This is a genomic window from Oceanospirillum beijerinckii DSM 7166 (assembly GCF_000422425.1).
GTDB lineage: Bacteria > Pseudomonadota > Gammaproteobacteria > Pseudomonadales > Halomonadaceae > Oceanospirillum > Oceanospirillum beijerinckii.
In genome coordinates this window covers 1-57,671 of sequence record NZ_AULT01000023.1, presented here as the reverse complement: position 1 = coordinate 57,671, position 57,671 = coordinate 1, and the positions used below count along the sequence as shown (strand labels likewise).

The following is a 57,671-nucleotide window of genomic DNA, read 5'->3' as shown; positions in this document are numbered from 1 at the left end:
TACGGCTAACCTGGAAACCGGGCAGCTCTGGTAGCGACCAACGGTTCTGGTAATTTCCAGAAACTCATGTAATGACCAGAAGCTCGTGCAAAAAAGGTTGTAGCTTCAGCAACGTCCTCTCTGCGAAAGGTATAAAAAATGACAACTCCAATAAATTTCGATCCATCCCGTTCGGTTAGAACGCTCCCAGGCACCACCCACAGCTACCATAGCCTTCCTGATACCGCTGAACAGTTTGGTATCAAGCTGGATGAACTCCCTTTTTCTCTTCGTCCTATCCTGGAAGGGATCGCCCGTAATGTGGGTCAAAACGGCGTAACCGCTGAGCAGGTTCAGGCGCTGGGTGGCTGGACTGAACATCAGGGCAAGCAGCCGATCGAAATTCCTTTCACAGCGGGTCGTGTAATTATGCACGACCTGAGTGGCACACCTGCTATTGTTGATTTTGCCGCGATGCGTTCAGCAGTTCAGCGTATGGGCCTTGATCCTGCGATTATTGAGCCTCTGGTACGTGCGGATCTGGTGATCGATCACACGGTGACTATGGATAATACCGGCAGCCCGGCGTCTCTAAGGATCAATGGCGAGCTGGAAGCAGCCCGAAACAAAGAACGTTATGCCTTCCTGAAATGGGGCGCGCAGGCGTTCAACACCATCCGTATTATTCCGCCACAAACCGGTATTGTGCACCAGGTGAACCTGGAATATCTGGCACAAGGCTATCTCCATATGAATGGTCTGATGATTCCGGATACGCTGATCGGTATGGACAGTCATACGCCAATGGCGAACGCCCTGGGTATTGTCGGCTGGGGTGTGGGCGGTATTGAAGCCGGTGCTTCCATGCTGGGTCAGCCGATGCAGATGCTGGCACCTGAAGTAGTCGGTGTTGAGCTGACAGGCGCGCTAAGAGAAGGCGTAACCGCAACAGATCTGGTACTGACCATCACCGAGATGCTGCGTAATTTCCCTGGCGGTGTCGTTGGTAAGTTTGTTGAATACGTAGGTGAAGGTTGTGCCAACCTGTCCCTGCCGGATCGTGCAACCATCGCCAATATGTCGCCAGAATATGGCGCAACAATGGGCTTCTTCCCATTTGATGAAGTCTCTGCTGAATATATGAAAGCCACCGGTCGTGACGGTGAACTGCCACTGGAGTTCTATAAAGCACAGAACATGGCCTGGACCCCGGGTCAGGCGCTGCCGAAATATACCGATCTGCTTCAGCTTGATCTGTCCACAGTTGAGCCTTCTGTCGCAGGTCCAAAACGCCCTCAGGACCGACTGCCCCTGGCTGAGATTGGCAATGTCTTCAGAAAAGCCGCCGCTGAAGGCGACCGTAATCCTGAAGTGGTTACCGTAACGCCAATGAAGGCAGATGAAGCGGGTATTTTCCAACCCCAGCCAGAAAGAGAACTAAAAGACGGCGATATCGTAATTGCCGCTATTACGGCCTGTACCAACACCTCTAACCCTGGCTTGCTGATTGCTGCGGGTCTGCTGGCCAAGAAAGCCAATGAGCTGGGCATGAAGGTACCGGCTGGCGTTAAAACCTCTCTGGCTCCGGGGTCACCGGTGGCCACCGATTTCTTAACTAAAGCAGGACTGCAACAGCATCTGGATGCCCTGGGCTTTAATACCGCCGGTTACGGTTGTACCACCTGCGTGGGTAACTCGGGACCTCTGGCACCAAGCATCGAAGAAGCGCTGCAAAAGCACGATATTATCGCGGCGTCTGTGCTGTCCGGTAACCGTAACTTTGAGGGTCGTGTACACCCGGATGTGGATACCAACTTCCTGATGTCACCCCCGTTGGTTGTGGCGATGGCGATAGCCGGTAACGTTAATATTGATGTCATGACCCAGCCTATTGGTCAGGACGCCAACGGCAACGATGTGTTCCTGAAAGATATCTGGCCAAGCAACGCTGAAATCACTCAGACCATGCAAGAGTGTATGGACCCGAAAGCCTTCCGTGAGACCTATGAAAACTCTCTGGATGGCCCTGAGACCTGGCAGAACCTGGAGTCCCCGACAGGCCCTGTGTATAAATGGGATGCGGAGTCAACGTATATTCAGGAGATCTCCTTCTTTGACGGTTTCTCACTGGAAACACCAGAAGACTCTCTGAGCAATATCTCAGGCGCGCGTATGCTGGTGATGTGTGATGACAACACCACCACCGACCATATCTCGCCGGTAAGCCGTATCCGCCCGGATTCTCCTCCAGGGGAATACCTGAGTTCACAGGGTGTTGCTGACGAAGATATGACCTCTCTGGGCGCACGTCGTGGTAACCACCATGTGATGCTGCGTAGTATTTTTGGCAACGTAAAAGCCAGAAACCTGTTGCTACCGGGCACCACTGGCGCAGTAACTAACTATTACTCGGCTGACGCGGCTCCAGCGCAGATGTCTATTTACGATGCCGCTGAGCGTTACCGTGCAGAAGGCACCTCGACCGTTGTCTTTGGTGGTAAGCTGTATGGCACAGGTTCATCCCGTGACTGGGCAGCCAAAGGGCCTGCACTGCTGGGTGTAAGAGCCATCATCGCAGAGAGCTTTGAGCGTATTCACAAATCCAATCTGGTGGGTATGGGCGTTCTGCCGCTGCAACTGCCTGAAGGCGTGACACGGGCGTCTCTGAACCTGGATGGCACAGAGACCTTCGATCTGAACGGTATTGATACGCTGGAGCCACGCGGCACTGTCGCACTGACCATCAACAGAGCGGACGGCTCATCACAGCAGATTGAACTGACCTCTCGTGTGGATACCTCATCTGAGCTGGATCAGATCCGTCATAAAGGCATTCTGCCGATGGTGCTGCGCGATATTATCGCGTCGAATTCATAACACCAAACCAAATAAGCTTTTGTAGGTCGGAAAAGCCGCAAGGCGCCTTCCGACAATTTTCTGGTATATATAGGGGCTTTGTCGGATGGCGCTTCGCTTATCCAAGCCTTGTATCTCTCCGGAAATCAGGGTTAGCTACCTTGATTACCCATAGAGTCCGGTGATGTTGAATCCAACCTTAGTGCTTGACGCTATTGTGTAGATAAACGCCCGGACTCTAATTTTCTCATATATTGAATGGTATCCAAGCGCCCTGATCAATCAGATGATGCTGTATGTATAAGGGAAATAACCGAGATGAACGTATCCATAGGCATTGATGTCAGCAAGATATAGACGATCATATTGATCGTTATCCACCTCTGAAGAAAAACCGGGAATTGTTAGAAACAACAAAGGGGCCAGAAGGCCCCTCAATAAACGGATCAATATTCAACCAAATACTTTAGGTAAGCAGGTACTTAACCTCGTTTCACCGCAGTAGGTTCATTAAGTTCAGCCTGTTTGTTTAAGGCTTCAAACACCGGGTTAAACGCTGGGCGATCCACATAACGACCGGCACCCTGTACCGCTTTTAACTCGCCATTGGCCCACACTACTTTGCCTCGGCTGATGGTGTGGGATGGAATGCCTTTTACTGTTCTGCCTTCAAAGATATTGAAATCCACATTCTGATGGTGCGTTTTCGCGGAGATAGTACGCGTACCCTCTGGGTCCCACACGACGATATCGGCGTCGGCACCTTCAGAAATGGAGCCTTTCTGCGGGTAGATATTAAAGATCTTGGCAGCATTGGTGGAGGTGGCGGAAACAAACTCGTTCATGGTCAGCTTACCGGTGTTCACGCCTTCATCCCACAGTACGGCCATACGATCTTCGACACCGGCAGTGCCGTTAGGAATCTTGGTAAAGTCATCTTTACCGGCAGCTTTTTGCTCGGCACAGAAGGCGCAGTGGTCCGTTGCTGTGGTCTGGAGATTACCACCTTGCAGACCTTTCCACAGTGCGTTTTGGTGTTCCTTCGGACGGAACGGTGGACTCATGACGTGAGCGGCAGCAAACTCGAAGTCTTCATTACGGTACACACTGTCGTCAATACAAAGGTGACCGGCCAGCACTTCGCCGTAAACCCGTTGGCCATCGTTACGGGCGCGGGTAATGGCATCAACGGATTCTTTACAGGAGACGTGTACTAGGTAGATGGGGACATCCATCACCTGAGCAATCTGGATCGCGCGGTTGGCCGCTTCACCTTCAACAATGGGTGGACGGGACAGCGGGTGACCTTCCGGGCCGGTAATGCCTTTGTTCAGCATCTCTTGCTGCAGCTGGAACACCAGTTCGCCATTCTCTGCGTGTACCGTTGGCATAGCACCCAGCTCCATACAGCGCCGGAAGCTTTTCACCAACACTTCATCATCGGCCATGATGGCGTTTTTGTAGGCCATAAAGTGCTTAAAGCTGTTGACGCCGTGTTCTTTCACCAGAGTTTCCATATCCGCATGCACGGATTCATCCCACCAGGTGATGGCGACATGGAAGCTGTAATCGGAAGCGGATTTTTCTGCCCAATCACGCCATTTATTGTATGCCTCTAACAGTGGCTCTCCTGGCGCGGGAATAACAAAGTCGATAATGGTGGTATTACCCCCGGCCAGACCTGCGGCGGTGCCGGTGTAAAAATCATCGCTGGCGACAGTGCCCATAAAAGGCAGCTGCATATGAGTGTGGGGATCGATACCGCCCGGCATTACGTACTGGCCGGAGGCATCCACGACTTCTGCCGTGGAGGGTACGTCAAGATTCTGCCCAATCGCGACGATTTTGCCTTCTTCACAATACACGTCGGCCTGAAAGGTGTGATCAGCGTTAACAATGGTGCCATTTCGGATAACAATAGACATGGCTTGTCTCCTCAATTCGGTAGAATTGCCAAAGCAGAATCTGCTCTAACGTATTGAATTTGTTGTTGGTATAGAACGTTGATAGTGACTTTTTATATAGATCCGTGGGGTTGCTTCGCCTCCTACGTGTTGTAGGAGGCGATCAAGTTATTCCGCTTGAGCCACCATGCTAGGGTTGTTGGCTGTCAGCGTTTTGGCGCAGAACCAGTAGATGATGCCGCCCAGGATGGAGCCGGTGAACCAGCCGTACTGATAGAACCAATTCAGCTGGCCGGAAGTGATAGAGAACAGGGTCAGCAGTACCGGCACCGCAAAGGCGATCAGGCCGTTGGTATTAAAACCGCTATAGATACCCTGTTTTTTGTACAGATCCGGCAGGCTCAGTTCCTGACGTTTCACCACAAAGTAATCCACAATCATAATGCCTGCGATAGGACCCAATAGTGAGGAGTAGCCCAGCAGCCAGCCGCTGTACATGGCTTCCACACTGACATCAGATTCGATCCAACCCAGCTTTTTCAGTAACTCCCAAGACATTAGCAGTACACCAATTAAACCGGTCAGCAGTACGCCTCGGGTTTGGTTGATCTTCTTAGGGGCTACGTTTTGGAAGTCATTGGTGGGGGATACGATGTTAGCTGCGGTATTGGTTGATAAGGTCGCGACAATAATAATGATCATTGCAACCACCACCCAGAATGGGTTTTCGATTTTACCGATCAGGGTGACCGGATCAGAAATCGTTTCACCCACCAATGTGGTAGAGGCTGCAGTGAGCACTACACCCAGTGCGGCAAAGAAGAACATGGTTAGCGGCAGACCGATAATCTGACCGGAAATCTGATCTTTTTGCGAGCGGACATAACGGCTGAAGTCGGGGATGTTCAGGGACAGAGTGGCCCAGAAACCGACCATGGCGGTAACACCGGCAAAGAAGTAGCCCCAGAAAGAAGCGCCTTCAGGGCGGTTAGCAGGAATCGCCAGCAGTTCAGCGTAAGAGATTTTAGGACTGGCCCACATCATCAGGCCGATACCTACGGCTAACAGCAGAGGTGCGGCTAAGGTTTCCAGAATCTTAATGGATTCTGCACCCTTAATCACGATATAGAGGTTCAGCACCAGGAAGGTAAAGAAGCCGATCACTTCCCCTGTACCGCCTAAGGACTCCCAGCCGGGCACCAGATTAGACAGCAGGATATGGATCGCCAGGCCACCAAACATGGTTTGAATACCAAACCAGCCACAAGCCACTAACGCTCGAATCAGACAGGGAATATTGGAGCCGACCATACCAAAGGAAGATCGTAGAAGGACAGGAAAGGGGATACCAAATTTGGTTCCGGGAAATGCATTCAGAGTCAGTGGGATCAGTACAATAATATTGGCTATTAGAATAGCCATTAACGCTTCCATGACCGACAAACCGAAGTAGGCGGTTAATACGCCACCCAGGGTATAGGTCGGCACACAAATAGCCATCCCGACCCACAATGCCGCAACATTCCACACATTCCAAGTCCGATCTTTGACTTGAGTGGGTGCAATATCGTCATTGTAGTGATTGCTACTTGTGACGTCAGAGCCAGCATTAAGCTCGTAGAATTCGCCCACCTTAACGGCGGTTGATTCGGCTGATGTGCTCTTCATTATTATCTCCTCTTATTGTTATTTTTAAGGCCCGGGGCGGGTCTTAACCTTGTAAAGAGTTTTATACGGTTTGTTTTTTTACCGTATGGTCAATATAAGGATTGAAAAAACATCTGGCAAACACATTTTTTTCCAGATGGTAAAAGTAAGGCAGCAATAATCATCTAACCACTTGAAATATAAGTATTTAATTTTTTTAAAAGCAAACGATAGCAAGCGTGTTAGCAGAATGCCGGAATTTGAGTCGACATTTGCTCCCCAGAGTTAGTATCGATGCGCTGCTGTAAAGCTGAGAGGTAAGCAGAAAGCACCAGATTGGGCGTGATCTCTTTATGGGTCAGCGCTGCATAGGGTGTAACAAAACTAAACTGCGACGGCAGCAGGGGTTTCATCTGCCCGCTATCCACCCATTTGCTGGCTAAGTGAGTGGGCAGGTAGCCAATATAACAACCGGTGAGAATCAGAAAGGCGACCCCTTCCCGATCAGATGCCTGAGCACTGCGTTTGAACTGTTGCAGATGTTTCCAGATTTCGGCGGGTTGCTGGTAAGAGGGAGAAACCAGCTCACACTGGGTGATGTGTTCAGGAGTAATCTCGTGATCGGCCAGGTGAAACAGGGGGTGTTCGTGACTACAGTACAGGTTGGACTCTTCATCGTAGAGATGGATGTAGTTCAGTCCGGGGTTAATATTGAACACCGGGGCTACACCGATCTGAATCCTGCCATCCAGTAAGCTCTTGATCACTTCATTGGCTGGTATCATTTCGATATTGACGTTCACCTCCGGCGCTTTCAGTTTCAGGGATTTGAGGGAGTTGGTGATCAGCATTCTGGGCAGGGTAATCAGGGAGTCGGTGATACCGATATCCAGATTGCCCTTCAGCTCAGAGTGAATACTGCTGATGCTCTGTTGGAATTCCTGATGGGATGAGAGCAGTTTTTGCGTCGCCAGATAGACTTGCTTACCTTCATCCGTGAGAGAGAAGCCACTGCGCCCTCGGTTACACAGTTTAAGCGACAAGCGCTGTTCCAAGTCAGACATGGCGATACTGATTGCGGCCCGGCTGATATTCAGCTCCGCCTCTGCCGCTGAAAAACCACCACAATTGACCACCGTTTTGAAGATTCTGATCATCCGGATATCGGCACCAGCGATATGCCCCATCACTTTCTGCTTTGTCATACACACCTCGGCTCAGGGTTAACGGGTTTGTACATTTCTGGTTATAGAATATACATTGTTTTTACCAAATGGTAAGTATTAGGTTAACCCAAGGTAAGATCTTTGGAATTTAACCTCTGTTGCGTGAGTTGGATTATGTGAAAACGCAATGTCGGCTCTGTCGTTAAAAGTCAGTAAAAGTCGGTAAGAAATAATAAGAAAGCCTTGTTAGAGGTGTGAGACATGTCTGAATTCGATACTAATAGCGCTGCCGGGATGACCCGTGAGCAACTGGAAGCCTACTGGATGCCTTATACGGCAAACCGCCAGTTTAAAGATGATCCGAGAATGTTTGTCGCGGCCAAAGGGGCTTATTTAACCGATGCCAATGGTCGTCAGGTGTTTGATGGTCTATCCGGTTTATGGACCTGTGGTGCCGGTCACTGCCGTCCTGAAATTGCCGAAGCCGTGGCTAAGCAGCTGAACGAACTGGATTACGCACCAGCATTCCAATATGGCCATCCCAAAGCGTTCGAGTTAGCCAATCGAATTACAGAGCTGACTCCCGAAGGCCTGGATTATGTCTTTTTTACCGGTTCAGGTTCAGAAAGCGCCGATACCTCATTAAAGATGGCCCGGGCCTACTGGCGCAAAAAAGGTCAGCCCACTAAAACCAAGCTGATCGGTCGTGCCAAGGGTTATCACGGTGTGAACTTTGGTGGCTTTAGTGTCGGTGGTATTGGGGCTAACCGTACCCTTTATGGCCTGGGTGTTGATGCGGACCATCTGCCCCATACGATGTTAAAAGAGAATGCTTTTACTAGAGGCATGCCGGAAACCGGAGCTGATAAAGCCGATGAGCTGCTTGAGCTGATCGCGTTACACGATGCCTCCAATATTGCGGCGGTGATTGTCGAGCCGATGGCCGGGTCTGCGGGTGTTATTCCACCACCTAAAGGCTATCTGAAACGTCTGCGTGAGATCTGTGATCAGCACGATATTCTGCTGATCTTTGATGAAGTGATCACAGGTTTTGGCCGTATGGGCTCCTATACCGGGGCAGAAGAGTTTGGCGTTGTGCCGGATATGATCAATGTCGCCAAGCAGCTGACCAATGGGGCGGTACCCATGGGTGCTGTGATTGCCAAAGCCGATATCTATCAGACCTTTATGGATAATGGTGGCCCGGATTATATGATGGAGATCCCCCACGGCTACACCTATTCCGGTCACCCTGTGGCTTGTGCTGCGGCGCTGGCATCCCTGGATATTCTGAAAAATGATCACCTGATTCCACGGGTGAAAGAGATGAGCCCTCTCTTTGAGCAGGCGCTGCATAGCCTTAAGGGTACAAAATATATCACCGATATCCGCAACTACGGCTTAGCCGGTGGTATCACCATTGAATCCGCACCGGGTGAACCCGCAAGACGTCCCTACGAGATCGCCATGAAGTGCTGGGAGAAGGGCTTCTATGTCCGTTATGGCGGCGACACCATTCAGCTTGGTCTGCCTTTTATCACTGAACGTGACGAGATCGATAACGTGATCAACGCCATTGGTGAGTCCATTTTAGAGCTGGGCTAACGTCTTTTAATTCCAGCATTTATGCCTGTTTGGTAGGTAATTGTAGGTTGGAAAAGCCATAAGGCGCCTTCCGACAATAGCCGAATATTGAGATCAGTGTCGGATGGCGCTCCGCTTATCCGACCTACTTAATATCCAACCTGATTGCAAAGTGCTGTAGGTTGGAAAAGCCGCAAGGCGCCTTCCGACAATGGCTTGAGTATTGAGACCTGTATCGGATGGCGCTCCGCTTATCCGACTTACTGACATATCCAACCCGCTCTACCAAGAAACTGATTAGGAAAAGTATTCGGGAAAAACACTGGTATTGAGTTGCCGAATACCCAAACAAAATACGCATATTATTGAGGTTACTATGGAAACTTTAGGTCATTTAATCGACGGCAAACTATCCACACAAGCGGCGCGTACTCAGGACGTTTTTAACCCATCCACCGGTAAAGTCAGCAAGCAGGTGGCGCTGGCTTCCGTTGAAACCGTTGAAGAAGCAATTGCCGCTGCAGAGCGTGCCTTCCCGGCTTGGCGTAATACCCCGGCGGCGAAACGTGCCCAGATTATGTATCGCTTTAAAGCACTGCTGGAGCAACATGCGAAAAAGACCTGCAAACTGGTGGGTGAAGAGCACGGCAAGATCGCTCACGATGCAGCAGGTGAGCTACAGCGTGGTATCGAAAACGTGGAATACGCTTGTGGTGCGCCAGAGCTGTTAAAAGGTGAGCATAGCCGTAATGTAGGACCGGGTATCGATTCCTGGAGTGAATTCCAACCGCTAGGCGTAGTCGCCGGTATCACACCGTTTAACTTCCCGGCGATGGTACCACTGTGGATGTACCCTATGGCCATTGTGTGCGGCAACACTTTTGTCCTGAAGCCATCGGAACGTAACCCAAGCTCCACCATGTTCCTGGCGGAGTTGCTGCATGAGGCCGGTCTGCCACAGGGTGTACTGAACGTGGTTAACGGTGATAAAGAAGCCGTTGATGTCCTGCTGACCGACGAGCGTGTTAAAGCCGTAAGTTTTGTGGGTTCCACACCGATTGCGGAATATATCTATTCTACCGCCAATGCCAATGGCAAACGCTGTCAGGCTCTGGGCGGCGCGAAAAACCACGCCATCGTTATGCCAGATGCCGATATGGATAACGCAGTTAACCAGCTGTTAGGTGCGGCGTTTGGCCCCTCCGGTGAGCGTTGTATGGCGCTATCTGTCGCGGTAGCCGTTGGTGATGAAGCGGCGGATGCGCTGGTATCCAAGTTAAAAGAAGCGATGCAACCGCTGAAAGTGGGTGCCTACAGTGATAGCAGCAATGACTTTGGTCCTGTGATCACCCAAGCCCATATGGAAAAAGTGAACGGCTATATCAACAGTGCAGAAGCTGACGGTGCTTCTGTGGTGGTTGATGGTCGTAATCCTCAGGTAGCTGGTTTTGAAGGCGGTTTCTTTGTTGGTGCAACGCTGATCGATAACGTCACCACTGAAATGAACAGCTATCAGGAAGAAATCTTTGGTCCTGTTCTGCAGGTGGTACGTGCTAACAGCATGGAAGAAGCGATGCAGATGATCAACGATCACGAATACGGTAACGGTACCTGTATCTTTACCCGTGATGGCGAAGCCGCCCGTTATTTCTCCGATCATATTCAGGTGGGCATGGTGGGTATCAACGTACCACTGCCAGTGCCTGTGTCATATCACAGCTTTGGTGGTTGGAAACGCTCCTTGTTTGGTGATCTGCACGCTTACGGTCCTGATTCTGTTCGTTTCTACACTAAGCGTAAAACCATCACTCAGCGTTGGCCGTCCAGTGGTGTACGTGAAGGGGTGTCTTTCTCTTTCCCTAGCTGATCTCCCGATTTATCAGTCGGTTATATATAGCGAGACGTTAGCTTTATCGCCATGGCTAGCTTCATTCGCAATGACTGGCTTTATTCGAAATAAATTGCACCGCTAAACCGCATTGTTTAGCGGTCAATAAGCAGCGCCCTTCTGCTGCCCTTTTGGCTCTTTTCTCTTCCCTAACACATCGAGGAAAGAGCCATTTTTAAAGCAATCAGCGCTCAACAAAAGCTTCTCTGTAGCACAGTGCCGTGTTCTACAGCGATAGGCTGAAGCAGATCGAAGTGCTTTTTTGTGTCGCCAATTGCTTGTTTATTCGTTTGTTGTACCGCTATACCGCTCGAATGGGTGCCCATATTTAATCGCATATGGAAGACCTGTCTCTACTTATAACCAACTATTAAAAACAGATGAGATCTCAGATGAAAATTAAAACAAAGATCCTTGGAGCCCTTGGTTGTGCTTTTTCCTTAGCTTCAGTGCCGGCATCAGCTGAGCAGATATGGAGTGATTTTAGTCTTAGCTACTTATACGGTGAAGACTATGAAGTGGTGGATGATACCCAGAAGACCGTGACCGTTGAGCATGCCAGTGGCCATAACTGGGGGGATACCTTCTTCTTCGTTGATTGGCAGAAATCTGACGACGGCGATACCTCGACCTATTTTGAATTTTCGCCCCGTCTGAGTCTGGGTTATGTGACTGGCTCTGATCTCTCTTTTGGCATTGTTAAGGATGTCTATCTGGCGGGCACCTGGGAAAGTGGTGCGGGCTTTGATAACTACCTGACCGGTGTTGGCTTTAGCTTTGATCTTCCTGGCTTCCAATACGCCAATGCCAACTTCTACTACGCCAAGAACGATAATACCGATAACGATCTGATGACTACACTGACCTGGGGTGTGCCTTTCACCCTTGGTAATGCAGACTTCCTTTACGATGGCTTTATTGATTGGTCCAGCGCTGAATCAGACCACGCCGCTGAAACTAACTTCACCTCTCAGCTAAAATGGAATGCAGGCAAGCTGATGGATACCAAAGCTCCGCTTTATGTGGGTATCGAATACTCTCACTGGAGCAATAAGTATGGTATTAAAGGTGCGGATGAGCGTAATCCATCGTTACTGTTAAAGTGGCACTTCTAATAGTCTACAGCTAAATCGTCTGGCCTTTCAGGCCGCTATAAAGCACCAAACCATGACAAGCACCGTAATGGCTCATGCTATTACGGTGCTTTTTTATGGCTAAGTCGAGGCAGTGAGAAATGGAAGCTAATAAAAGGCAATGATAAAAGCCCGAGACAACAGACAAAAGCCAGAGAGAAAAGCCGAAGGAGAAAAAAGTATAAGACAGAGGAAAGGCTGGGAGCCTCGCAGTTATTGGGCGAGGAGAAAAACGGAAGCTCCCAGATACTGGTAAATCAGGCTTAGCCCACCCAGGCTCCAATCAAGGGCGATAGATCGGTTTCAAGCTCATCTATACGTGAAGAGATATCGTCAGATAGATAGCGATTAGGCAGATTTCTATATGACGGGTAAATCGCCAGGCGTTCCTTTAACTGGCAACCGCATTCTGAAGTTTTAAATTCCAGTGACTTGATCTGCGGCCAGGCCCGTTCGGGATTAATATGGTCGATGGTCAGTGGGGATACGCCACCCCAGTCGTTAATGCCTGAGCTGACATAATCCCTGTAATGATCCTGTAGATTAGGCGGTGCCTGAATACTAATGGTTGGGTCGAGAATCAAGCGAGCCACAGCTAAGGTTTTTAGCATATCCTCATGGCTGGGTTCAGGCGCATTTTCCATCGCTGTGCCCGGCTTAGCCTTGAAGTTCCGAATAATCACTTCCTGGATATGACCGTATTTCTGATGGATCTCGTTTATTGCAAACAGGCTATCCACCCGTTCCCGCCAGGTTTCACCAATGCCAATCAGAATACCTGTGGTAAAGGGCACATCATGTTTACCAGTCCACTCCAGAGTACGGATACGTTGCAGCGGCACCTTATCTGGACAGGCATAGTGGGCCTGGCCTTTTTGCAGTAACCTACGACTGATGTTTTCCAGCATCATACCCATACTGGCGGACACAGGGCGCAGCTTAAGCACCTCTTGTTCTGTCAGCGAACCGGCGTTAACGTGAGGCAGAAGGTTGGTGTTCTCAAGCACCAGACGGCACATATCGTAGAGATAATCGACTATGGTGCTGTAACCTCTTTCCTCCAGAAACTGACGCGCTTCCGGGTAGGTCTTTTCGGGTTTTTCGCCCAAGCTGAATAGCACTTCCTTACAGCCCAGCTCTTCACCTCGACGCACCACCGCCATGACCTCTTCTGGTGTCATAATATTGGCTTCTGGCGAACCCGGTGGTTTAACAAAGGTGCAGTAGCCACAGGTATCGCGACACATATTGGTCAGAGGTACAAACACCTTTTTTGAATAGGTGATGACATCACCCCAGTGCAGCTCACGTATTGCCAGGGCCTGGTTACGCAGTTGCTGAATTTGCTTGTTATCCGCGTTTTCAAAGCTATAAGCCTGATCAAGAGATAGCATCGCTTATCCTCCCAGATCGTATTTTTATTTTAGTCATCGGTATGGGTTTGGCAGCACCATATCCAAGAGAGTGAACTCAATATAGATTTATTTTACCATACGGTCAAATTTTTAATATTTACGATTTACATGATGAAAAGCGACAGTTTTCTACAGATAGAATCTTGCACAGTCTCAGGTACGGAGAGACTTATCGTTGGAATGGTTATTCATGAATAATCTTGCATGATCGGTTAGTACAATCGACCTTTGGATAAAGAGTTGGGTTATTTTTTGTTATTCGACAGAGTTTTTTTAAATTAGGGGCCGAAATGTAGGGGGCTTTCATCAGTGAAAATGACTAGAAACAGACTTGATTTAGCCCATATGATCAAATCATATTTTAGTGATGTAAGTAGTGGCTTAAATACTTAAATAGATTGCTGGCTTATCCTTATTATTTTAGAGCCCGCGCTTTCTTTTTAATGGGTTGTAATCGCGCTTTATAAAAGTTATGGTTCTAATTATTAGTAATCTAACCATTGACTTAAAGAAAGGAAAGCTTTAGTGAATCCAGGGGTTCCATTTGAGATACCTCATCCCTATACTCGCCGCCTCGTTAGCTTGTTCAGGCTAACTTCCTGCATAAAGCCACTAAATTCACCCGTTTAAAATCTGAGTACTGCCGTGCGCTCAACTATTACGCCTTTATTGTCGTTGTTTGTCAGCTGTTTCATCCTGATGCTTGGCAACGGTTTGATTAATATTTTACTGCCCGTGCGTATGCAGCTGGAGCAGATGAGCACCGATACTATAGGTATGGTGTTGTCTCTTTATTATATCGGCATGCTGGCAGGTAGTCTGCTGAGTAAAAACCTGATTAATCGTTCGGGCCATATCCGTATGTTTGCCGGTTCTATTGCATTGGCAGCGGTGAGTATTCTGATCTGTAGCCTGTATACTGATCCGATTCTATGGGGCGCAATGCGGGTGTTGATTGGCTTCTGCTGTGCCTGCGCCTATACAGCCATGGAAAGCTGGCTTAACGGTGCTTCGACAAAAGAGACTCGGGGTAAAATCCTGGCGTTTTACAACGCAGTGGTATTGGGGGCTATGTTTGCCGGTCAATTCCTGATTAACCTGGCATCACCGGCGGAGGCAATCCTGTTTGTACTGGCTGGTATTATCCTGTGTCTTGCCGTGGTACCTATGGCCTGGAGTCGTCAGCGCGGCCCCGAGGTATCTGATACAGAATCCATGTCAATTATTGCTCTGTTTAAGCGTTCACCTCTGGGTGTGGTGGCTTGTTTTACCTCAGGGATTATCTATTCAGCGGTATTTAACCTGGTCCCTCTGTTTGCGTCTCATTATGGTATTACGGGCTTTGATCTATCGTTATATGCCGGTTCCGCAATTCTGGGCGCATTTTTGCTGCAATTCCCGGTGGGGTATCTATCAGACCGCTTTGATCGTCGCTCGGTGTTGTTTATGGCACTGCTGTTATCCAGCGCAGTGGGTTTCTCAGTTCAGGTTCTGGCCGAGATGCAGCGGTTTATTGCGATGTCGGTCACAACGGCTATATCGGCAGGTATTATCGCCTGTACCTATCCGCTAAGTATCTCCGAAGTATTTGATAAGCTGAAACAAAGTGAGATGGTAGCCGCGATGGGTAGTCTGATTATGGCTTTCTCTATCGGTGGTGCCTTTGGCCCTTACGGTGTTTCTCTGGTGATGAGACAGTTTGGTAATGACGCCTTGTTCTATTTCCTGGGTTGTATCCAGTTGATGCTGGCGGCATTTGTCGTGTTGCAGATGCGTGTGCGCACGGCATTGCCAGCAGAAGAACAGGAAAACTTTGTTATGCAAAGCGGTGCTGTACCTGCGGGTGTTAATCTTGACCCTCGGACCGAGTATGTCGAAGCCATTATGCCATTAAGTCCAGAGGCTCAGACTGCGGTAGAAATCGCTGAGCAAGACCCTGCCACTGCGGTTCGTATGGCAAAAGCTCTGGTGGTTGCTAAGCCAGAACAAGGCGTTGAAATTGCCGCTGAAGTGGCCAAGGTTGATGGTGTTGATCCGTTACGTCTGTACGAGGTGATGCTGGAAACCGTACCGGATCAGATACTTGAAGTGACCTCCGCGATGGTTAAAGCAACTCCTGACTTGGCGTATGAGCTGGTACGTAAGCTTGCAGAGGCGGCACCGGATGAGGTGGTAAGCGTTGCTGCAGAGATCGGTCGTACTCTGCCGGAACTGCGTATTGATATGGCTAGGGTTGCCGTGGAATCTGCTCCTGAGTCTGCGGTAGAAGTAGCGGAATATTATGCTCAGGTGATGAGTGAAGAGCGTGCGTCTGTTCGTCCCGCTGATCGTGAAGATGATACCTCCGAGCAGGATGCGGCTGACCTGGTGAGCCAGCTGTCTGAACTGGCACCGGAACATACTATTGAGATGGCGACTACTATTGTAGAGGCTGTGCCAGACAGTGCGGTCAATGTCGCAACAGAAGTAGCCAGCAGCCTACCTGAATGGGGCTCTGAAGACCTGAGTCGTGAGCACGTGATTAATGATCAGGACGCCGCTGAGCTGGTAACCCGTCTGGCGGAAGCCGCCCCTGAGCACGCCATGGATATTGGCGTTGCAGTAGTAGAGGCTCAACCGGAAGCGGCGGTTGCTATTGCAACAGAATATGCCAATACAATTTCCGAGCGTCAGACGGAGAGTGAAGATCCGCACAATGAAAAGAACCTGGAAGACTCGACTAGCATCTCAGCTCAAGCCGATGAGGAAACCTGTAGCTTTGGCCCGGAAGAAAATACGGTAGTCGATACGAAGCGCAGAGTAGTGCAGAGTTCAGAGCGCGATACAGAAGAGATGAAGGTTTCATCTGACAGTATCGATAACAGCTCTGAATCCAATATCTCTCAGGAAGCGGTAGAGCTGGTAAATCGTCTGTCTGAAGCGGCACCGGATCAAGCAGTGGATATTGGTGCTGCAGTGGTTGAAGCCGTACCGGAAAGTGCTTCAGGCGTGGTCGAGGCACTGGTGGAATCTGACCAGATACAGGACAGTGATCTGGTATCTGATCTAAGTGATAGGCCGAATAGTGATAGACCGAATCAGAGTGGAGCAGATCAGGCGCCTGATGACAGAAATGCCAGTCAATCCGGAGGGGAAAAATAGTTATCCTTATTTAGTTGGATTTAGACTAAGATAATTAGCGTCAGGACTCTTATCCCCAGCCCCTGTGATTTTTCTGTAAGTCAGAATACATAGTCTCAGGGGCCTCTTTTTATCTGTTGCTTTTAGGCTATATGTAGCCCTTGGTGCAACGATAAACGTTAGATTCCAAAATATGGCGTTGTTAATGCTTACTGCCAAGCGTTGAATAGGCTCTGATCAGAAGCAAAGTGATTAAACCTTAATTAGTGCAGGCTTAAGGCTTCAGCTCACTGAGTTCAGTTAATAGTGTCATTAATTGCTGTAGCTTCTCTTCACCAAACTTATCAATAAAGGCCTTATAACGAGCGTCTACATCCGGGCTCATCTTATCAAACAGGTCGCGTGCCTTATCGGTCAGGCTGAGCAGAATTCGACGTTGATCTTCCGGCGATTTACGGCGTTGGATATAGCCCTGCTGTTCCAGACGATTAACAATACCTGTCAGGCTGGGGCTTAACATACAGCAGTGTTTTGCCAGCTGTTTGGTTTCAAGCTCGTCATAAGCATGTAGGGCTCGCAGGATACGCCACTGTTGTTCTGTAACTCCGTTTTCCTGTAACAGAGGGCGGAAAAAGTTCATGGAAGCATCACGAGCTTTTAATAGTTGTAGTGGCAGTGAATCTTCAAATTTTCGCATGTCAGCCCACGGTTTTAAAAATAGTTAACATATTATCTCTTTTATTGTCACGATGAGCAAAAAATATGCAAGCCCTGCTTTTTTATACCATGAGTGATAATTTTTCTGAGCGTGAACACGCTTTTTTCGCTAGGCTTAGGTTGAGCTTGGTTTTGCAGCGCGCCAGTTAAATCTGGCGGGATTAGGTGTTCACTAAGTAACACCCTCTGCTCAGTTTGTGTATCCTGGTTTTTTACTTTGAAACTGTCTTAACTAAGTCAAAGCCACGAAAATGTAGTCTTTAGACCTGTTTCTAAAGTGGTACATTACCTACTGTCATTATCCTCTTTTTTGTAATATATTCTCCAGAAGTTGCTTTTTGCTCAGTTTAATTCAAGCTATTTTGTTCCTTGGTGAACATAAATTCAGGTGTGACAACCTGAAACAGCATTGCATTTGGTTAATATGTTAATTAATATCTTAACTAAATCCCGATGGAATGGGCTGAATGCCACGAGCCTGGATTGCACAGGCAAATCTTGAAGCAACTTAATTAAAAACAACAATTATTCAACAAAGGCAAATTGGAGAACCCATATGAGACTGCTGAAAAAGCTCCCTGCACTGCTGGCTGGCGTAGCCTTATCAACTTCTGTAATGGCTGCGGATACGACACTGCGAGTCGGTAGCTGGTTGCCACCAAGCCACCCTCAAAACGCTGTTGTATGGCCAACCTGGGCTAAGTGGGTTGAAGAAGCTACAGAAGGTCGTGTCGAGGTCGTCGTTGAGTACGGTCTGGGCCACCCTAAAACCATGTATGAACTGGTAGAAGATGGCGTTATTGACGCATCTTTCAGCTACCACGGCTATGTTCCAGGTCGTTTTAAACTGACTCAAGCGGTAGAGCAACCTCTGCTGGGCGCTTCTGCTGAAGCAGCATCTGTTGCTCACTGGCGTGTTTTTGAAAAGTATTTTGCGCAAGCAGACGAGCATGAAGGTCTGGAGGTCATTGGTCTGTTTACCCACGGTCCTGGTCAGATCCATATGGCTGATCCGATCAACTCACTGGCAGATCTGGAAGGTAAGAAAATCCGTCTGGGCGGTGGTGTTCAGGGTGAACTGGGTCACCGTATGGGTGTAACTGCAGTAGGTGCTCCGGCTCCTAAAGTATATGAAATGATGCAGCAGGGCGTAATTGACGGTGTATTCATCCCTATGGGTGAGCAGAAGTCTCTGCGTCTGAAAGAAGTGGCTAAAAACGTAATTGCACTGCCTGGTGGTATGTACCTGGGTAGCTTCGCGATGTTTATGAACCCGGACTTCCTGGCGGATCTGGATGCAAAAGATCGTGAAGCGATTCTGAGTGTTTCCGGTGAGAAACTATCTGCTATGGCGGGCCGTGCATGGGATGCCGGTGATGAAGAAGGTCTGAAAGCAGCGCTTGAAGATGGTGTGAACGTCACTGTAGTCAAAGCAGGCGATCCTCTGGCGAAAGAGTTTGAGGCGCTGACTAAAGGTATGGATGAAGCTTTCCTGAAGTCTGTAGAAGATCGTGGTGTTGACGCTAAAGCTGCTCTGGCTGAACTGCGTCAGATCGCTCGTAGCTATGGTCAATAAGGCCATTGGGCTAACTGAGGAGCATTTGTATGACGTTTAGTGCCTGGCTTGCCGCGCACTACGAAGAAAAAGGGCCAGTCGCCTGGCTGGCCTTTTTTCTTGAGTTAATTGCGGCTTTAACACTGTTTTTCTTAATGATGCTGACCTGCGCGGATGTGTTTGGCCGTTACTTTTTGGGCAACGCAGTCGATGGGGCAACCGAACTGACAGAGATGGGAATTGCGATTCTGGTTTTCGCCGAGATGCCTGTTATTACCTGGCGTGGTGGTCAGGTTGTAGTGGATATCCTGGATCGCTGGATGAGCAACACCGTACTGAAAGTTCTGGGTTTGATCTCAGCATTTTTAATCTCTACATCCCTGTACTTCCTGGCTGAGCGTATTTTGTACCTGGCTGATCGTTCCTTCCGTCGTGAGGAGGTCACGGAATATCTGCAATGGCCTGTGGGTTACATTATCGAGTATGTCGCGATCATGAGCTGGGTGACTGCAGGTGCCATGATCACCTATGGCGTATATCGACAACTTGTTTTATCCAAAGACTAGTCTTCAGCAGATTAACAATAATTACGGCTAACAATCACAGGTATTTTTTCCAATGATTACTGCACTGACCGGCTTTGCGATCCTGCTGCTGATTATCGTAGTGCTCAGGGTACCTATTGCTTTTGCGATGGGCCTGGTGGGCTTCTTCGGTTTTGCATTTATGCAGGGCTTAAGCTTTGATAACTTCATGGATTTCCGATGGACCGGTGCCCTATCCATGGCGTCAAAACGGGTTGTTGATACAGCCCAGGAATACAGCTTATCTGTAATCCCTCTATTTATTCTGATGGGTAACCTGGTAACCAAGTCAGGTCTGTCTCATGAGCTTTATCGTGCTTCCAACGCCTTTCTGGGCCATAAGAAGGGCGGTCTGTCCATGGCGACTGTTGTAGCCTGTGGTGGTTTTTCTGCCATCTGTGGTTCCAGTCTGGCAACTTCTGCCACCATGGCAAAAGTAGCGATGCCGCCAATGCGTAAGTATGGCTACTCCGATTCACTGGCCACGGCCTCGATTGCAGCCGGTGGTACGCTGGGTATTTTGATTCCGCCCAGCGTCATTCTGGTGATCTATGGTCTGTTAACCGAGAGCAGTATCCGTGAATTGTTTGCGGCGGGCTTTATCCCAGGCTTCCTGGGTATTCTGCTCTATCTGGGCGCGGTACGTTATGTGGTATGGCGCAATCCAGAAGCAGGACCTTGTGGTGAGAAACTCGAATGGCCAGAGCGCATTAAAGCGCTGAACGGTGTCTGGGGTGTGCTGATCCTGTTCTCCATCGTAATGGGTGGTATCTATCTGGGTGTCTTCACACCCACAGAAGCAGCAGGTATTGGTGCCGGTGGTGCTTTCGTTATTGCACTGATGCGTAAGAGTCTGTCTTTCGGTAGCCTGTTCGACATCCTGACCGATACGGCGCGCACCTCTGCCATGTTGTTCTCGGTAGTGATTGGTGCACTGATCTTCTCCGACTTTATTAACCGTGCCGGTCTACCAGCGGAACTGCTGGAGTTTGTGACCAACCTGGATGTATCACCAATGATGGTGATCATGGTGATCCTGCTGATCTATATCGTTCTGGGCATGGTATTTGAAAGTCTGTCTATGTTGCTGCTGACAGTGCCGATCTTCTACCCATTGGTACAGAGCCTGGGCTTCGATCTGGTATGGTTCGGTATCGTAGTGGTGGTAGTGACTGAGATCAGTTTGATCACGCCGCCAGTGGGGATGAACGTTTTCGTGCTCAGTGCGGTGCTCAAGGATGTGAAAGCAAGCACCATCTTCAAAGGTGTAACGCCTTTCTGGTGCGCGGATATCGTACGTCTGGCACTGATCACCTTATTCTCTGGTATCTCTCTGTTCCTGCCAGAACTGCTGTATCGCTAGGAACGGGCACGATAGCGAAGTATCGATATGCTGAGCTATCCTCCGTCGCGCTTAATGCCTGCATCGATGACTACCCATGTAATCGTTGCAGGTATTTACTATCTCTAAGAGGATTTAACGATGCTGCCTGGTGTTAAAAAAATCTTATACGCATCTGATATTGAAAAAGGTTCCCGTCCTGCATTTCGTGCTGCAGTGAGTTTATGCGGTCACTACAAGTCTGAAATCACCTATCTGCACGTGATCGAAAAATTAAGCTCGTCTGCAGAAAGCCTGATCAACAATATGGTCACCGTGGATCAGTCTCTGCATGATCTGCAGGAGCAGGGCCTTGCGAACCTGAAAGTTAAGCTTCAGGAGCGTATTGATAAGTTTTGTGCAACAGAGCTGGAAGAAAGCGAAATTCTGCAAGAGGGTCAGCTGAAAACCATGATCCGTGAAGGCAAACCCTGGAGAGAGATTGTCAAAGCAGCAGACGAGATTGACGCCGATGTGATTGTAATGGGTATTCGCTCCCACTCTGCTGTTGAGCAGTTCCTGCTGAGTTCTACTGCTCATAAAGTAATGAATAACAGTCAGCGCCCAGTACTGGTTGTACCACTGAAGCACTGAGTGATCTCTTTATGCTGCCAGGACTGCAGAAATGTTGCCCAAGCAGTCAAAATAAAAACCGCCTCGCTACAAGGCGGTTTTTTTCTGCCTGTTTTCTATTTGAGAATAATTATCATTTGATTTAGTATAAATAACATGTATTCTCATTTATGGAGCATTGGCAATGTTATTTCTATGGACCGAGCATCACCGTAAACTGCTGAATATGCCTGTTTCAGAACAGGCTGAGGTTTGGTTTGAGTGGATGAATCATGCTGCATTGCATTACGAGTTACAACAATGGCAGGAGGCGATTCCTAATTTGGGCTGTGCTTTTGATCTGAGTTGTCAGTCTCTGCTGTGTGAAGCTGCAGATCATAATCCCCAAGAGCAAAAAAACATTGCCACTCAGCTAACTCTGGCCGCTATCTATCTGGCCAATGCTTATCAGCATTACAAGGACTACGACAAGGCTCAGTTTGTATTAGCGAAAGCATTGCGTGCTCTGCATCTAAGTGGGGTGGCAGGGCTATCAGATAGCGCAGATTGGGCTCAGGAGTGTACCCAGATTTTATTACATCAAGAGCGGCACGAAGATTACTTTGAACGCTATCTGAATTTACCCTTTGCCTGTTGCAAACAAAGGGCATTTGCGCCTCACCTGCACTGATTGAGGAGTGCAGTTTTTGAAAATAAGGGCCTTGCTGTGGGGTTAAGTCGCGATGACACGATTACGTCCCTGAGCCTTGGCTTGGTACAGGCGGTTATCGGCCAGACTTAGCATACTGTCGAAGCTTTGCCCTTCACTAAGCTCCGCTACGCCTATGCTGACTGTAACGGTCAGGCCTTCGGGCTGTGCCGCTTCGATGGCCTGCCGCAGTTGCTCCGCCCGTTGTAATGCGGATGGCAGGCTACATCGCCCTAGTAAAAGGACGAACTCTTCCCCGCCTATACGAGCGGCGATATCATCTTTTCGGCTCTGTTCCTGCAATATTTTAGCGATTGCTTTCAGTACACTATCGCCGGTGGTATGACCATGCTGATCATTGACCTGTTTAAAGTGGTCTACATCTATCATCAGCAGGCTTAATGGGAAGAGATAACGCTTTGATTCAGCAATCTTCTGTTCTGCGGCTTCCATCAAATAGTGACGATTGTAGAGATCGGTCAGCTGATCATGCAAAGCCAGGTTTTGCAGCATATCCCGTTGCTGTTTCAGGGTGATCTGTGTTCTGACCCGTGCCTGTACGATGGCGGGGCGAATAGGCTTGGTGATGTAGTCTACAGCGCCCAGATGTAAGCCATATTCTTCATCCTGATCAGCATCACGGGCAGTCACAAAAATGATAGGAATATTCTTGGTATCATTGTGCTGTTTGAGATGTTGGCACACCTCATAGCCTCCCATATCAGGCATCTCAATATCCAGCAGGATGAGATCCGGTACAGGCGCGCAGGTGGCCAGCTCAAGACAACGAGCACCATTAGTGGCTATCTTTAGCTGATAGTTTTCTTTTAAACAGGCTGCCAGTACCTGGATATTCACAGGAGCATCATCGACAACCAGAATCACGGGCTTATCCGCCATGTAGCCTTTCTCCTTCACTTAACCCTGTTCCTTTATTATTCGCCTTTGCGGCCTGTTTGTTCTGTTCTTTCCGACAAGGAACTATGGTTATTAATCTCTCGTAGTGTGCTTATCGCTGCTACAAAATCAAACTGGTTGATCTGTTGCAGTAGTCGGTCGAGCCCTTGTCGCAGGTCAGGATCGGTATTGTGCTGGCGCAGGAGCGTCAGTTCTTCAGGGTCAATATATTCACCGCTTTCAAGTTTAGTATAGAGGCAGGAAAGAAGATCACTTAACTCGTGGCTACCGCCTTGATCTGTGGTGATGTTATTTTGTTGATATTGAAAGCTTTTTAGTACTTCGTTCAGTCTATCACTACTTTGTTCCAGGATCTTCATTTGCTGATCCAGTTGATTTGAATGTTGTTCAGCTGCCTTTTCCAGGGCTAATGCATGGCTTTGTAGCTCCAGAGCAGATAAATTCCCTGCCAATCCCTTAATGGTATGGGCATTAAACTTCACCAGAGGCAGGTCATTGTTGTTAATGGCTTCCCTTAGTTGGCTCAGCAGCGGGGGCAAATCGATCTGAAATGCATCGACCAGAGCCAATAACAACTCTTTCTGCCCCATAATACGCTTGAGCACGGCTTCCTGATCCCAGACCAGATCCGGTTGATCTGACGTCGCTTCGGTGGCGTCTACAGAATTGATGCGGCTATCTGTTTGGCTTAGATCTGCCAGAGCTAGTTGAGTCGCTGCATCTGTGTTCTTAGTATTCTCTTTGTCCGTATTGGTATCTTGCTCAACTTCGGGTAGCCACTTTCTTAATATGGAAATCAGAATACTCGAATCGATAGGCTTGGACAGATAATCATCCATTCCGGCTGCAAGGCACTTTTCTTTGTCTCCTGCCATCGCGTTTGCTGTCATCGCGATAATAGGTGTGTGGCTATAACCCTCTTCCGGTGAGCTATTGCGTATTTTATGAGTGGCAACATAGCCATCCATTATGGGCATCTGGCAGTCCATTAAGATCAGGTGATAGGTGTTGGGTGCTTTTTGCAGGATAGCTAACGCTTCCTGACCATTATTGGCGATATCGACGTCGAGCCCTATCTCATTGAGAATGCCGGTTGCAACCATCTGATTAACCTGGTTATCTTCTACCAGAAGAATTCTACAGTGCTCGGGCCAATGCCTGCGATGATTGTCAGCTTTGCTATCTCCTGTTGTTGCCACTGACAGATCATTGAGTTGAAAGTGTTCTCCCTGAGTAAGCATTATGGCATTCATGATATCCGAGCTGGTCGCCGGTTTTTGGATGCAGGCACAGAAGTGTTGGCCAGCTTCTTTATAGATATGCTGATTATCAGAGATAGAGTGCATCAGGATCAGAGGAATCTGATTAAACCGCTGATCCATGCCCAGATCCTTTCCTGCGATCTGACTGAGCTGGCTATCGATAAAAATAGCATCAAAGACTGTGTTATGGTCTGCTAAGTGTTGTTTACACACATTAAGCACGGCGTTGCCATTTGAAGCTTCAGCGACCGAAGCCCCCCAGAGTCTTAACTGTTTAGCTAAAATCTCTCGGTGGGTTTGATTGCTGTCGGCAATCAATAAGCGCAGGCGATTAAAATTGATCTTAGGCTGATTGTGTTGTTGGGAGTGTCCCTTCTTCATAATGATATAGAAGGAAAAGCTGCTACCTTTGCCCTGCTGGCTATTGACCCAAATATCCCCCCCCATCAGTCGGCATAGTTTTTTACAAATCGCCAGCCCTAAACCTGTACCACCGTATTTGCGTGTGGTTGAGCTATCGACCTGGCTGAAAGAGTCAAACAGATGACTGATCTTCTCTTTAGGAATGCCGATACCGGTATCGGTAACAGAGCAGTTCAGTCTTAGCTGGCCGTTGGACGTTGGGGTCAGTGATGCACTAATAATAATCTCACCCTTATGAGTGAACTTAATAGCGTTACCCACGAGATTGGTTAAAATCTGACGAATACGGGTCGGGTCACCCTTAACGCCTGAATCATCCAGTTGAGAAAGATCAAGAATCAGCTCCAAACCTTTCTCCTGCGTTTGTATGGCAATACTGTCGGTAAAATCTCCTAAAACCTCTCTCAGATCGAAGTCCAGGCTTTCAAGTTCCAGTTTGCCCGCATCTACTTTGGAGAAATCAAGAATATCGTTGATCAGGGTGAGTAGCGATTCAGCACTGCTTTGCGCAATACGGACTTTATGCTGCTGGTCTTCATTTAATGGTGTGTTTTTTAGTAGTCCCAGCATGCCCAGTACACCATTCATGGGCGTACGTATTTCGTGACTCATACTGGCTAAAAACTCACTTTTCGCTTTTGCAGCTTGTTCAGCTTGCTCTTTGGCTTCGCTCATTGCCTGTTCTGCTTGTTTACGTTGCGTCACATCTGTACGTATTGCAATGTAGCTCTCGGGTTTGCCGTCGTCTCCTTTAAAAGGCACGATCGTGGTATCAACCCAATACAAGTGACCGGCTTTGGCACGATTACAGATTTCGCCATGCCAGACACCGCCCCGGGCTATCTTTTGATACATCTCCTTAAAAAAAGCAGTGGAGTGATGGCCCGAGTTGAGGATGCGATGGTTACTGCCGATTAATTCCTCCTGACGGTAACCACTGATCTCAGCAAACTTATCATTGGCGTATGTGATATCGCCCCGAACATTGGTAATGGCAACAATAGAGTGTTGATCAAAAGCAAATTGCTGTTCTGCAAGATCTTTCAACGCCTCTTCTGATTTCTGTCGGCTAGCTTCCAGGGCTTGCTGCTGGATTAGTTTAACCTCCAGCATATGGTTAAATGCATCGGCCAGTTGACCAATCTCGTCACGGGCCTTGATCTCAACCTGCTGATTGGTTTCACCCGCTGCAACAGCTTTACTGACATTGACGAGTTTAACGATAGGATTGGTGATGCGTCGGGCCACCACAAAGGCCAGTATCAACACAACCAATGTTGTGAGTAGCACCAGATACAAAGTAATCCGGCCCAGCCAGTGGGCCGATTCAAGCGCTTCTGTTCGATCAATCTCACTGACCAGAATCCAATTCACATTGGCGATATGTATAACGTTATGAGTACCAATCACCCTTGTACCGTCAGGGCCCAGGTAGTCACCCGCAACCAGTTTTTGTAAAGGGTTACTGTCTAAAAAGTGTTGGTACTGAGCGGTATTAACTTTCCGATGTAGCACATCATCCCAGTTATTTTCGATAGGGGTACGCAAAACTCCATTCTCAGCCAGCAGGTAGTGCGCAATGGAGCTATTTTCAACGCGACCCGATTTTAACATAGCAAAGATGCGATCAAGGTTGAGTCTGATTGCCAACACTCCCAGCCTTTTACCTTCTGTATCTTGTAGTGGTGCGGTTAAAAAGCCTGCCATAGGGCTACCCGGTGCAGGGTAACGTTCCATATCAGAAAATAGCACTTCTCCAGATTGAAGGGTGCGTTTTACCGTGCTGGCAAAACGGGTGTAGCGTATGGGTGGCGTATATATATTTTGACCAAAGTCATTGCCTTTAGTACTGCTGAAAAGAATATTGCCTTCTAAATCAATGAGGTAAATATCTGCAACATAGTCGTAGCGCCTGAAAAGAGACATTAATCCATCTTGTAAGGCCGTTGCCCGGTTGCTCCAGCTCTCACTATTGACATACTGTGAAACCGACAGAGTACTGTCTGTTAGCCCCTTGGATAGACTCTGTAACAACTGAGCGTTACTCGCATCTTCTGCCTGAAAATGCAGATCTGCAAAGCGATAGTCAAACCAGTTATTGATAAAACGAATAGTAAGCTGCGATGAGTGTGTCAGTTCTCTTTTTGCTGAAGTTACCAGGGAATCACTGGCTTGCTGATAGCTGAGTGAAGACACCAAAATTAATGGCACCAAAGATAACAACAGGAACCATAGAACCAAGCGGAGGCTGAGGGACTGATAGTTCTTAGTGGCGCTCTTCTCTGAGCCTTGAGATACCGGCATAGTGGGCTGCTTTTTCTTCATGATCAAATGGTTACTTTCACAGCATAATTCATTGGGCGCTTTAATCCAGCCTTATGTCTGTGAGATAGCCTGATAGATAACCAGTCCAGTTAAGGATAATCTTCTTAGCTGGAGAGAAAGTGATGACAAGAAAAAGTGACATCAAAGCATTTAAACGGGATGCCCGTGCATTAGTGCCTGAACAAGATTACAAAGTAGCTGAAGCTGCCAGAACCCCTGGGATCAACGACAATAGGATAAACCCGTATTTCTCGTTTCCCGCGATGGCATCGACCAGATCCAAAGCTGAAAACTCAATGGTATAACGACGGGCTGGCACCGCTGAAAGATTGATCTCACAACGAAGTTTTTCAGTGTGATATTGGATGATTTATACCTTTTGATAACGCCATTTATGTCAAATAGTTTGATATTGCTGGAATTAAACAGCCATAGAGCTTGCAAACAATTGTGCGACCTTAAATGACGTAAAGATCGCTTATATCGCGTCTATCTGTCGTTATAAAGTTGATTTATAACAGTTTTATCCCGCCGATAAATCCGCTACGCTGCTCAACCAGTTGAACAAAAAATATCCAGCCAGAAACGGACTTTGCCTGATTTGTACCCCGCGCAAACGTTGCAATGTGATCCGTCAATCAAGGAATAGAGAGCACAAGCCAATGCAGGATCTTTCGCCGTCCGATCTGAAAACCATACTTCATTCCAAGCGGGCTAATCTTTATTACCTGGAACACTGCCGGGTGCTGGTGAACGGTGGGCGAGTGGAATATGTCACTGATGAAGGCAAACGCTCACTGTATTGGAATATTCCTATCGCTAATACCACGACGATATTGTTGGGTACGGGGACTTCGATCACTCAGGCGGCGATGCGTGAATTGGCAAAAGCCGGTGTGTTAGTGGGGTTCTGTGGCGGAGGTGGCACACCTCTTTTTAGTGCTAATGAGGTCGATATCGAAGTGGCCTGGATGTCCCCCCAGAGTGAATATCGTCCCACCGAATACCTGCAAGCCTGGGTAAGGTTCTGGTTTGATGATGAAAAACGTCTGGAAGCTGCAAAGAAGATTCAATTCTTACGTTTAGAGCGGTTAAAGAGATCCTGGTTGGAGAGTCATCCGTTAAAAGATGCGGGCTTTGTTATTGATGCCGATGTGCTCATTCCTTTATTGACCAGCAGTGCGGAGAAAGTCGCATCATGTGGTGATGTAAGTCATCTACTGACGGAAGAGGCCCGTTTAACCAAACAGCTGTTTAAGCTTGCCGCGCAAACCCTGAATTATGGTGATTTTACCCGTGCTAAACGTGGTACTGGCACGGATCTGGCCAACCGCTTTTTAGATCATGGTAACTATCTGGCTTATGGTCTGGGGGCGACAGCAACCTGGGTATTAGGTTTGCCCCATGGTTTGGCGGTACTTCATGGAAAAACTCGCCGGGGAGGCTTGGTTTTTGATGCGGCAGATTTAGTTAAAGATGCGGTGATTCTACCCCAGGCGTTTATTTCCGCAGTGCGTGGTGATGAAGAACAAGAGTTTCGTCGCAACTGTATCGAGGCACTGACACGCACGGAGTCTCTGGATTTTATGATTGATAGCCTACAGTCTATTGCCCTTGCGTTGGGAGAAGAGACACCATGAATGTCTTATTGGTCTCTCAATGCAGTAAACAGGCGCTGAAAGAAACCCGACGTATTCTGGATCAATTTGCTGAGCGACGTGGAGATAGAACCTGGCAAACGCCCATCACTATGGCAGGTTTAGCCACACTACGTAAGTTGCTAAAAAAGAGTGCCCGTCGTAATACTGCTGTCGCTTGCCATTGGATCAGAGGTCGAGACCACAGCGAGCTGATATGGATTGTCGGTAACGCCGGAAAATTTAATACCGAAGGTGCTGTACCCACCAATACGACCTCGCGAAATATTCTAAGATCAGAAGATGAAAACGGTTGGCATACCGCAGAAGCCACCGCTCTTTTAGCGGGTATCGCTGGGCTATTTCATGATTTTGGCAAAGCCAATAAGCTGTTTCAGGCCAAACTAAAACCCAGCTATAAAGGCAAAATCAGTGAGCCAATTCGTCATGAATGGGTCAGTCTGCGTCTGTTTCAGGCTTTTGTTGGTGAACTGTCCGACAGGGAATGGTTAGAGAAGCTAAGTGCCATCAATCCTGATCACGAAGCAGAACTAATAAGCAGTCTGCAACAAGTCAAACGGGAGCAAAAAGTAAAGCAAGGGCAGACGCAGAAAGTAGAACTCAGTAACCCGTTTAAGTCTCTGGCTAATCAGCCCGTGGCTAGTGTTGTCGCTTGGTTGATTGTTTCTCACCATCGTTTACCGGAATATCCTGAGAAAACCCGTGAAGCCCATGGTCTAACGACCGGTTTAAAACTAGATCGTATTGCTGAACTCACTGGTAAAGCCGTGAATGCCGGTTGGAACTCGCCGCAGCTGTGGTCAGATGATTGGAGCGATAAAGAGTGGCAAGCAGTTTGGCAGTTTCCGCAACACACACCTATTGCCAGTAAAACCTGGTGTCAAAAAGCCAATAGCCTGGCGAAAAAAGCTTTAAGCCTAAATACCTTATTTCGAGCAGAAGGCTGGTTAACGGATCGTTTTAGTAGTCATTTAGCCCGTATGGTGCTGATGCTATCGGATCATGCGTACTCCGCTGCTCAACCAACACCGCAATGGCAGGATAAAAAATATCGCGCTATCGCCAATACTGATAGAGACACCGGCCAACCTAAACAGCAGCTGGATGAGCATAATATCGGTGTGGGCCATAATGCCTATCTGTTTGCGAAACGACTGCCGGGTTTGCGTAAAAGCTTGCCTGTGCTGTCTCGAATGAAGGTATTAAAGCAGCGCGTCAGTATCCCGCGCTTCTCCTGGCAGAACAAAGCCTATGAGTTGGCAAGAGCACTAGCAAATAAGTCTCAACAGCAGGGCTTTTTTGGCATCAATATGGCGTCAACCGGGTGCGGTAAAACCTTCGCTAATGCCCGCATTATGTATGGCCTGAGTAATGAACGCACTGGCTGTCGCTTTAGTGTTGCCTTGGGGCTACGTACTCTAACCCTGCAAACCGGCGATGCCTTTATGGAAAAGCTGCGCCTGGAAGAGGATGATCTTGCAGTGCTGGTGGGTTCGCAGGCCGTGCGCCAGTTACATCAGCAGAAAAACAAGCCGGAAGCAGCAAAAGTACTTTCGGCTCAGGAGCAAAAGCTTTCTTTGTTAGAGCAACTGTCACTATCCGGTAGTGAATCGGAAGAAGCCCTGATAGATGACAGTCATCATGTACGTTACGAAGGTTCTCTGGAAGATGGCCTGTTAAGTCGCTGGTTACAACAGCAATCTGAAAGAAAATCTAAGGTTCATCAATTGGTAAGCGCGCCTGTATTGGTGAGCACCATTGATTATCTGATGCCCGCCACAGAAGCCAGTCGCGGTGGCAAACAGATTGCGCCTATGCTGCGCTTGCTGACCTCAGATCTGGTATTGGATGAACCCGATGATTTTGGTTTAGAAGATCTACCAGCGTTATGTCGTTTAGTGAACTGGGCGGGCATGTTGGGTTCACGAGTCTTACTGTCTTCAGCCACGTTACCGCCGGATTTGATTAGAGCCTTGTATCAGGCCTATCTGGAGGGACGCAATCAGTTTAATAAAGCCTGTGGTCAGCAACCGGATAATCAACAAACAGTGCCTTGTGCCTGGTTTGATGAGTTTTCTGTCGATCACGGAGATTTTGCAGATGACAACGCCTTTGCAGTACAGCATCTGAATTTTGTTAAACAGCGCATTAAAAACCTGCAGGCGAAAAGTCAGCCATTACGTTGGGCAGAACTGTTAAAGGTTCAGAATGATGGTTCTGAAACGGATCAAGTGATTGATAGCGTTGCGCAATGTTTGCATCAGGCGATGATTTCACTGCATCAGCAGCATCATAGTATTGTTAATCAGTCTGCTAGTGTTGTTAAACCTGATAGTGGTGTTCTGGCTGGTACAAAGAAAGCAGCGTCTGCTACAGACCAAGCAAGCACACAGGATAAAAAAGTCTCCTTTGGCCTGATTCGTATGGCGAATATCAATCCTATGGTTGCTGTCGCACAACAGCTATTAGCGCAGCCGATGCCAGAGAACTACCGCCTGCACTTTGTGGTGTATCACTCTCAATATCCATTATTGATGCGTTCCAATATAGAAACAGTATTGGATAGAGTGCTGGATCGTAATAATGCAGAAGCCGTTTGGCAGGATAAAAACGTACAGCCCCTTCTAAATAAATACCCAGAGCAAAACCATCTGTTTGTCGTGCTGGGAACTGCAGTGACTGAAGTTGGTAGAGATCATGATTATGACTGGGCAATTGCAGAGCCCAGTTCAATGCGTTCTCTGATTCAGTTAGCAGGGCGAATAATGCGTCATCGTCGCCAGCAACCGAAAAGCCCTAATCTGTTCATCCTGAATAAGAATATCCGAGCTCTAAAAGGCAGTTCGGTAGCTTATACCCGACCGGGCTTTGAGTCCTCAGTGTTTAACCTGATCAGTAAAGACCTGACAGAAACTCTGCAAACCAGTCAGTATCAAACTATCAACGCTGAACCACGTATCTTGCCTGCTGAGACTTTGGATGCTCAAGGTAACTTAGTCGATCTGGAACATGCGCATCTAAATGCTCACTTGTTTGGTCACGAAAAAATCCCTCTCTATGCCGCCCGTTGGTGGCAGCAAAACGCCCATTGGAATTACGAAATTCAACGTCGCTCCCGATTCCGACAATCCAACCCGGACGAATGTTTTGTGCTTCATATGGAAGACGAACTGGACGAACCGGCTTTTTATGAATATCTGCCCAATGGTGAACCAAATCCCAGAGGGGAAAGCTTTAATCAGCTAGAGAATCTGGAGTTAGGTCAAGGTGTTATGCCTTGGATCAGTAACGACCCTGCAGAGTTGATTATCCAGCAGGCAGAGCATTTGGACTGGCCTTTAGTGTTGTGCAGCAGAGTGTTTGCAGAGATTCGTTTAAGAGAGAAAGAAACGCAAGAGCAGTGGTTTTATCACCCGTTGCTGGGCGTGTTTACTGAATTGAACTAAAAGAATTTTTCAAGAAGAAGGACTAATAAAAATGAGGTTTCATGATGGAAGAACCCAAGCAAATGTTAGCGGATAAAATCCGGCAATTTATTGAGGAGCGACTTGCTACCAAGCTGGAGGCCTTTGATAAAGCGACAGAGAAAAAGCGCAAATCCGCTTTGGAAGAGCAATTGTCTGAAGTCGAAGCAGACATTCAGACAGAAAGAACTGAATTGCTGGATAAGTTCAAGGTAGATAACTGGCTCACAGATGCGGCTAAGCGGGCGGGGCAGATCAGTATGGTAACCCATGCTGCTAAGTACACGCACTCGGATACCAAAAGCGTCAGTATCTATTTGCCGCCTAATACTGAAAAATCTGAATTAGATCAGCGCTATCTTACTTCCTCTTCTTTGGTTGAATTAGTGGTCGATACAACCGGCAATGCTGCCGCCCTTGATGTTGCAGGCCTACTTAAACAGGACGTTGATGGCAAAACTCTGCTGGATGAGTTGATTGCAGGGGATGACACGACTTTAACTGCTTTAGCGACAAATCCTGAGCAGGTAGAGCAATGGCGAGAGGGTTTAAAAGCGTGTTTAACAAGTAAGGCACTAACCTCCGGTCAGTTATCGAAACAGCTCTATTTCCCTGTTGAGGAAGACGGTAATGCTTACCACCTGATCAGCCCTCTATATGCCTCCTCGTTTAGCCAAGCGGTATACAACAAACTAACGGCAAGCTTCTACTCTGATAAGGCCAAAGCAATCCGCCAAGCTAAAAGATCTGATAAATATCACCCTGAAGCTCAGGTTGCTTTCCCAAATATTGCCACTCAAAGCTTCGGTGGTACTAAGCCTCAGAATATCTCTCAGCTGAATACCTCCCGTTACGGTAAAGGCTATTTATTGTCATCTCAGCCACCCGTCTGGCAGCAACAGGCTTTTATCCCAGCTAAAGGAAAATACGCATTCTGGCGTGAGTTTGATCGCCGGGTTTGGAAAAAGTCCAAGGCGTTACGTCACTATCTGGAAAAAGTATTTCCACGGACCAGCATCAAAGAGATTCGTGATCAGCGGGCAGAGTTTATTGATGAACTGATGGATGAATGCCTGTTGTTGGCTGCAGAGGTACAAAACCAACAAGAGAAAGCGGGTTGGAGTGCTCAATCAGATTTGATCGACTCGGAACGCCTATGGCTTGATCTATACCGCACTTTGATTGATGAAGAGTTCCGTGAAGAGCGCGAGAAAAATGATTGGCAGATCGATATTGCCAACGGTTTTGCCTCTTGGTTAAACAACGTGATCGGTTATAACTCTGATGCGCTATTCCCCGGAGAAAATGAGCACGGTGAGTGGCAGCGTTTACTCAAGCGTCGTCTGGTGCGACTGAAAGATGATCTGGAGGTGATGGCATGAGATCGCTACTGATTATAAAGCGCCTGCAGGTACAAAACGCCAATGCCATTTCCGGCTTAACCTGGGGCTTTCCTGCAGTGAGCAACTTTTTGGGTTTTACCCATGCCCTGTCTCGCTTTCTGCAAGAGAAGCATGATGTGGCTCTGGGCGGTTGCGGCGTTATTTGCCATCAGCATCAGGTACAGGCTTATCAACCTGCCGGTGTCGGTGAGTATGTATTTGCCTTGAGCCGAAACCCATTAACCAAAGACGGTAAAACAGCCCCATTTAATGAAGAAGGGCGCATGCATATGCAGGTCAGTCTGGTGATCGAATGTGACTTCGATTCCGACGACTTTGATTTTGATACCGATGATGACGATCAGGATATTGCGCTATTTGAGCAACAGATTGAGCAACGGCTTTATCGTCAGCGTTTGGCTGGTGGCACTATTCAACATATCCAGCAGGTTAAGTTTATTCCATTGCAGGAGAGCTTGGAAAAACGCGAGAAACAATGCCGCAAGTTGATGTTCCAGTTGCTGCCCGGTTTTGCCTTGGTAGATCGTTCCCCACTGCTGGCACAACATTATCAGCAACTCAAGCAGGATAATCCTGAAGCTGAAATGCTGGATGCCTGGATGGATTTCGCCGCACTGAAGTTTCAGGCGCAGCCCAAAGTCAAAGAAGGCGAAGAAATTACCGAAGACACGCCTGCCGACTGGATCTATCAGCCAAAACCCGCTGAAGGTTGGCTGGTGCCGATTACCACTGGCTATAAAGGTATCTCTCAGCTTTACGAGCCTGGAGAGGTCGCCAATACCCGAGATCCTGACACTCCATTCCGGTTTGTCGAATCTGTCTATGGCGTAGGCCAATGGCTGAGCCCGCATCGTATTAAAGATCCTGAACAACTGATCTGGCGTTACCAACAGCAAGATGACTGGTATCTATGCCAAAACGCTTATCAACCTGAAGTAACAGACAACGAAACTCCCGCAGCTGAAAATCAATAAGGACAATGAACATGGCAAAGTTAGCAATCGCATCTGTACTGGCATTTGAACGTAAACTGGCAAATTCTGATGCCTTAATGTATTCCGGCCGCTGGGAAGAGATCGAAAACCACAGTCGCTGGACGCCCATCGCTATTCAACAGAAAGATGTACGTGGCACCATCTCAAACCGAATGAAAGCCAATATCGCTAATGATCCGGCAAAGCTAAATGCTGAGATTGAAAAGGCCAATTTGCAACGGGTTGATGTTGCAGCCCTGCCTTTTGAAGACGATACGCTAAAAGTCTCTTTCACCCTGCGTGTATTGGGTGATCTGCATATTCCATCTGCCTGTAACAGCCCTGAGTATCAGCGAGCGTTAGAGAACACCATTAAGGGTTATGCAGAAAACCAGACTTTTGCTGAGCTGGCGCAACGCTATGCTGAGAATATCGCCAATGGTCGTTTCCTATGGCGTAACCGAGTGGGTGCGGAAGAGATTAAAGTGCAGGTGACTCATAAGCAGGATGATCAGATCACCACTTGGGAATTCGATAGTTATGACTTTAATCTGCGTAAATTTTCAGAACCGTCAGAAGATCTGCAAGCGCTGGCCCGTGTGATTGAAAATGGCCTATCCGGCGAGAGCTATGCTTTTGTCACCGTCAACGCTTTTATCAAACTGGGCGATGGTCAGGAAGTGTTCCCATCTCAGGAGCTGATTCTGGATAAAGGCAAAAGTGATAAGAGCAAAGTGTTGTACCAAGTGGGTAATGTGGCTGCTCTACATTCACAGAAAGTAGGCAATGCCCTGCGTACAATTGATACTTGGCATCCTAAAGCAGATGAAGTTGGCCCAATCGCAGTAGAACCCTATGGCTCTGTGACCAGTCGCGGTGTTGCTTATCGTCAGCCTAAACCTGCAGATAAAAACACGCCTGCAAAAATGGATTTTTATAACCTGCTAGATGACTGGATTGGCAAAGATCAAGCCCCGGATGTTGAACAACAGCACTACGTAATGGCGATGTTTATTCGTGGCGGCGTCTTCGGTAAAGCAGATTAAGAGGTGGTTATGGATTATTACCTTCAAATCACTGTACTACCTGATCCAGAGTTTAAAGCCACAACACTAATGAGTGCGCTGTTTTCTAAATTGCATCGTACTTTAGTCAGTGTTGGTCAGGGAGAGATCGGCATTAGCTTTCCAAAAGCCGATAAGTCTCCCGGTGAGGTTTTACGTTTGCATGGCAGTGAAACTGCACTCAATCGCTTAATGGATGAAAACTGGTTGAAGGGACTACGAGATTACACTGAGGTTTCTAAGGTGAGCTCAATTCCAGATCAGGTACAGCACATTCAAGTTAAACGTAAGCGTCCTAAACTCACGGCTTCTCGTCTACGTCGGGCCGTCAAACGGGGAGCTATTTCAGAGGATCAGGCGGAAGAGTTACTGATGGAAGACAATAAGGAGCAGATCGAAAATCCTTATTTCAGACTGCAAAGTCAGTCGACAAATCAGAACTTCCCCTTGTTTATTGAGCAGAGTCAACCACAGGAAAATTCGGTCAGTGGAAGCTTTAATGCCTACGGTATTAGCCAAACTGCGACTGTACCCTGGTTCCCTTAGTTTTGACCCTTTTTTTGGAGCTATTTTTAGCCCCTTATAAATCAATAAGTTAGCGGTAGACTCAAAAAAGGGTCTAACCGCCGATTTTTCCCCTTGTTCTTTAAAAATCAGAGAGTTACCGTTTTAATGTTCTAGTTCACCGCCGAATAGGCGGCTTAGAAAAGGAGGGGTTAGCGCAGATATAAATACAGGTCGTTCACCGCCGAATAGGCGGCTTAGAAATATTTTCTCATTAACGTCTTTTAGGATGTCGCGTTCACCGCCGAATAGGCGGCTTAGAAAGCCAACAACTGCAGCACCGTATCTGGCTGACAGTTCACCGCCGAATAGGCGGCTTAGAAAATGAGCATAGATCACATGAAGGGCAAATTCTAGTTCACCGCCGAATAGGCGGCTTAGAAAATCGCCGTGCCTGCCAGGGCTGTGGCGTTGTTGTTCACCGCCGAATAGGCGGCTTAGAAAAGACAGCTGGCCGCTTCTTTCAGCTTACGAACGTTCACCGCCGAATAGGCGGCTTAGAAATGCAATCAGAATTCCTTTGCTTTGTTCTAATAGTTCACCGCCGAATAGGCGGCTTAGAAAGGCTAAAGCTCCGCGCAAAGGCGTAAGAGCAAGTTCACCGCCGAATAGGCGGCTTAGAAAACACCGCGCAATGTGATCTGTGATGTTATGGAGTTCACCGCCGAATAGGCGGCTTAGAAAGATGACATACGTAATGTTAACGAGCGCGTCAAGTTCACCGCCGAATAGGCGGCTTAGAAAAGGTACCTGCAAGAGTATTGATATCAATCGATGTTCACCGCCGAATAGGCGGCTTAGAAAAATACGCTGCAGCAATCCGAAAACATAAGCGTGTTCACCGCCGAATAGGCGGCTTAGAAACTGCACGTTTTGCAGCGCGTCACCGATGGCTTGTTCACCGCCGAATAGGCGGCTTAGAAAAACTGGCAATCTAAACCGGAAAGGAGCCACGCGTTCACCGCCGAATAGGCGGCTTAGAAAGCATGACATCTAACCCGATTTTTTAATAATGCGTTCACCGCCGAATAGGCGGCTTAGAAAATTAGAGTACACCCATTACGCCTTCAGTGACGGTTCACCGCCGAATAGGCGGCTTAGAAAAGTTAATGTGCCCATGTTCAGCATCACATTGAGTTCACCGCCGAATAGGCGGCTTAGAAAAGTATGTGTTGTGCTTTCTACCGCCAACCCAGGTTCACCGCCGAATAGGCGGCTTAGAAAAGCTCCCCAGCTTACTCTGATCAATTCAAACAGTTCACCGCCGAATAGGCGGCTTAGAAATCTTTGTGCATCTCTAACAAGTAGTCATTAACGTTCACCGCCGAATAGGCGGCTTAGAAAATCAGCATTTCCAACTAAATCAGCATCCCGATGTTCACCGCCGAATAGGCGGCTTAGAAAAGGAGTCAAATCGCAACTTATTTGTTGATCAGGTTCACCGCCGAATAGGCGGCTTAGAAATGACCGCCACTGGTCGACACAGAGAACGACACGTTCACCGCCGAATAGGCGGCTTAGAAAGGCGCGGATCTGGCACAGGATAGCTTAGGCTTGTTCACCGCCGAATAGGCGGCTTAGAAAAGATACAGAATCAGCCATGGCGCGTTCACCGCCGAATAGGCGGCTTAGAAAAGTTATCCACCAGCCAGCTAAAAAGGCTTAACGTTCACCGCCGAATAGGCGGCTTAGAAATGACAACCGGTATGCCAGGCAAAAGGGCTGTTGTTCACCGCCGAATAGGCGGCTTAGAAAAGCTGGCGCAGAGCGTTGGTATGGAACACCCTGTTCACCGCCGAATAGGCGGCTTAGAAAAGCTGGCGCAGAGCGTTGGTATGGAACACCCTGTTCACCGCCGAATAGGCGGCTTAGAAAAAAGACTTCATCAAAAGCATCAAAGACTTCAAGTTCACCGCCGAATAGGCGGCTTAGAAATAGCGGCGGTTTTATGAGCTGATAACATTCCAGTTCACCGCCGAATAGGCGGCTTAGAAAATAGCCCGGTTTGCGCTGTCCAGTGTCTTCTCGTTCACCGCCGAATAGGCGGCTTAGAAAATAATCAGGAAAGCCAACGGCTATGGCACTATGTTCACCGCCGGATAGGCGGCTTAGAAAGTTGTTATACAACATTGAGTTGTAGGCACACAGTTCACCGCCACGCAGGCGGCTTAAATCGATAGGGCTATTTCTGTTATCTGGAGATCATTTATGCTTTGTGTTCGGCTATCTGCGAGTTTAGGCAAATACAGTTACGGCCGTTGTCTTTTGCCTTGTACAGTGCTTTATCTGCTAAGGCGATGGTGTCTTCAGCATTGTTGAGTGCTTCTGAAAACTGTACGACACCGATGCTAACGGTGACTTTTAATGTACCTTGCTCTGTGACAATCTCGCGGTTACTGGTGTTCTGCCTCAGGCTATCCAGTATGTTAAAGGCTTGTGCTTCCTGTAAATCGGGTAGCAGGAGAACGAATTCTTCTCCGCCCCAACGGGCGGCGATATCGTGTTGGCGTATGCTGGAGCTGACCACTTCGGCAAAGGCTCTGAGCACTTGATCACCGATATCATGACCATAGTCGTCGTTCACGGATTTAAAGTGATCCAGGTCCATAATGGCAACGGTGAAGGGTTGTTTGTCTCTTTGATATTGTTCAATTTGGGCATCAAAGTGCTGCAGAAAGGCGCGACGATTGAGTAGTTGGGTCAGAGCGTCTGTGCTGGCTGCGACAGCCAGTTCTTCGTTACTTTCTTTCAGGTGTTGTGCTTTCCGTGACAGGCTTTCGTTACGCTGGATCGACAATTTGGCCAAGACAATACTCTGTAGGAAATAACCGGCTCCCAGAATCAGCAGGGGCAGCAGTAGGGTACTTTGCTGTGCCGACAGTGCCAAAAAGGCACTATTTAGTCCCCAGATGGTGGCTGCTGAACCGATCAGTAGCAAAAGATGGCGCCCTGGTGTGTGATGGAAAAACAGTGGAAAGAGACACAAAGGCAGCAGTGCGATGGTGAGTAAGAGTTGATCCAGCCATGGCTTTGGTGCTTTGAGTAGTAGGTTGTGTTTTAGATTCTGGTAAACGATGGCGAGGAAGTAGCTGCCAGACATCATGCCTCTGGGGGTGTTTACCAGATCCGATTTAAACGCGGAGCTGCTGATAAATACGGTTTTACCCTGGAAAAACTCATCTTCGTTATCTGGTTTAAAGACACCTCGTGCGGCTTCTACCACGGGGTAAAAGGACATACTCAGTACGGAGTTGGCATTGCGGGGGAAGTAGATATTCAACATACCTTTTTCATCAATGGGCCAGTGTTTATCACCCAGGATGAGGGTTTGCTGTTCATGATCAAAGTCCAGTTTGCCTCGTTGCTTTTGCTGTAACAGCAGGGGAACAGAGGGGAAGTAGCTTTCGCCCACCTGATAAACGGCAGGCAGGCGTCTAAAGGTGCCGTCCTGATCCACGAAGACATCCACTACGCCCACATTGGCCTGATTTTGTGCTCGTAAGATAAACTCCTGGGCCGGTAGTACCAGCTTTTTGAGTGGGGTCGTGGGCAGTTGGGGCGAGGCTTGCCAGGATAGCTGTTCCAGTAAGCGCTGGTGATTCAGATCCTGATACTGTTTTTGTGAGGCATAGACTGGAGAGCTGGCAATAAAAACCGCATTTTGATGCTGTTTAACCGCTTGAGCTAAGGCCTGATCGCCTTCTCGGGTTTCCGATAACAGCAGATCAAACACAATACGATCAGCGCCTTTTTCGGTCAGATAGTCCAGTACCTGGGCGTAAACATCACGCTTGTAGGGCCAGACGCCCAGTTCTGGCTCCAGTTCAAACAGTGATGCGTCATCAATATCGATAAACACGACGTCGTCAAAATAGATCTCTTCAGCAAACAGGTATTGCTGGGTGTCCTGTAACCAGACATTCATCTTCTTGAACAAAGAGGTTTCGGCCAGTACCAGGATCAGCCAACAGGCCACAATGGGGGCGATAGCCAGCAGTAGAGGCTCTTTGCCGGAAATACGTTTTATCATCACGAACTCCTGCTGCGGCTTAGTGGCCGATGATACTGGCGGTGGTTTTATCTTTGTTCGGGCTAATGGAGTCCAGTGTCATCATAGGAATTGGGGGCACGTCCAGTGTGAAGCGGGTTTCGCCATAGAAACCTCCCAGGCCGTTCTTATCGACGCCGCGCACCCGCAACAGGTAATCCCCGTTGGATAGGCCGTTGATTGAGGCAATATTGCCACGATACCAATGATCCAGTACCAGTTGATCTGCATTTTTACCGGTAAAGAGCTGCAGTTGGTACTGGCTGACACGTGATAATACGTTCCAGCCAAAAAGCAGTGGAAATTGCTTTAGCACAGGTTCAACGGGGTTGATGCTGGGGGCTGGCAGAATGGGGCTGGGTGATAAACCGGCTTGACTTTGCTGAATGACCAAGCCAAAACCCTGATTCAGTTCAACACTTTGCAGATCCTGAGAGGCTTCTACGATTCCTTCCAGCACGACCGCGCGACTGGTTTTTGACTCAGGATCAAAACTGGCTTCAAAGATGGTTCCCCGTACTGCCAGTTGCATGGCTGGGGTGCGTACTTCGTATTTGGCGCCAAAGCCTTTCTGTTTAGTAACACGGGATTCCAGTTGGCCCTTAGTGAGCTTCAGTACGCTGGCTCCACTGGTAGCTGAGCCCTTCACTTCTTCAAACAGAACTTCGCTCTGCTCTGAAAGAATGGCGGTGGATCGATCGGCAAAACGCAGTGTCAGGCTGCTGTTGGGTTCTGTCGCGATACGTTCACCGGCGTAGAATTGACTGCCTTTTTTAACCGGTTCAACGGTGCCCTTCAGGGTGTATTTAAGCGCTTCACCCTGCAGGTAAACCACTTCAGCGTAGGTGTTTTGTAACGCTCCCTCTTTCAGATGAGGGTGAGTCAACACCTCAGACTGCTGGCTATTATCCGTGTTTGCTGCAGATGAGCTTGAACTGGGTTGATTGGCAGCGTTCTGTGCAACTGTTTGTGAGCCTGTCGCTTGAGATGCGTCCTGTTTTACATCGCTATCCGGCGAAGGGGTGTTCTGTGATCGCGTATTTTGCGCGTATCCCCCTTGCTGCGTTACGGTATTTGTTTGCTGGGCTTGTTTTCTATCTTGATCATCAACGCCGAAAAAGTACCAAATCGCGATACCTGTGAAAATAAAAAGCGCAATAATCAGGATATCTCTGCGTTTTCCCACTAAAAACGCATTTTCTTTTTCTGTGATCTGATCCTTCATCTGTTTCTTTCCTACTATCAAGCGTCTGATGTTCTTTTGAACAAAAGTGGGTGTTTAACCAGCGTACCTTTAACCTTCAAGCTTTTAACCTGCAGGCTTTTAACCAATGCGTTCCCTGTATGCTGTTTGTCTGTTAAGCCATGCTGATACTGACTCATCATGTTACACCTTCGTTTACGTGTGACTAGCTTAATATGATATCGACCTGAAAAACCGTATCCAGTTTGCAGTTTTATGGAGTTGAATAAAAAAACTGCAACTCTCAGGTGACAAGCTGTGTCTTTAGCGCTTAAGAAAACCGCTGTCATGATGACGTTAGAGTGCTCCCTTTGGCTGAGATCAATACCGTGAATCTCAAACGTGAGGTCGTTTTGCTATTTTACGCAGGCATTGTCAGGAATTTGAAGTGAAATCAATCAATTGAAGGAAATTTTATGTAAGAGATGAAGGAGGATATGACCCGTGTCGGTAGGCTATATCCAATAATGGGACGCTATTGGTCGTAATGGTCAGTTGAGCGGCTTAGTCAAGGCCGCTATTTACTGATCACCTTGCGTTGGTGAGTATTTTATTTTGCTTTGGTAGTGATTTGCCTTTGATTGGGGCTATATTACAGCCTCAAAGCATTCCAGCTGAGGCGGCCCCATATAGATCTCTCTGCGAGCACCTGCATTGGCATGGGCTTTCCTAAAGGCTTCTGACTTCGTCCAGTTTTCAAAATCTTCGCGGGATTCCCAGGTAGCATGGGAAGAAAACAAGGTATATTCCTCTTCACTGGAGCCTTGCAGCAGGTTAAAACTTTTGAAGCCAGGTACGGTTTTCAAATGGGAATCACGGCCTTTCCAGATCTCGATAAAATCCTGCTCGTGGCCATGTTTGATTTTGAAGCGATTCATTGCAATAAACATCTGTACCTCTTTATTACCGAAATTGAGATGGTGACTATGCTGCAGGTCGCAGTGCTTTTTTCAGACCTGCTGTTGTACCCTTTTGACAGGTTATGGGGCCGTTGCTATGAAATCTCAAGGCGTCTCTCTACTTTAGCCCATATCGGCTTTCCAGCAATGAACAATCAAGAATGACAAGTGATCGTTTGAGATTGGCTAACAGTATTCAGCGGGGAATCGTGTCTCTGCCTTGTGGAATCCTGTATCACCGGCCATAATAAAATAGTTAAATCACTCACTTAGAAAGTGAATAACGAAGAAGCCGCCTAACAATGGCTTGTCTATATAATTTCTCTTTATGCGTGTATTTAGTCAGGTCCCTTGTTCAGGACGGTTGCAATTCATTGCAAATTACCAAACAGGGTTTTTATGAGTAAAAAAAACAACCTGACCATATCGACTGATTATCAGGTTGGTCAGGATAATATCCAGCCTTTTGGCCTGGATATTCATAATGCGGTCTTTCCCATATCTGCCGCATGTATTGTGCTCTTTGTAGCATTAACATTAATCTTTCAAGAACAAGCCGGACAGTTTTTTGGTGCATTGCGCCCTTGGCTAACCACTCAGCTGGATTGGTTTTTTGTGATCAGTATGAATTTTTTCGTGCTGTTCAGCCTGTATATTGCCTTCTCTAAAATGGGGCGGATTCGTATCGGTGGGCAAGATGCAAAGCCGGAGTTTAGCTATCCCGGTTGGTTAGCGATGCTGTTCTCGGCGGGTATCGGTATTGGCCTGATGTTCTTTGGGGTACTGGAGCCGGTCAACCACACTCTGAGTCCACCTTTAGGGATGGAAGCCGGAAGCGCTGATGCTGAGCGCCTGGCCCTGGCGGCAACGGTTTATCACTGGGGGCTTCATGCCTGGGCTGTTTATGCCATTGTGGGGCTGGCACTGGCTTATTTCTGTTTCAACCATGGTTTGCCTCTGACATTAAGATCGGCTTTTTTCCCGATTCTTGGGGACAGAGTATGGGGTATCCCCGGCCATCTCATTGATATATTGGCTGTCTTTGCCACTATTTTCGGTTTGGCTACGTCGCTGGGCTATGGTGCTGAGCAGGTAGCTGCGGGTATGTCTCACCTGTTTGGTATCGAAGCGACAGATGGTCTTAAAGTGGCTTTAATTATCGGCATTACTGCGATAGCTCTGGTCTCTGTTGTCGCAGGCCTGGATGCCGGGGTGAAGCGCTTAAGTGAGATCAATATGGTCATGGCGGTCATGCTGTTGCTCTTTGTGCTGCTTGTGGGAGCCACCGGTGAGGTATTAAGTCGTTTTGCCCTGGGGGCGGTGGATTATATGCGCTATATGCTGCCACTCTCTAATCCGGTAGGGCGTGAAGATACCGGCTTTTTCCACGGTTGGACCACGTTTTACTGGGCCTGGTGGATCGCATGGTCGCCTTTTGTGGGTATGTTTATCGCCCGTATCAGTAAAGGCCGTACCATTCGTGAGTTTATGGTCTGTGTATTAATCGTACCGACGATTTTCTGTTTGCTGTGGATGGCGGTGTTTGGCGGCACTGCATTAGAGCAGATGGCAGCCGGTTATGACGGTGTTAAAGAGACCGTGACTAACTGGACGCCTGAGCTGTCGCTGTTTATGTTGTTAGAGCAATTGCCGATGAGCTTTATTGTCTCTACCGTCTCTCTGGTGCTGATTGTGATTTTCTTTGTCACCTCATCAGACAGTGGCTCTCTGGTGATCGATACCATTACGGCGGGCGGTATTATGAACCCTCCTGTGCCACAACGGGTTTTCTGGTGTACCTTTGAGGGCTTGGTGGCAATCGCCCTGTTACTGGGGGGCGGGCTGGCGTCGCTGCAAGCGGCAACGTTGTCTACCGGGTTTCTGTTTACCATGGTTGTATTAGCGATGTGCTATGGCCTGTATCGGGCTGTAAAAGAGGATGTGAAAAGCCTTTAGCAAACTAAAAGCCTTTACAAACCGTTAGCTGTGTCATCTGCTTTCGGAGCATTTGATTAACGGCAGGTATTTTGTCTCAGCCATCAATCATCAGCCACAGTATCTGCGGATACTGTGGCTGATTTTTATGTTCGGCATCGTTTAAGACCAAACAAAATAAGTTTTTGTAGGTCGGAAAAGCCGCAAGGCGCCTTCCGACAATCATCCGACACCGGAGCCAATGTCGGATGGCGCTTCGCTTATCCAACCTGTTCCTATATCAAGAAACTTATCGGGAATGGTATAACTTAGATATCCTTCATTAAGCGTAAGGCATCTAAAATAGCCGCATGGGTATTTCGGGATGACACCGCATCACCAATTCTAAACAGTTGGAATTGCCCTTCTGGATTGCGCACGACCGATTGCACCTCTCCCTTGATCAGCTGCTCATGGCTCAGTTCACCTTGGTTGGATGAATCTGGTTTCAGTTCAAAGTAGAGGTCATCCAGCGGGATAATGCCGTGATTGACAATAATCTGGTCGTAGTAACGCTCTTCGGCCACACCGCCGTAATCACTGCCGATAAAGGCTTTCAGATTGTTTTTATTACAGCTGCTTCCATCATCCGCAACGCTGGTATCTTTCTCCACCGCATGCAGGCGATAGGTGACGGTAAAGGTAGTATCCAGCGATTGTAGCGTGCGCATATAGGGCACCAGATTCATCGCCATCACCTCAGGAGCAAAGCTACGATCCGGCGTCATAATCTCTACCTTGGCACCGGACTTAGCGATAACCTCTGCCGCCTGCAGGCCGGAGTGATCACCCGCATCATCAAAGATGAGTACATTGTTACCGGGTTTAACGTCGCCAGAGATAATATCCCAGGCAGAGATCACATGCTCATTACCTTTCGCCAGTACTTCGGTATGGGGCATGCCGCCGGTGGCGATCACCACCACATCAGGCTTTTCTTCAGCGATAGTGTCTGCTTCGGCCCAGGTATTAAATTTAAAGCGCACATTTAAGCGTTCGCACTGGGCCATACGCCAATCGATAATGGAGATCATCTCTTTGCGGCGTTCGCTTTGAGAGGTCAGCAGAATCTGGCCGCCGGGCTTATCAGCCACTTCAAACACCACCACATCATGACCCCGTTCACCGGCAACACGGGCTGCTTCCAGTCCACCAGGGCCCGCACCGACAATGACCACTTTCTTCTTAGTTTCAGCGGGAGTGATCTGGTGAGGGAGTGTTTCTTCTCGTCCGGTAGACGGGTTATGGATACAGAACGCCAGACCACCCTGATAGATACGATCCAGACAGTAGTTGGCACCGACACAAGGGCGGATCTCTTCTTCGCGTTTTTCGATAATCTTCTGCACGATATGAGGATCGGTCATATGAGCACGGGTCATACCTACCAGATCCACCTTGCCGGAGTCCACGGCATAACGGGCCGTGGCGACATCGGGGATCTTAGCGGCATGGAACACGGGCAGATTAGTCGCAGCACGAATCTCACCGGCAAAATCCAGATGCGGGTTATTGGCCATACCCTGAATCGGAATGACATCGGTCAGACCCGGATCGGAATCGATATGACCACGAATCACATTTAAGAAATCTACCATACCGCTGGCTTCCAGCTTACGGGATACCTCCAGGCCTTCCTCTTTGCTTAAACCGCCAGCCAGCATCTCATCGGCGGTGTAACGCATGCCGATAATAAAGTCCGGCCCCACCCGTTTACGCATCTCGGTCAGGACATCAAAGGTAAAGCGCAGACGGTTATCCAACGAACCACCGTAAGGGCCGTCCAGGTCATTGGTCAGCGGTGACCAGAACTGATCCATCAGGTGACCGTAAGCCTGTAGCTCGATACCGTCCATACCCCCGGCTTTCATACGCTCAGCGGCATCGGCATAGTCTTTGATAATGCGCTCGATATCCCAGTCTTCAATCTTCTTCGGGAAGGCACGGTGCGCCGCTTCGCGGTTATGGGATGGGGACACCACTGGCAGCCAGTCACCCTTATCCCAACGGGTACGACGCCCCAGGTGAGTCAGCTGGATCATAATCGCCGCGCCTTCCTCATGGACGGCATCGGTCAGATCCTTAATCCAGGGCACTACCTCATCTTTATAGACCAACAGATTGTTAAACACCGGAGGGCTGTCTTTCGATACCGCGGCCGAACCTGCTGTCATGGTCATCGCCACACCGCCTTTTGCCCGCTCCACATGATAGGCGCGGTAGCGACCTTTCGGCATACCGTCTTCCGGGTACGCCGGTTCGTGGGAGGTCATAATAATGCGGTTACGCAGGGTTAAATGTTTTAGCTGATAGGGCTGTAATAACGGATCGTTCGACATAAATCAGGTTCCTGTTAGTTGTTGTTCTGTATTGTTTCTGACTTTAAAAATAAATGTACAGATATGTCAATTTAAATGACATTATTGAACATTGTAGTGTCGTAAATTGATAGGGCTTGTCGTTAACAGGCAAGATCTGTCGCAAATAGACAGAAGAATGCAGAGGGAATCGCGCTGTGTAGCAACTGATGCGGATAGATTGCAGAATGACATTAAGGTATGGTGGAGCCTGATCTGCAGTAGATAAGAATCAATGAACAAGCAATCCTTAAGCTCAAAGCCAAGCTCTAATAAAAGTGCAAGAACAGGCGCAAAGAAGGGAGCTAAGACAAGCTCAAATGAAAGCGGCTGGCGCGGTTCACCGGACGTATGGTTAAAAGCCGCAGTAGAGATACTGCTGGAGTCTGGCGTCGAGAATGTAAAAATTGCCACCCTGTCCAAGCGACTGAACCTGTCCCGTACCAGCTTTTACTGGTTTTTTAGTGATCGCGAAGCCCTGCTAGCCGCTTTGGTACATACCTGGAAAGAGAACAATACCGGCAATATTATCAAACAGGCTGAAGCCTATGCGGACTCATTGGCGGAAGCGACCCTGAATGTGTTTGATTGCTGGCTGGATGAGGAGTTGTTTGATTCCCGTTTTGAGTTTGCAGTTCGCAGCTGGTCCCTGCAATCCAATGAGATTCTGGCAGAGGTGCATAGTGCCGATCAGCAGCGCCTGGATGCCTTGACTGCTATGTTTAAACGCTACGGTTTTAATGATATTGCAGCCGATGTTCATGCCAGAACCCTTTATCTGGTCCAGATTGGTTATATCTCAATGCAGACTCAGGAACCCCTGGCGGTACGGATGCAGCGTATACCTGAATATATAAAAACCTTTACTGGTGAGTACCCCGAACAGAAAGAGCTGGACCGCTTTTTCCATCGCCATGGCTATCCTGAGAGTGTCTAAGTTTTCGGATAAATGAGGTCTGTTTGAACTTCCGTAATCCTTGTTGTTCAGAGGGCTGAGTTGTACTGGTTGTATGATTGAGTGAGTGTAGCTGTGATCCAAGCAGTTGCGTGAAAAACGTCTGCTCAGTTCACATTCATGATGTCAACTCCTGACACACCCTGTCAGGAGAGGAGCGATATAGTCGGTTATTCAATAACGCTTTTTCAAACTCTCTTGAAATTAACCGGGACTGACTATGAGAATGAACTACTTTGTTGTGGGGACAAACGATATGGCTGCGGCAGCTCAATTCTATGATGAGCTGTTTGCAGATGCTAAGTTTGAGAAGATTGCTCCAAGCGAAAGAATGACCTATTGGCTGGGTGAGGATTTTGCGTTTTCGGTTGCTATTCCCTTTGATGAACAGCCTGCCACCAATGGAAATGGCACCATGGTGGGTTTTAGTGTTGGCTCTGTTGAGGCAGTCAAACGGCTTTATGCCAGGGCGCTTGAATTAGGCGGCAGCTGTGAGGGGGAGCCTAATCAGCGAGGGACTCGCTTCTCTGCCTACGTTAGAGATCTGGACAAAAATAAAATATGCTTTTCAGATTAAAGTGTCTAACGTACTAAGCTGTTGTTATACGGATGTACTCAGTGTTGTAAGGTGTGTTCAGTGTTAAGTAGGCATACAGTACTTTTCCCTACATAAAGCCCGTATTTTCCGACCGCTTCGGTCGGCAAATACTGGAATATTTATGTCCGGGTACTTATAAGAGGTGTTAAGAGCAGGATGTCAAATAATCCAGTTTTGGAAAATCTGGATCAACCGGAAGTGTTGGAAAGCCATTACCGCGCTGATCCTGAACAATTTGAAGCCGACTTTGAACAGGCTATTGCGCAAAAGTCTGATTCTGAAACTCTACGTGTTTGGCATGCCCGCTTGAACTTCTCACCAGCTGTTGTAACGCAAAAGATCTCAGTTGCGGCTCTGGTGGCACTTTGCCTGGGGGCTGGGTTCTTTACCAAGATTCCAGCTTTTTTATCAGTGGAGGATGATTGGTATTACCCCAGGTTTGTGCCTCTGATTACGATTGTGGCTGTCGCAATGTATTTTTTGATCACCGCAACACGCAGGAGAATGCGCAGTGTTGTCGCTATAGGTATTGTCTGCTGCATTGCGTATCTGTTGGTGCTGCCTGATGGCAGTCAGTCTGACTCGGTCACCATGGCGCTGATTCACCTCCCCCTGTTTGCGTTAAGTCTGTTAGCTGCGAGCTTTATGTCGGATAACTGGAAAACTGTTGAGGCCCGGCTGGATTTTATCCGCTATATCGGTGAGATGCTGATCTATACGGCGTTGATCCTATTAGGTGGCATGGTGCTGACAGCCATTACTCTGGGGCTGTTTAATCTGATCGATCTGGATATTGATGAGTGGTACATGGACTACGTGGTGGTATTAGGCCTGGTCTCTGCCCCTGTAGTTGCAACCTATCTGTTTGATAGTATGCAGGGACGGCAGAGTCGCTTTGCGCCTATGTTGGCTAATGTATTTTCGCCACTGTTTCTGATTACCGTTCTGGCGTATCTAGTGGCTACCTTTTATCAGGGCAGAAATCCGTTTACAGATAGAGAGTTTCTGATTCTTTTTAACGGCTTGCTGCTGGTGATTTTGGCTTTGACTATTTTTTCTATCTCGGGCAAGAAGCGTGCGAGTCGTATTCAGCTATCGGATTACATCAATGTGTTGCTGGTAGCCGCCACTTTGGTCGTGAATATTATCGCTCTGTCTGCGATTCTCTTCCGTTGGCTGGAGTTTGGTTTAACGGTGAATCGTTTAGTTGTCACAGGGGCCAATCTGACTATTTTTGTACACCTGATTTTGATTCTGCTTCAGTATGGTAAGTGCTTGCGTGCAGGAGAGCGTTTACCCGGTTTAGAGTTTATTGTGGCTCGCTATCTACCTGTTTATACCGTATGGTCACTGACTGTTGCAGTGATACTGCCCTTGGTGTTCCAGTTTGAATAAGGCATTCAGTTAAGTTTTTGCTTAACCGCTATTTAGGTTTTTAACATTTAACGTATCAACGCTCCTGTCTAGGATGAAATGGTTTGATCGCCTTGGCGGCCGGGTAAAGGTGTTTTTATTTCAGCGATAATGGCGACGATAGAGCGGATAAGTTTGAGCGTGTGCATTGATTTGGTGCAAACTGCTTGGTTAATTTCTACCATATGGTAAAATATGGTGCATATACCATTCATTCATCGGAATCGTGAAATAATGTCAAGTTCATCAGATGAACCCTCTGCCAAGAAACCCCGTCGTCGTTCCCGTATCCGAGAAGCTCATGAGGCAAAAATACTTCATATTGCTGAAGAGCTGTTTTCTCGAAATGGCTATAACGGTACGGCTATCGAGGCGATTGCTGAACATGCAGGCATGTCTAAGCAAAATCTGCTGTACTACTTTTCATCCAAGGAAGTGCTGTATCACCGTGTACTGGAAAATATTCTTGATCTCTGGCTGGAAAAAATGGCCCTGCTGGATCAGGAAGGTGAGGAGCCTGCGGAGATGCTGCGTAACTATATTCGTGGCAAAGTCGAGCTTTCACGCACCAACCCCAAGGCTTCCAAGGTGTTTGCGATTGAGATTATCAATGGCGCACCCCATTTAAAAGACTATCTCAAGTCCAGTTTGACGCCGGTATTGGAAGCGGATGTCCAGCTGGTAAAAGATTGGATCGCAGAGGGAAAAATGGACCCGATTGATCCTTATCATCTGTTTTTCTTAATCTGGTCATCCACTCAGACCTATGCCGACTTTTCTTCTCAGGTTGAGTTATCACTGGGCAAGGGTGAACTCGATGAAGCAGATTATCAGACTGCTACTGAGTTTTTGACTCATGTGATTCTTAAGGGTGTGGGCCTGAGCTAATTTAGGATAAGGCCTAAATTCTGGTTTCACCATATCTATCCAGGGTAAGAGCATAATCTCAAAATCAGTGATTGTTGAATCTCTGTGATTGGGTGTTGAGTTTACCCTTGTTGCTATTTTTCTCTCCTCTTGATCATAAATTTCTGACATTTATCTCTACCATTTTTGGCTTTCCTGCTTGCTCTTAAAGTCAGTCCTCAGTTGCACCTGTTGTGTCATTTTTCCGCTCGTCCTGTCATTTCTTCTCATTTCTTCTCAAATTTTTGAAATTTTTCTTCGGCCTAAACGGCTGCAATCCCCCATTATTCTCTTTTCTTAATGATTAAAAGCCTAATAATTTCAAATAGTTATGTTTTTATTTTTATTCTGATATTCCTGTTTTTTTACGTTCTTAATTTTTCTTGACCGTTTGGTAAATTTTAATCTAGTATGTTTTTACCGTTTGGTAAAAAGTTTGTGAGTACAAACCTGATACCGAGAATAAGAAGAAAAACGGAGTCGCAGAATTGATGAATATGCAGGGTGTTTCCCCCGTTCATCTGCGACCGATAAGCAAGGCGATTTACGGAGCCGTAAGCTCATTTACAGAGCAGCAAACCCGTTTTTGGCGCAGTAAACGTAACCAGTGCAATCAAACGATTGATGTCATAAGCACGATTACTCTGTTGCTAAACTTTGCTTTATCGAATCCGCTTTACGTTCTCTTTCCCGGACAGTTTGTTCAGCATTTGGGCCACTTAAAGGCTGCTCAACTGAACATGAACACCAAGCCTTTTCTTAGAAGTGTTTGAAGTTAAGGAAAGAAATATGAATGCACCAAGTGTCCTAAACCTGAACAAGAGCCGTTCTGAGCGTCAGAATTTGATCCATCAGTTGTCGGGTGTTGAGGAAAGTATCCAAGCAATTCTGCTGTCTGTTATCGCAGGTTGTGAGCTGTCAGAAACGGATGCCGTCAAGCTGTTTGGCGCGACGGGCGCTGAGTTGGATGGCTTGATCGCGACCGCTGACTATATTCGTAAACAAGCTGTTGGCAATCAGGCCAGCTTTGTGATTACCCGCAATATCAACTTTACCAATGTCTGCTACATGGGCTGTAAGTTCTGTGGTTTTGCCAAGCGTAAAGAAGATGCTGATGCAGAATTACTGAGCTTGGATGAGATTGCTGATCGTGCAGAAGAGGCTTGGAACCGAGGCGCGACCGAGGTGTGTATTCAAGGTGGTCTGCATCCCAATATTCCAGGCACTCACTATCGCGATATCTTAAAAGCGGTTAAGGCACGGGTACCGGGCATTCATATTCACGCCTTCTCTCCTTTTGAGATCTGGTTTGGCGCAGCAAAAAGCAAACTCTCCATTGCCGAGTTTATTCAGGATCTGATGGATCACGGTCTGGATTCGATGCCGGGTACCGCCGCTGAGATTTTAGATGTTGAGATCCGTCAGCAGCTGACGCGGGATAAGCTGACCACAGAGCAGTGGATCGAGATTATCACCACCGCCCATGATCTGGGGCTACCCACCACAGCGACCATTATGTATGGCCATATCGATGGACCGGAACACTGGGCGGCGCATATCAATACAATTCGTGGCATTCAGAAACAGACCGGCGGTTTTACCGAGTTTGTGCCGCTGGGTTTTGTCCATTACGAATCCCCTCTGTATCAGAACACGCCCAATGTTCGACCGGGTCCTACGGTGGAAGAAAATATCCGTATGCACGCTATCGCCCGTCTGATGCTCAACGGTTGGATCGACAATATCCAGGCGTCCTGGGTCAAGTTAGGGCCGGACTACGCTCAACAGATGCTGCAGTCCGGTGCCAATGATCTGGGTGGTACCCTGATGAACGAAAGTATTTCCCGATCCTCCGGTGGCAAACACGGTCAGGAGATCGTACCGGAAGATATGGTGCGTATGATCAGCGCGGCAGGCCGCGAACCGGTGCGCCGTAATACTCTGTATAGAGTAGTTGAAGAGTACGAGCAACCGGTTGATGCACGGATTGATTCCGTTATTTCACACTCTGAAACTCTGATTCCGCGTTCCATTAATGATGCCCAACTGATCGCAACATCAGGGAGGGTCGCCTTATGAATCTACAGCCAACGATTAAGGCCCAAAAATCGAGCAACATCTTACTGCTCAGTGGCGGTGTGGGTGGTGCCAAGATGGCGGAAGGTTTTGCCTTTAGCCAATACGCCGAGCAGTTCAGCATCATCGGTAATGTGGGCGATGATCAGGAATTCCATGGCCTTTGGGTGTCCCCTGATATCGATACGCTGACCTACACCCTGGCCGACGAGATCGATAAGGAAAAAGGCTGGGGCCTCAAAGAGGAAAGTAACCGGGTCTTAGATCAGTTAAAGAAGCTGGGCTCCGATACCTGGATGTACCTGGGCGATAAGGATTTTGCCACCCATATATATCGCACAGAACAGCGCAAAAAAGGCGTAAGGCCGTCAGAAATCGCGAGCAATATCGCCCGCTCTTTAGGTGTTAATACGCCGATTATCCTGCCGACCGATGATGCCATTCATAACCAGGTTAAAACGGAAGACGGTTGGATCGATTTTCAGGATTACTTTGTAAAACACGGCTGCAAACCTGAGCTGTTGGGTTTCAACATCACGGCTATCGAAGACGCTACGGCAACGCCTGAAGCACTGAAAGCGATTGCTGAAGCGGATCTGATTGTGATCGCGCCGAGTAATCCCATCGTCAGTATTCATCCCATTCTGTCCGTGCCGGGTATACGTGACGCACTGGAGAAGGCCTCTGCTTTTAAGGTCGCGGTATCACCGTTAATTAATGGCAAAACAGTGAAAGGCCCTGCGGATTCCATGATGAAGGTGGCGGGTTATCGCAGTGATGTGGTGGGTGTTGCAGACTTCTATCAGGGGCTGATTGATGGCCTGGTGGTCGATAAGCAGGACTTGAGTGTTCTGCCTGAACTGAGCCAGCGAGTCGAACATGTTTTTCCTCTCGACACCTTGATGTTCCAGCGACAGGAAAAGATCGCGCTGGCGGAAGCCATTGTGGGTCTTTATCAAGACGCCAAAGCGACAGGCTATCGAGCGGCAGGTGCTCAAGCGCAAGCGGCAGGTGTTCAAGAAAGCACACTTGATCTGACTTCTGCGACACAAGCAGATAGCTCCCATAAACCTAAACCCGAGCCGGTGCTTTAAGGCTGTTTTAAGTGAACGGGAAGGAACAGGAGGTGTGGTGATGAAGTTATCTATCGTGATTCCAATGAAGAATCCAGAGTGCTCAAAGACCCGCTTGGCCAAGGTGCTCAAACCAGGTGAACGGAAGCGCTTAGCACTGTATCTGTTTGAGAAAAACCTCAGCTTTTTCCAACAGATGTATCCGCAGCATAACTTGCTGGTGGTCACCGCATCACAAGAGATACAACAGATCGCAGAGAGTTATGGTGCTGAGGTGCTAATAGAAGAACAGCACGAAGAGCCACAACAGTCAGGTCTTAATGCAGCCGTATCCCAAGCTGCGCGTTATAACACCGAGCAGGGTTTTGACAGTCAGCTGGTGGTTCCTGGGGATATTCAGGCGCTGGATCTTGGCGAGATGGAAACCCTGTTAAATCACCCGGTGGCCGAGCGCTCTGTAATTGTTTGCCCGTCATACGATGGCGGCACCAACGCCCTTATGACCACGCCACCGGATGTGATGCCGTTCTGTTTTGGCCCTAACTCAAGCCGAAAGCATCTATTGGCTGCTTTTGAGGCAGGCCTGCATACACGCCGAGTGTTTTTAGAAAGCCTTTCCCACGATATCGATCGCCCTGAGGACTTAAGCCGGGTCGACTCCGAGTTCGAGAAAAGATCCGCATAGGAGATTTCAGATGACGAGCAGTATGCAAATAGCTAGCGACATTCAAGCAACCAGCGACGTTCAGATAGCCGATGAGATCCAAATGGCTAGCGGCTCTCAGGAAGCAAACACCGTTCAGAAAGCAAGCAGCACGAATAACGAAGTCAGTATTGTCGCACTGGACGGTATTCCAGATATCTATCCCGGTGATGATCTGAACGGACTGATTCTAGAGGCGATCGATAAGCAGCAGTACCGGCTGGATGATGGCGACATCATTGTGATTGCCCACAAGGTGGTCTCGAAACAGGAAGGTCAGATTATCGACCTGAATGAGATCACTCCGAGCGAAGAAGCCCTGAGTCTGGGTAAAGAACTGAATAAAGACCCGCGCAAAGTGCAGGTGATTCTATCTGAATCCAACCGCTTGGTGCGGACCTCAAAACGCCCGGATCAGGAGGAGGGCACCATTATCGCGGAGCATCGTCTGGGCTTTATCTGCGCCAATGCGGCAGTGGATGAATCCAATGTCGATGCCGAAGGTAAGGTCATTCTGTTGCCTCATGACCCGGACTATAGTGCCCGTGAGATCTGCCGTTCCCTTGAGAGCGCAACAGGCAAATCCCTGGGTGTGATTATTACCGATACCTTTGGTCGTCCCTGGCGTATGGGCCTGGTGAATGTCGCCGTCGGTCTGGCCAATGTGCCGGGCAAGGTGGATCTGGCCGGGGACACCGATGCTTACGGGCGGGTACTTTCAGTCACCGTTCCCGCTTTGGCTGATGAAATCGCAGCCGCTTCTGGCTTGCTGATGAGTAAAAACGGCAAAAAACCCGTTTTGATTTTTAAAGGCGTTGATTGGCAGAAAACAGACAGCTCTGCCCGTGATCTTGTGCGCCCACAACGAGAGGATCTATTCCGATGAAAATTGCTATTTTGGGTGGGACAGGCCCACAAGGAAAAGGCTTAGCCCTGAGATTTGCGGCTGCAGGTGTTGATGTGGCGTTAGGTTCCCGTGATGGCGAGCGCGCCGCACAGATCGCTCAGGAACTGAATGAGCAACAGCAAGGTGTGACCGGTGTTATCAGCGGTGTCGATAACCTGGCTGCTACGGCTGCAGCGGATGAGATTGTGATTCTGGCTGTACCTTACGCCGCCCATAACGCCACGCTGGAAGCGATTAAACCGGAGCTGAACGGCAAAATTCTGGTGGATATCGTGGTACCTCTGGCCGATGGCGATCCTAAAGCAGTGGCGATGCCTGAAGCAGGCTCGGCGACAGAAGAAGCCCAAGTCTTACTGGGTGATGAGATTCCTGTGGTCGGTGCTCTGCATAATGTGTCTGCCGCCACGCTGAACAAGCTAGGCCATGCCATCAACTGCGACATTCTGGTGTGTGGCAATGACCTGGCCGCGAAAGAAAAAGTCATTGAACTGATCGAAAGCCTGGATGTGAAGGCCTATAACGCAGGCCCTGCGGTGAATGCCCGCTGCATTGAGGCGATAACGCCGATTCTGATCCGTTTGAATATTTCCAAGAAGGTCCCTTTCTCACACGCCGGTGTGAAGATCTGGGCACCTGACCATTAGTAGCAAACGCTATTTATCGCTTTCTATTTATAGAGCTCTATTTATCGCTCTTTATTTATAGAGCGCGATTCATAAAAGCTCGATTTATAAACGTTCGATACATAAAGACTGTTAATCCATAACAGCAGCCACTTATAACACCTACTGTTTATAACAACAAAAGAGTCCTGACTAGGAGAATAACGATGGATTTTGGTATTACTTTTAAAGGCTTTATCAGCCCAGAGCGCGCACGTAACCTGGCAAAACAAGCAGAAGAAGCGGGTTTCACCCACTGTTGGTTCTATGATTCCCATGTACTGTGGCGTGAGTGTTATCCAGCCATTGCCATGTGTATGGAACATACCTCTAAGATCAGCTTTGGCCCTTGTGTAACACACCCTAATGCCCGTGATTGGTCTCAGGCAGCAAGTCTGTTTGGTAGCCTGGCGCTACAGAGTAATGGCCGTTTCCATATCGGTCTGGGGCGTGGCGACAGTGGTGTCCGTGTGCTGGGTAAAAAACCGGCTAATCTGGCCCGTGTTGCTGAATTTACCACCAAGGTTAAGGCGATGGTACGCGGTGAGGAAGTTCAGTACGGCGAATGTCCGGCACCGGTGAAATTCCCTTGGGCAGAGGGTTATGAGCTGCCGGTTTATATCGGTGCTTACGGCCCTAAAGCACTGCAAACCGCGGGGGAAGTGGGCGATGGTGTGGTACTGCAGATTGCTTCTCCAACACTGATTCAGTGGTTTAAAGATCAGGCGATTGCAGCCGGTAACGAAGCGGGCCGTGATATGAGCAACTACGAAGTGATCGCGTCTGCTCCGGCTTACTTCGGTACTAAAGAGCGTTGTCTGGAAGCGACCAAATGGTTCCCGGCGATGGTCGGTAACCACGTTGCAGATATCGTTGAGAAATACGGTGATAACAGCGGCCAGGTGCCGGAAAGTCTGACCTCTTATATCAAAAACCGTCAGGGTTATGATTACTCCAAACATGGTCAGAGTGATAACCCATACCTGGACTTTATCACTGAAGATATCGTTGATGAGTTCTGTGTACTGGGCTCCGTTGAAGACCATATCGCCAAGCTGAAGAAGCTGGAAGAAGTGGGGACCACTCAGTTCAATATCTACCTGGATAGCGGCGATGAAGAAAGCATCGTAGAGAAGTACGGTAAGCATATTATCCCTCACTTCTCCAAGTAAACGCTCTTCCTCTCTTTCGATGCTCCTTATGCACTCTGGCTGAAAATGTCAGGGTGCATTTTTTTATTAGCTATTTATAGGGCAATACCAATCTCGATAAATCGCTTGGAATACCAAACTGGTTACGAGAGTAGATACCATCTCTCCAAATCACCTTCAACAGCTCTTTTAGGCTGATTGAGGGTGATATTCGCTTTGATGCTTTACAACACCAAAACAAATTTGAACAAGCTTGCGCATACCTGCGCACAGGGCCTGCATTTTACTTTTACCCTTCTCTACTAAACGCTTAAATTGATGTCGAATATCTGGGTTATGTTGTAAACAACTGACTGCTGCCATATAGAGCTTTGCTCTTATTTTGGCTGGCCCCTGCTTACTTAAACGGCTTCTTCCTTTCCATTGCCCTGATTGCTGGATACGAGGCACTAAACCCAAAT

At 48.2% G+C, this 57,671-nt stretch carries 40 protein-coding genes and 1 CRISPR repeat array; of the genes, 28 read left to right on the top strand and 12 right to left on the bottom strand.

Going from position 1 to position 57,671, the window contains the following annotated elements:
* Positions 1 to 138: 138 nt before the first annotated feature.
* The gene (acnA, locus tag H579_RS0108100; RefSeq protein ID WP_028300253.1) at positions 139 to 2,856 is read left to right on the top strand and encodes an aconitate hydratase AcnA; all 2,718 of its coding nucleotides are present in this window, start codon (positions 139 to 141) and stop codon (positions 2,854 to 2,856) included.
* Positions 2,857 to 3,317: 461 nt separating this feature from the next.
* On the opposite strand, the gene hydA is transcribed toward acnA, so the two are convergent.
* The 3 genes from hydA to H579_RS24830 form a co-directional block, all read right to left on the bottom strand.
* Complete coding sequence (hydA, locus tag H579_RS0108095) at positions 3,318 to 4,760, bottom strand: dihydropyrimidinase (protein ID WP_028300252.1); 1,443 nt, start codon at positions 4,758 to 4,760, stop codon at positions 3,318 to 3,320.
* A gap of 147 nt (positions 4,761 to 4,907) precedes the next feature.
* Complete coding sequence (locus H579_RS0108090) at positions 4,908 to 6,407, bottom strand: NCS1 family nucleobase:cation symporter-1 (RefSeq protein ID WP_051227437.1); 1,500 nt, start codon at positions 6,405 to 6,407, stop codon at positions 4,908 to 4,910.
* 221 nt (positions 6,408 to 6,628) lie between these two features.
* Complete coding sequence (locus H579_RS24830) at positions 6,629 to 7,591, bottom strand: LysR family transcriptional regulator (RefSeq protein ID WP_051227436.1); 963 nt, start codon at positions 7,589 to 7,591, stop codon at positions 6,629 to 6,631.
* A 222-nt stretch (positions 7,592 to 7,813) separates the two neighbouring features.
* On the opposite strand from H579_RS24830, the gene aptA reads away from it, so the two are divergent.
* From aptA to H579_RS0108065, 3 genes are all read left to right on the top strand, one after another.
* The gene (aptA, locus tag H579_RS0108080) at positions 7,814 to 9,157 is read left to right on the top strand and encodes an omega-aminotransferase AptA (protein ID WP_028300250.1); all 1,344 of its coding nucleotides are present in this window, start codon (positions 7,814 to 7,816) and stop codon (positions 9,155 to 9,157) included.
* Positions 9,158 to 9,512: 355 nt separating this feature from the next.
* Complete coding sequence (locus tag H579_RS0108075) at positions 9,513 to 11,003, top strand: CoA-acylating methylmalonate-semialdehyde dehydrogenase (RefSeq protein WP_028300249.1); 1,491 nt, start codon at positions 9,513 to 9,515, stop codon at positions 11,001 to 11,003.
* A gap of 413 nt (positions 11,004 to 11,416) precedes the next feature.
* Positions 11,417 to 12,139 (top strand): DUF5020 family protein, encoded by a 723-nt coding sequence (locus tag H579_RS0108065; RefSeq protein ID WP_102049308.1) that lies wholly within the window; start codon positions 11,417 to 11,419, stop codon positions 12,137 to 12,139.
* Positions 12,140 to 12,420: 281 nt separating this feature from the next.
* Here H579_RS0108065 and cofG read toward each other — a convergent pair whose 3' ends face one another.
* Entirely contained in the window at positions 12,421 to 13,551 is a 1,131-nt protein-coding gene (gene cofG / locus H579_RS0108060) for a 7,8-didemethyl-8-hydroxy-5-deazariboflavin synthase CofG (RefSeq protein WP_028300247.1), read from the bottom strand.
* A 666-nt stretch (positions 13,552 to 14,217) separates the two neighbouring features.
* Between cofG and H579_RS24825 the strand changes: the two genes are divergently transcribed.
* Positions 14,218 to 16,713 (top strand): MFS transporter, encoded by a 2,496-nt coding sequence (locus tag H579_RS24825; RefSeq protein ID WP_281167027.1) that lies wholly within the window; start codon positions 14,218 to 14,220, stop codon positions 16,711 to 16,713.
* 253 nt (positions 16,714 to 16,966) lie between these two features.
* On the opposite strand, the gene hpaR is transcribed toward H579_RS24825, so the two are convergent.
* Entirely contained in the window at positions 16,967 to 17,389 is a 423-nt protein-coding gene (hpaR, locus tag H579_RS0108050) for a homoprotocatechuate degradation operon regulator HpaR (protein WP_028300246.1), read from the bottom strand.
* A 576-nt stretch (positions 17,390 to 17,965) separates the two neighbouring features.
* Between hpaR and H579_RS0108045 the strand changes: the two genes are divergently transcribed.
* The 5 genes from H579_RS0108045 (at position 17,966) to H579_RS0108025 (ending at position 22,172) form a co-directional block, all read left to right on the top strand.
* Positions 17,966 to 18,985: a TRAP transporter substrate-binding protein gene (locus H579_RS0108045; RefSeq protein ID WP_028300245.1), complete on the top strand. Its 1,020-nt coding sequence runs from the start codon at positions 17,966 to 17,968 to the stop codon at positions 18,983 to 18,985.
* A gap of 29 nt (positions 18,986 to 19,014) precedes the next feature.
* Entirely contained in the window at positions 19,015 to 19,530 is a 516-nt protein-coding gene (locus H579_RS0108040; protein ID WP_028300244.1) for a TRAP transporter small permease, read from the top strand.
* Positions 19,531 to 19,582: 52 nt separating this feature from the next.
* Entirely contained in the window at positions 19,583 to 20,911 is a 1,329-nt protein-coding gene (locus H579_RS0108035; RefSeq protein ID WP_028300243.1) for a TRAP transporter large permease, read from the top strand.
* A gap of 120 nt (positions 20,912 to 21,031) precedes the next feature.
* Positions 21,032 to 21,523 (top strand): universal stress protein, encoded by a 492-nt coding sequence (locus H579_RS0108030; protein ID WP_028300242.1) that lies wholly within the window; start codon positions 21,032 to 21,034, stop codon positions 21,521 to 21,523.
* Positions 21,524 to 21,686: 163 nt separating this feature from the next.
* Positions 21,687 to 22,172 (top strand): hypothetical protein, encoded by a 486-nt coding sequence (locus H579_RS0108025; RefSeq protein ID WP_028300241.1) that lies wholly within the window; start codon positions 21,687 to 21,689, stop codon positions 22,170 to 22,172.
* Positions 22,173 to 22,214: 42 nt separating this feature from the next.
* On the opposite strand, the gene H579_RS0108020 is transcribed toward H579_RS0108025, so the two are convergent.
* On the bottom strand, positions 22,215 to 23,090 hold the full coding sequence (locus tag H579_RS0108020; RefSeq protein ID WP_028300240.1) for a GGDEF domain-containing response regulator: 876 nt from the start codon (positions 23,088 to 23,090) through the stop codon (positions 22,215 to 22,217).
* 35 nt (positions 23,091 to 23,125) lie between these two features.
* Positions 23,126 to 27,118 carry a response regulator gene (locus tag H579_RS24820; protein WP_084624023.1) on the bottom strand — a complete coding sequence of 1,331 codons (3,993 nt, stop codon included), beginning with the start codon at positions 27,116 to 27,118 and terminating at the stop codon, positions 23,126 to 23,128.
* 122 nt (positions 27,119 to 27,240) lie between these two features.
* On the opposite strand from H579_RS24820, the gene H579_RS24815 reads away from it, so the two are divergent.
* The 7 genes from H579_RS24815 to cas6f all read left to right on the top strand — a co-directional run bounded on the left by H579_RS24815 (position 27,241) and on the right by cas6f (position 36,227).
* A complete protein-coding gene (locus tag H579_RS24815; protein WP_036565754.1) occupies positions 27,241 to 27,423 on the top strand; it encodes a hypothetical protein in 183 nt (60 codons plus the stop codon).
* A 357-nt stretch (positions 27,424 to 27,780) separates the two neighbouring features.
* On the top strand, positions 27,781 to 28,758 hold the full coding sequence (gene cas1f, locus H579_RS0108005) for a type I-F CRISPR-associated endonuclease Cas1f (RefSeq protein ID WP_028300239.1): 978 nt from the start codon (positions 27,781 to 27,783) through the stop codon (positions 28,756 to 28,758).
* Positions 28,755 to 32,222, top strand: a complete 3,468-nt coding sequence (gene cas3f / locus H579_RS0108000) for a type I-F CRISPR-associated helicase Cas3f (RefSeq protein ID WP_028300238.1) — start codon at positions 28,755 to 28,757, stop codon at positions 32,220 to 32,222. The genes cas1f and cas3f overlap by 4 nt, the downstream gene beginning before the upstream one ends.
* Positions 32,223 to 32,263: 41 nt before the next feature.
* Complete coding sequence (gene csy1 / locus H579_RS0107995) at positions 32,264 to 33,622, top strand: type I-F CRISPR-associated protein Csy1 (protein WP_084624022.1); 1,359 nt, start codon at positions 32,264 to 32,266, stop codon at positions 33,620 to 33,622.
* Complete coding sequence (csy2, locus tag H579_RS0107990) at positions 33,619 to 34,617, top strand: type I-F CRISPR-associated protein Csy2 (RefSeq protein ID WP_028300236.1); 999 nt, start codon at positions 33,619 to 33,621, stop codon at positions 34,615 to 34,617. The genes csy1 and csy2 overlap by 4 nt, the downstream gene beginning before the upstream one ends.
* A gap of 11 nt (positions 34,618 to 34,628) precedes the next feature.
* Positions 34,629 to 35,663 (top strand): type I-F CRISPR-associated protein Csy3, encoded by a 1,035-nt coding sequence (gene csy3, locus H579_RS0107985; protein WP_036565749.1) that lies wholly within the window; start codon positions 34,629 to 34,631, stop codon positions 35,661 to 35,663.
* Between the two features lie 9 nt (positions 35,664 to 35,672).
* Complete coding sequence (cas6f, locus tag H579_RS0107980) at positions 35,673 to 36,227, top strand: type I-F CRISPR-associated endoribonuclease Cas6/Csy4 (RefSeq protein WP_028300234.1); 555 nt, start codon at positions 35,673 to 35,675, stop codon at positions 36,225 to 36,227.
* A gap of 134 nt (positions 36,228 to 36,361) precedes the next feature.
* Positions 36,362 to 38,360: a CRISPR direct-repeat array (repeat unit 28 nt; unit sequence GTTCACCGCCGAATAGGCGGCTTAGAAA).
* Positions 38,361 to 38,451: 91 nt separating this feature from the next.
* Here cas6f and H579_RS27760 read toward each other — a convergent pair.
* From H579_RS27760 to hmuQ, 3 genes are all read right to left on the bottom strand, one after another.
* On the bottom strand, positions 38,452 to 40,275 hold the full coding sequence (locus tag H579_RS27760; protein WP_051227434.1) for a diguanylate cyclase: 1,824 nt from the start codon (positions 40,273 to 40,275) through the stop codon (positions 38,452 to 38,454).
* Positions 40,276 to 40,294: 19 nt separating this feature from the next.
* The gene (locus tag H579_RS0107970; protein ID WP_028300233.1) at positions 40,295 to 41,518 is read right to left on the bottom strand and encodes a FecR family protein; all 1,224 of its coding nucleotides are present in this window, start codon (positions 41,516 to 41,518) and stop codon (positions 40,295 to 40,297) included.
* 605 nt (positions 41,519 to 42,123) lie between these two features.
* The gene (hmuQ, locus tag H579_RS0107960) at positions 42,124 to 42,426 is read right to left on the bottom strand and encodes a heme-degrading protein HmuQ (protein WP_028300232.1); all 303 of its coding nucleotides are present in this window, start codon (positions 42,424 to 42,426) and stop codon (positions 42,124 to 42,126) included.
* 408 nt (positions 42,427 to 42,834) lie between these two features.
* Here hmuQ and H579_RS0107955 point away from each other — a divergent pair, with 408 nt between their 5' ends.
* Positions 42,835 to 44,391, top strand: a complete 1,557-nt coding sequence (locus tag H579_RS0107955) for a BCCT family transporter (protein ID WP_028300231.1) — start codon at positions 42,835 to 42,837, stop codon at positions 44,389 to 44,391.
* A gap of 287 nt (positions 44,392 to 44,678) precedes the next feature.
* On the opposite strand, the gene H579_RS0107945 is transcribed toward H579_RS0107955, so the two are convergent.
* Complete coding sequence (locus H579_RS0107945) at positions 44,679 to 46,748, bottom strand: NADH:flavin oxidoreductase (RefSeq protein ID WP_028300230.1); 2,070 nt, start codon at positions 46,746 to 46,748, stop codon at positions 44,679 to 44,681.
* Positions 46,749 to 47,001: 253 nt separating this feature from the next.
* On the opposite strand from H579_RS0107945, the gene H579_RS24805 reads away from it, so the two are divergent.
* The 10 genes from H579_RS24805 (at position 47,002) to H579_RS0107890 (ending at position 57,231) form a co-directional block, all read left to right on the top strand.
* Positions 47,002 to 47,703, top strand: a complete 702-nt coding sequence (locus tag H579_RS24805) for a TetR/AcrR family transcriptional regulator (RefSeq protein WP_084624021.1) — start codon at positions 47,002 to 47,004, stop codon at positions 47,701 to 47,703.
* A gap of 238 nt (positions 47,704 to 47,941) precedes the next feature.
* Positions 47,942 to 48,298 carry a VOC family protein gene (locus H579_RS0107935; RefSeq protein ID WP_028300229.1) on the top strand — a complete coding sequence of 119 codons (357 nt, stop codon included), beginning with the start codon at positions 47,942 to 47,944 and terminating at the stop codon, positions 48,296 to 48,298.
* 177 nt (positions 48,299 to 48,475) lie between these two features.
* Complete coding sequence (locus H579_RS0107930) at positions 48,476 to 49,714, top strand: hypothetical protein (protein WP_028300228.1); 1,239 nt, start codon at positions 48,476 to 48,478, stop codon at positions 49,712 to 49,714.
* Between the two features lie 252 nt (positions 49,715 to 49,966).
* Positions 49,967 to 50,620, top strand: coding sequence for a TetR family transcriptional regulator C-terminal domain-containing protein (locus H579_RS0107925; RefSeq protein WP_028300227.1), 654 nt, complete (start codon positions 49,967 to 49,969; stop codon positions 50,618 to 50,620).
* Between the two features lie 807 nt (positions 50,621 to 51,427).
* Positions 51,428 to 52,717, top strand: coding sequence for a 5-amino-6-(D-ribitylamino)uracil--L-tyrosine 4-hydroxyphenyl transferase CofH (cofH, locus tag H579_RS24800; RefSeq protein ID WP_051227433.1), 1,290 nt, complete (start codon positions 51,428 to 51,430; stop codon positions 52,715 to 52,717).
* On the top strand, positions 52,714 to 53,808 hold the full coding sequence (gene cofD, locus H579_RS24795; protein ID WP_084624020.1) for a 2-phospho-L-lactate transferase: 1,095 nt from the start codon (positions 52,714 to 52,716) through the stop codon (positions 53,806 to 53,808). Before cofH ends, cofD begins: the two co-directional genes overlap by 4 nt.
* 40 nt (positions 53,809 to 53,848) lie before the next feature.
* On the top strand, positions 53,849 to 54,472 hold the full coding sequence (cofC, locus tag H579_RS24790; RefSeq protein WP_051227432.1) for a 2-phospho-L-lactate guanylyltransferase: 624 nt from the start codon (positions 53,849 to 53,851) through the stop codon (positions 54,470 to 54,472).
* A gap of 10 nt (positions 54,473 to 54,482) precedes the next feature.
* Positions 54,483 to 55,376, top strand: a complete 894-nt coding sequence (gene cofE / locus H579_RS0107900; protein ID WP_245583233.1) for a coenzyme F420-0:L-glutamate ligase — start codon at positions 54,483 to 54,485, stop codon at positions 55,374 to 55,376.
* On the top strand, positions 55,373 to 56,041 hold the full coding sequence (gene npdG, locus H579_RS0107895) for an NADPH-dependent F420 reductase (protein WP_028300224.1): 669 nt from the start codon (positions 55,373 to 55,375) through the stop codon (positions 56,039 to 56,041). The genes cofE and npdG overlap by 4 nt, the downstream gene beginning before the upstream one ends.
* A gap of 185 nt (positions 56,042 to 56,226) precedes the next feature.
* A complete protein-coding gene (locus tag H579_RS0107890; RefSeq protein WP_028300223.1) occupies positions 56,227 to 57,231 on the top strand; it encodes a TIGR03842 family LLM class F420-dependent oxidoreductase in 1,005 nt (334 codons plus the stop codon).
* Positions 57,232 to 57,399: 168 nt separating this feature from the next.
* Here H579_RS0107890 and H579_RS0107885 read toward each other — a convergent pair.
* On the bottom strand, positions 57,400 to 57,671 hold a 272-nt coding region (locus H579_RS0107885), incomplete at its 5' end, for a transposase (protein WP_028300222.1).

What these genes read in the sequence shown, in the direction of transcription:
- acnA (WP_028300253.1), top strand. Translation starts at nt 139, where the DNA reads ATGACAACTCCAATAAATTTCGATCCATCCCGTTCGGTTAGAACGCTC.
- hydA (WP_028300252.1), bottom strand. Translation starts at nt 4,760, where the DNA reads ATGTCTATTGTTATCCGAAATGGCACCATTGTTAACGCTGATCACACC.
- H579_RS0108090 (WP_051227437.1), bottom strand. Translation starts at nt 6,407, where the DNA reads ATGAAGAGCACATCAGCCGAATCAACCGCCGTTAAGGTGGGCGAATTC.
- H579_RS24830 (WP_051227436.1), bottom strand. Translation starts at nt 7,591, where the DNA reads ATGACAAAGCAGAAAGTGATGGGGCATATCGCTGGTGCCGATATCCGG.
- aptA (WP_028300250.1), top strand. Translation starts at nt 7,814, where the DNA reads ATGTCTGAATTCGATACTAATAGCGCTGCCGGGATGACCCGTGAGCAA.
- H579_RS0108075 (WP_028300249.1), top strand. Translation starts at nt 9,513, where the DNA reads ATGGAAACTTTAGGTCATTTAATCGACGGCAAACTATCCACACAAGCG.
- H579_RS0108065 (WP_102049308.1), top strand. Translation starts at nt 11,417, where the DNA reads ATGAAAATTAAAACAAAGATCCTTGGAGCCCTTGGTTGTGCTTTTTCC.
- cofG (WP_028300247.1), bottom strand. Translation starts at nt 13,551, where the DNA reads ATGCTATCTCTTGATCAGGCTTATAGCTTTGAAAACGCGGATAACAAG.
- hpaR (WP_028300246.1), bottom strand. Translation starts at nt 17,389, where the DNA reads ATGCGAAAATTTGAAGATTCACTGCCACTACAACTATTAAAAGCTCGT.
- H579_RS0108045 (WP_028300245.1), top strand. Translation starts at nt 17,966, where the DNA reads ATGAGACTGCTGAAAAAGCTCCCTGCACTGCTGGCTGGCGTAGCCTTA.
- H579_RS0108040 (WP_028300244.1), top strand. Translation starts at nt 19,015, where the DNA reads ATGACGTTTAGTGCCTGGCTTGCCGCGCACTACGAAGAAAAAGGGCCA.
- H579_RS0108035 (WP_028300243.1), top strand. Translation starts at nt 19,583, where the DNA reads ATGATTACTGCACTGACCGGCTTTGCGATCCTGCTGCTGATTATCGTA.
- H579_RS0108030 (WP_028300242.1), top strand. Translation starts at nt 21,032, where the DNA reads ATGCTGCCTGGTGTTAAAAAAATCTTATACGCATCTGATATTGAAAAA.
- H579_RS0108025 (WP_028300241.1), top strand. Translation starts at nt 21,687, where the DNA reads ATGTTATTTCTATGGACCGAGCATCACCGTAAACTGCTGAATATGCCT.
- H579_RS0108020 (WP_028300240.1), bottom strand. Translation starts at nt 23,090, where the DNA reads ATGGCGGATAAGCCCGTGATTCTGGTTGTCGATGATGCTCCTGTGAAT.
- H579_RS24820 (WP_084624023.1), bottom strand. Translation starts at nt 27,118, where the DNA reads ATGAAGAAAAAGCAGCCCACTATGCCGGTATCTCAAGGCTCAGAGAAG.
- H579_RS24815 (WP_036565754.1), top strand. Translation starts at nt 27,241, where the DNA reads ATGACAAGAAAAAGTGACATCAAAGCATTTAAACGGGATGCCCGTGCA.
- cas1f (WP_028300239.1), top strand. Translation starts at nt 27,781, where the DNA reads ATGCAGGATCTTTCGCCGTCCGATCTGAAAACCATACTTCATTCCAAG.
- cas3f (WP_028300238.1), top strand. Translation starts at nt 28,755, where the DNA reads ATGAATGTCTTATTGGTCTCTCAATGCAGTAAACAGGCGCTGAAAGAA.
- csy1 (WP_084624022.1), top strand. Translation starts at nt 32,264, where the DNA reads ATGATGGAAGAACCCAAGCAAATGTTAGCGGATAAAATCCGGCAATTT.
- csy2 (WP_028300236.1), top strand. Translation starts at nt 33,619, where the DNA reads ATGAGATCGCTACTGATTATAAAGCGCCTGCAGGTACAAAACGCCAAT.
- csy3 (WP_036565749.1), top strand. Translation starts at nt 34,629, where the DNA reads ATGGCAAAGTTAGCAATCGCATCTGTACTGGCATTTGAACGTAAACTG.
- cas6f (WP_028300234.1), top strand. Translation starts at nt 35,673, where the DNA reads ATGGATTATTACCTTCAAATCACTGTACTACCTGATCCAGAGTTTAAA.
- H579_RS27760 (WP_051227434.1), bottom strand. Translation starts at nt 40,275, where the DNA reads ATGATAAAACGTATTTCCGGCAAAGAGCCTCTACTGCTGGCTATCGCC.
- H579_RS0107970 (WP_028300233.1), bottom strand. Translation starts at nt 41,518, where the DNA reads ATGAAGGATCAGATCACAGAAAAAGAAAATGCGTTTTTAGTGGGAAAA.
- hmuQ (WP_028300232.1), bottom strand. Translation starts at nt 42,426, where the DNA reads ATGTTTATTGCAATGAATCGCTTCAAAATCAAACATGGCCACGAGCAG.
- H579_RS0107955 (WP_028300231.1), top strand. Translation starts at nt 42,835, where the DNA reads ATGAGTAAAAAAAACAACCTGACCATATCGACTGATTATCAGGTTGGT.
- H579_RS0107945 (WP_028300230.1), bottom strand. Translation starts at nt 46,748, where the DNA reads ATGTCGAACGATCCGTTATTACAGCCCTATCAGCTAAAACATTTAACC.
- H579_RS24805 (WP_084624021.1), top strand. Translation starts at nt 47,002, where the DNA reads ATGAACAAGCAATCCTTAAGCTCAAAGCCAAGCTCTAATAAAAGTGCA.
- H579_RS0107935 (WP_028300229.1), top strand. Translation starts at nt 47,942, where the DNA reads ATGAGAATGAACTACTTTGTTGTGGGGACAAACGATATGGCTGCGGCA.
- H579_RS0107930 (WP_028300228.1), top strand. Translation starts at nt 48,476, where the DNA reads ATGTCAAATAATCCAGTTTTGGAAAATCTGGATCAACCGGAAGTGTTG.
- H579_RS0107925 (WP_028300227.1), top strand. Translation starts at nt 49,967, where the DNA reads ATGTCAAGTTCATCAGATGAACCCTCTGCCAAGAAACCCCGTCGTCGT.
- cofH (WP_051227433.1), top strand. Translation starts at nt 51,428, where the DNA reads ATGAATGCACCAAGTGTCCTAAACCTGAACAAGAGCCGTTCTGAGCGT.
- cofD (WP_084624020.1), top strand. Translation starts at nt 52,714, where the DNA reads ATGAATCTACAGCCAACGATTAAGGCCCAAAAATCGAGCAACATCTTA.
- cofC (WP_051227432.1), top strand. Translation starts at nt 53,849, where the DNA reads ATGAAGTTATCTATCGTGATTCCAATGAAGAATCCAGAGTGCTCAAAG.
- cofE (WP_245583233.1), top strand. Translation starts at nt 54,483, where the DNA reads ATGACGAGCAGTATGCAAATAGCTAGCGACATTCAAGCAACCAGCGAC.
- npdG (WP_028300224.1), top strand. Translation starts at nt 55,373, where the DNA reads ATGAAAATTGCTATTTTGGGTGGGACAGGCCCACAAGGAAAAGGCTTA.
- H579_RS0107890 (WP_028300223.1), top strand. Translation starts at nt 56,227, where the DNA reads ATGGATTTTGGTATTACTTTTAAAGGCTTTATCAGCCCAGAGCGCGCA.